Source organism: Hymenobacter sp. M1-2, assembly GCF_057808495.1.
In genome coordinates, this window is sequence record NZ_JBTYZO010000016.1 from 1 (window position 1) to 57,671 (window position 57,671).

45 protein-coding genes and 1 tRNA gene (1 of these 46 running past the window's edge) are annotated in these 57,671 nt (G+C 59.4%); 24 read left to right on the forward strand and 22 right to left on the reverse strand.

Going from position 1 to position 57,671, the window contains the following annotated elements; translation table 11 throughout:
- Positions 1 to 126 precede the first annotated feature (126 nt).
- The 5 genes from recQ to ACYSMN_RS15900 all read left to right on the forward strand — a co-directional run bounded on the left by recQ (position 127) and on the right by ACYSMN_RS15900 (position 6,255).
- Entirely contained in the window at positions 127 to 2,373 is a 2,247-nt protein-coding gene (recQ, locus tag ACYSMN_RS15880) for a DNA helicase RecQ (protein ID WP_488924892.1), read from the forward strand.
- A gap of 162 nt (positions 2,374 to 2,535) precedes the next feature.
- Positions 2,536 to 3,258, forward strand: coding sequence for a DUF2306 domain-containing protein (locus tag ACYSMN_RS15885; protein ID WP_488924893.1), 723 nt, complete (start codon positions 2,536 to 2,538; stop codon positions 3,256 to 3,258).
- A 56-nt stretch (positions 3,259 to 3,314) separates the two neighbouring features.
- Positions 3,315 to 4,223 (forward strand): hypothetical protein, encoded by a 909-nt coding sequence (locus ACYSMN_RS15890; protein ID WP_488924894.1) that lies wholly within the window; start codon positions 3,315 to 3,317, stop codon positions 4,221 to 4,223.
- A 253-nt stretch (positions 4,224 to 4,476) separates the two neighbouring features.
- Positions 4,477 to 5,286 (forward strand): XRE family transcriptional regulator, encoded by an 810-nt coding sequence (locus ACYSMN_RS15895; protein WP_488924895.1) that lies wholly within the window; start codon positions 4,477 to 4,479, stop codon positions 5,284 to 5,286.
- A 246-nt stretch (positions 5,287 to 5,532) separates the two neighbouring features.
- The gene (locus ACYSMN_RS15900; RefSeq protein ID WP_488924896.1) at positions 5,533 to 6,255 is read left to right on the forward strand and encodes a pirin family protein; all 723 of its coding nucleotides are present in this window, start codon (positions 5,533 to 5,535) and stop codon (positions 6,253 to 6,255) included.
- Positions 6,256 to 6,384: 129 nt separating this feature from the next.
- Here the strand turns inward: ACYSMN_RS15900 and ACYSMN_RS15905 are convergent, their stop codons facing one another.
- The 4 genes from ACYSMN_RS15905 to ACYSMN_RS15920 form a co-directional block, all read right to left on the reverse strand.
- Positions 6,385 to 8,253, reverse strand: coding sequence for a M2 family metallopeptidase (locus tag ACYSMN_RS15905; protein WP_488924897.1), 1,869 nt, complete (start codon positions 8,251 to 8,253; stop codon positions 6,385 to 6,387).
- A 121-nt stretch (positions 8,254 to 8,374) separates the two neighbouring features.
- A complete protein-coding gene (locus ACYSMN_RS15910; RefSeq protein ID WP_488924898.1) occupies positions 8,375 to 9,313 on the reverse strand; it encodes a zinc-dependent peptidase in 939 nt (312 codons plus the stop codon).
- Between the two features lie 110 nt (positions 9,314 to 9,423).
- A complete protein-coding gene (locus tag ACYSMN_RS15915; protein ID WP_488924899.1) occupies positions 9,424 to 9,780 on the reverse strand; it encodes a low molecular weight protein tyrosine phosphatase family protein in 357 nt (118 codons plus the stop codon).
- 205 nt (positions 9,781 to 9,985) lie between these two features.
- Complete coding sequence (locus ACYSMN_RS15920; RefSeq protein WP_488924900.1) at positions 9,986 to 11,368, reverse strand: DEAD/DEAH box helicase; 1,383 nt, start codon at positions 11,366 to 11,368, stop codon at positions 9,986 to 9,988.
- Between the two features lie 621 nt (positions 11,369 to 11,989).
- Between ACYSMN_RS15920 and ACYSMN_RS15925 the strand changes: the two genes are divergently transcribed.
- Positions 11,990 to 14,653: a PA14 domain-containing protein gene (locus ACYSMN_RS15925; protein WP_488924901.1), complete on the forward strand. Its 2,664-nt coding sequence runs from the start codon at positions 11,990 to 11,992 to the stop codon at positions 14,651 to 14,653.
- A gap of 507 nt (positions 14,654 to 15,160) precedes the next feature.
- On the opposite strand, the gene ACYSMN_RS15930 is transcribed toward ACYSMN_RS15925, so the two are convergent.
- Positions 15,161 to 16,324 (reverse strand): THUMP domain-containing class I SAM-dependent RNA methyltransferase, encoded by a 1,164-nt coding sequence (locus ACYSMN_RS15930; RefSeq protein WP_488924902.1) that lies wholly within the window; start codon positions 16,322 to 16,324, stop codon positions 15,161 to 15,163.
- A gap of 269 nt (positions 16,325 to 16,593) precedes the next feature.
- On the opposite strand from ACYSMN_RS15930, the gene ACYSMN_RS15935 reads away from it, so the two are divergent.
- The 3 genes from ACYSMN_RS15935 to ACYSMN_RS15945 all read left to right on the forward strand — a co-directional run bounded on the left by ACYSMN_RS15935 (position 16,594) and on the right by ACYSMN_RS15945 (position 20,146).
- The gene (locus ACYSMN_RS15935; RefSeq protein ID WP_488924903.1) at positions 16,594 to 17,997 is read left to right on the forward strand and encodes a sugar MFS transporter; all 1,404 of its coding nucleotides are present in this window, start codon (positions 16,594 to 16,596) and stop codon (positions 17,995 to 17,997) included.
- A 271-nt stretch (positions 17,998 to 18,268) separates the two neighbouring features.
- Positions 18,269 to 19,411: a BamA/TamA family outer membrane protein gene (locus ACYSMN_RS15940; protein WP_488924904.1), complete on the forward strand. Its 1,143-nt coding sequence runs from the start codon at positions 18,269 to 18,271 to the stop codon at positions 19,409 to 19,411.
- 135 nt (positions 19,412 to 19,546) lie between these two features.
- Positions 19,547 to 20,146, forward strand: coding sequence for a methyltransferase family protein (locus ACYSMN_RS15945; RefSeq protein ID WP_488924905.1), 600 nt, complete (start codon positions 19,547 to 19,549; stop codon positions 20,144 to 20,146).
- A 212-nt stretch (positions 20,147 to 20,358) separates the two neighbouring features.
- On the opposite strand, the gene ACYSMN_RS15950 is transcribed toward ACYSMN_RS15945, so the two are convergent.
- Positions 20,359 to 21,171 carry a DUF547 domain-containing protein gene (locus ACYSMN_RS15950; protein WP_488924906.1) on the reverse strand — a complete coding sequence of 271 codons (813 nt, stop codon included), beginning with the start codon at positions 21,169 to 21,171 and terminating at the stop codon, positions 20,359 to 20,361.
- Positions 21,172 to 21,364: 193 nt separating this feature from the next.
- Between ACYSMN_RS15950 and ACYSMN_RS15955 the strand changes: the two genes are divergently transcribed.
- Entirely contained in the window at positions 21,365 to 24,259 is a 2,895-nt protein-coding gene (locus ACYSMN_RS15955) for a TonB-dependent receptor (protein WP_488924907.1), read from the forward strand.
- Between the two features lie 955 nt (positions 24,260 to 25,214).
- On the opposite strand, the gene ACYSMN_RS15960 is transcribed toward ACYSMN_RS15955, so the two are convergent.
- Positions 25,215 to 26,378, reverse strand: a complete 1,164-nt coding sequence (locus tag ACYSMN_RS15960) for a hypothetical protein (protein WP_488924908.1) — start codon at positions 26,376 to 26,378, stop codon at positions 25,215 to 25,217.
- 230 nt (positions 26,379 to 26,608) lie between these two features.
- Here ACYSMN_RS15960 and murB point away from each other — a divergent pair, with 230 nt between their 5' ends.
- Positions 26,609 to 27,631 carry a UDP-N-acetylmuramate dehydrogenase gene (gene murB, locus ACYSMN_RS15965; protein ID WP_488924909.1) on the forward strand — a complete coding sequence of 341 codons (1,023 nt, stop codon included), beginning with the start codon at positions 26,609 to 26,611 and terminating at the stop codon, positions 27,629 to 27,631.
- Positions 27,632 to 27,765: 134 nt separating this feature from the next.
- Positions 27,766 to 30,087, forward strand: a complete 2,322-nt coding sequence (locus ACYSMN_RS15970) for a phospholipase D-like domain-containing protein (RefSeq protein ID WP_488924910.1) — start codon at positions 27,766 to 27,768, stop codon at positions 30,085 to 30,087.
- An 86-nt stretch (positions 30,088 to 30,173) separates the two neighbouring features.
- On the opposite strand, the gene ACYSMN_RS15975 is transcribed toward ACYSMN_RS15970, so the two are convergent.
- The 7 genes from ACYSMN_RS15975 to ACYSMN_RS16005 all read right to left on the reverse strand — a co-directional run bounded on the left by ACYSMN_RS15975 (position 30,174) and on the right by ACYSMN_RS16005 (position 40,478).
- On the reverse strand, positions 30,174 to 31,004 hold the full coding sequence (locus ACYSMN_RS15975) for a class I SAM-dependent methyltransferase (RefSeq protein WP_488924911.1): 831 nt from the start codon (positions 31,002 to 31,004) through the stop codon (positions 30,174 to 30,176).
- 121 nt (positions 31,005 to 31,125) lie between these two features.
- A complete protein-coding gene (gene rlmF, locus ACYSMN_RS15980) occupies positions 31,126 to 32,079 on the reverse strand; it encodes a 23S rRNA (adenine(1618)-N(6))-methyltransferase RlmF (protein WP_488924912.1) in 954 nt (317 codons plus the stop codon).
- 24 nt (positions 32,080 to 32,103) lie between these two features.
- Positions 32,104 to 33,102: a DUF2262 domain-containing protein gene (locus ACYSMN_RS15985; RefSeq protein ID WP_488924913.1), complete on the reverse strand. Its 999-nt coding sequence runs from the start codon at positions 33,100 to 33,102 to the stop codon at positions 32,104 to 32,106.
- A 69-nt stretch (positions 33,103 to 33,171) separates the two neighbouring features.
- Positions 33,172 to 35,505, reverse strand: coding sequence for a T9SS type A sorting domain-containing protein (locus ACYSMN_RS15990; RefSeq protein WP_488924914.1), 2,334 nt, complete (start codon positions 35,503 to 35,505; stop codon positions 33,172 to 33,174).
- 381 nt (positions 35,506 to 35,886) lie between these two features.
- Positions 35,887 to 38,304: an endonuclease MutS2 gene (locus ACYSMN_RS15995; RefSeq protein WP_488924915.1), complete on the reverse strand. Its 2,418-nt coding sequence runs from the start codon at positions 38,302 to 38,304 to the stop codon at positions 35,887 to 35,889.
- A gap of 281 nt (positions 38,305 to 38,585) precedes the next feature.
- Positions 38,586 to 39,344 carry a TIGR02757 family protein gene (locus tag ACYSMN_RS16000; protein WP_488924916.1) on the reverse strand — a complete coding sequence of 253 codons (759 nt, stop codon included), beginning with the start codon at positions 39,342 to 39,344 and terminating at the stop codon, positions 38,586 to 38,588.
- A gap of 99 nt (positions 39,345 to 39,443) precedes the next feature.
- A complete protein-coding gene (locus tag ACYSMN_RS16005) occupies positions 39,444 to 40,478 on the reverse strand; it encodes a LysM peptidoglycan-binding domain-containing protein (protein WP_488924917.1) in 1,035 nt (344 codons plus the stop codon).
- 230 nt (positions 40,479 to 40,708) lie between these two features.
- Between ACYSMN_RS16005 and kdsB the strand changes: the two genes are divergently transcribed.
- Positions 40,709 to 41,461: a 3-deoxy-manno-octulosonate cytidylyltransferase gene (gene kdsB / locus ACYSMN_RS16010; RefSeq protein ID WP_488924918.1), complete on the forward strand. Its 753-nt coding sequence runs from the start codon at positions 40,709 to 40,711 to the stop codon at positions 41,459 to 41,461.
- A 231-nt stretch (positions 41,462 to 41,692) separates the two neighbouring features.
- On the opposite strand, the gene ACYSMN_RS16015 is transcribed toward kdsB, so the two are convergent.
- From ACYSMN_RS16015 to gap, 3 genes are all read right to left on the reverse strand, one after another.
- Entirely contained in the window at positions 41,693 to 42,037 is a 345-nt protein-coding gene (locus ACYSMN_RS16015) for a translation initiation factor (RefSeq protein ID WP_488924919.1), read from the reverse strand.
- Between the two features lie 69 nt (positions 42,038 to 42,106).
- Positions 42,107 to 43,021 carry a diacylglycerol/lipid kinase family protein gene (locus ACYSMN_RS16020; protein WP_488925011.1) on the reverse strand — a complete coding sequence of 305 codons (915 nt, stop codon included), beginning with the start codon at positions 43,019 to 43,021 and terminating at the stop codon, positions 42,107 to 42,109.
- Positions 43,022 to 43,442: 421 nt separating this feature from the next.
- Entirely contained in the window at positions 43,443 to 44,450 is a 1,008-nt protein-coding gene (gene gap / locus ACYSMN_RS16025) for a type I glyceraldehyde-3-phosphate dehydrogenase (protein ID WP_488924920.1), read from the reverse strand.
- 248 nt (positions 44,451 to 44,698) lie between these two features.
- On the opposite strand from gap, the gene ACYSMN_RS16030 reads away from it, so the two are divergent.
- From ACYSMN_RS16030 to ACYSMN_RS16040, 3 genes are all read left to right on the forward strand, one after another.
- Positions 44,699 to 44,770 (forward strand) — tRNA-Glu (locus ACYSMN_RS16030).
- Positions 44,771 to 44,853: 83 nt separating this feature from the next.
- Positions 44,854 to 45,447 (forward strand): Crp/Fnr family transcriptional regulator, encoded by a 594-nt coding sequence (locus tag ACYSMN_RS16035; protein ID WP_488924921.1) that lies wholly within the window; start codon positions 44,854 to 44,856, stop codon positions 45,445 to 45,447.
- Between the two features lie 159 nt (positions 45,448 to 45,606).
- Positions 45,607 to 45,891 (forward strand): DUF4260 family protein, encoded by a 285-nt coding sequence (locus tag ACYSMN_RS16040; protein ID WP_488925012.1) that lies wholly within the window; start codon positions 45,607 to 45,609, stop codon positions 45,889 to 45,891.
- A gap of 7 nt (positions 45,892 to 45,898) precedes the next feature.
- On the opposite strand, the gene ACYSMN_RS16045 is transcribed toward ACYSMN_RS16040, so the two are convergent.
- Positions 45,899 to 46,561, reverse strand: coding sequence for a TMEM175 family protein (locus ACYSMN_RS16045; RefSeq protein ID WP_488924922.1), 663 nt, complete (start codon positions 46,559 to 46,561; stop codon positions 45,899 to 45,901).
- 149 nt (positions 46,562 to 46,710) lie between these two features.
- On the opposite strand from ACYSMN_RS16045, the gene ACYSMN_RS16050 reads away from it, so the two are divergent.
- The 6 genes from ACYSMN_RS16050 (at position 46,711) to ACYSMN_RS16075 (ending at position 51,752) form a co-directional block, all read left to right on the forward strand.
- The gene (locus ACYSMN_RS16050; RefSeq protein ID WP_488924923.1) at positions 46,711 to 47,628 is read left to right on the forward strand and encodes a helix-turn-helix domain-containing protein; all 918 of its coding nucleotides are present in this window, start codon (positions 46,711 to 46,713) and stop codon (positions 47,626 to 47,628) included.
- A gap of 127 nt (positions 47,629 to 47,755) precedes the next feature.
- Positions 47,756 to 49,114, forward strand: a complete 1,359-nt coding sequence (locus ACYSMN_RS16055; RefSeq protein WP_488924924.1) for a serine aminopeptidase domain-containing protein — start codon at positions 47,756 to 47,758, stop codon at positions 49,112 to 49,114.
- A gap of 113 nt (positions 49,115 to 49,227) precedes the next feature.
- Positions 49,228 to 50,073 carry an oxidoreductase gene (locus tag ACYSMN_RS16060; protein ID WP_488924925.1) on the forward strand — a complete coding sequence of 282 codons (846 nt, stop codon included), beginning with the start codon at positions 49,228 to 49,230 and terminating at the stop codon, positions 50,071 to 50,073.
- 125 nt (positions 50,074 to 50,198) lie between these two features.
- The gene (locus ACYSMN_RS16065) at positions 50,199 to 50,618 is read left to right on the forward strand and encodes a VOC family protein (protein ID WP_488924926.1); all 420 of its coding nucleotides are present in this window, start codon (positions 50,199 to 50,201) and stop codon (positions 50,616 to 50,618) included.
- A 39-nt stretch (positions 50,619 to 50,657) separates the two neighbouring features.
- On the forward strand, positions 50,658 to 51,209 hold the full coding sequence (locus tag ACYSMN_RS16070) for a nuclear transport factor 2 family protein (RefSeq protein WP_488924927.1): 552 nt from the start codon (positions 50,658 to 50,660) through the stop codon (positions 51,207 to 51,209).
- Positions 51,210 to 51,218: 9 nt separating this feature from the next.
- Positions 51,219 to 51,752 (forward strand): nuclear transport factor 2 family protein, encoded by a 534-nt coding sequence (locus ACYSMN_RS16075; protein WP_488924928.1) that lies wholly within the window; start codon positions 51,219 to 51,221, stop codon positions 51,750 to 51,752.
- 23 nt (positions 51,753 to 51,775) lie between these two features.
- On the opposite strand, the gene ACYSMN_RS16080 is transcribed toward ACYSMN_RS16075, so the two are convergent.
- The 3 genes from ACYSMN_RS16080 to ACYSMN_RS16090 form a co-directional block, all read right to left on the reverse strand.
- The gene (locus tag ACYSMN_RS16080) at positions 51,776 to 52,150 is read right to left on the reverse strand and encodes a hypothetical protein (RefSeq protein WP_488924929.1); all 375 of its coding nucleotides are present in this window, start codon (positions 52,148 to 52,150) and stop codon (positions 51,776 to 51,778) included.
- A gap of 206 nt (positions 52,151 to 52,356) precedes the next feature.
- A complete protein-coding gene (locus ACYSMN_RS16085; RefSeq protein WP_488924930.1) occupies positions 52,357 to 52,722 on the reverse strand; it encodes an SRPBCC family protein in 366 nt (121 codons plus the stop codon).
- Positions 52,723 to 52,783: 61 nt separating this feature from the next.
- Positions 52,784 to 53,347 carry a Crp/Fnr family transcriptional regulator gene (locus ACYSMN_RS16090; RefSeq protein ID WP_488924931.1) on the reverse strand — a complete coding sequence of 188 codons (564 nt, stop codon included), beginning with the start codon at positions 53,345 to 53,347 and terminating at the stop codon, positions 52,784 to 52,786.
- A 347-nt stretch (positions 53,348 to 53,694) separates the two neighbouring features.
- Here ACYSMN_RS16090 and ACYSMN_RS16095 point away from each other — a divergent pair, with 347 nt between their 5' ends.
- Positions 53,695 to 55,869, forward strand: a complete 2,175-nt coding sequence (locus tag ACYSMN_RS16095) for a bifunctional alpha,alpha-trehalose-phosphate synthase (UDP-forming)/trehalose-phosphatase (protein ID WP_488924932.1) — start codon at positions 53,695 to 53,697, stop codon at positions 55,867 to 55,869.
- Between the two features lie 275 nt (positions 55,870 to 56,144).
- Entirely contained in the window at positions 56,145 to 56,864 is a 720-nt protein-coding gene (locus tag ACYSMN_RS16100; protein WP_488924933.1) for a M48 family metallopeptidase, read from the forward strand.
- Between the two features lie 216 nt (positions 56,865 to 57,080).
- On the opposite strand, the gene ACYSMN_RS16105 is transcribed toward ACYSMN_RS16100, so the two are convergent.
- A protein-coding gene (locus ACYSMN_RS16105; protein WP_488924934.1) for a YceI family protein crosses the window boundary here: on the reverse strand, positions 57,081 to 57,671 show its 3' portion. 114 nt of this gene lie beyond the right edge of the window; 591 of the gene's 705 nt are visible here — the last part of the coding sequence; the start codon falls outside the window, past its right edge; it ends in the stop codon at positions 57,081 to 57,083.

The window sequence follows — 57,671 nt, forward strand, 5'->3', positions numbered from 1 at the left end:
GTTCATTGTTCATTGTTCATTGTTCATTGTTCATTGTTCATTGTTCATTGTTCATACGCACCATTTCTGTCCGGTTGTGGTTACATTCAGCTTTCATCTCCCTCTGTCGCGTCGTATTTTTACCCGATGTTATTCGCCACCGAACCCCTAGCTCCTACTCTGGCCTCTGCTCGCCGCGTCCTGAAGCAGTACTACGGCTACGACACCTTCCGGCCCATGCAGGAAGACATTATCCAGAGCATTCTGAGCGGGCGCGATACGGTGGTACTAATGCCCACGGGCGGCGGCAAATCGGTGTGCTTTCAGGTGCCGGCCGTGGTGAGCGAAGGCGTTTGCGTGGTGGTATCGCCACTCATTGCCTTGATGAAAGACCAGGTGGAAGCCCTGAAAGCCAACGGCATCTCGGCGGCTTACATCAACAGCAGCGTGGGGCAGAGCGAGCAAAACGGCATTTGCGGCGACTGTCTCAACGGCTACCTTAAGCTGCTCTACGTGAGCCCCGAAAAGCTGCTTTCCGACGGTTTTCTGCAATTTCTCAAGCGGGCTCGCATCAGCATGTTCGCCATCGATGAAGCGCACTGCATCAGCTCCTGGGGCCACGATTTCCGCCCCGAGTACACGCAGCTGCGGGTGCTGCGCGAGCAGTTTCCCTCGGTGCCCATCATTGCCCTTACCGCCACCGCCGACCGCCTCACCCAGCGCGACATCCAGCAGCAGCTGCGCCTCCAGAGCCCGCAGGTGTTCCTCTCCAGCTTCGACCGGCCCAACCTCAACCTCATCGTGCGCCCCGGCCAGGACCGCGTGGGCGGCATCATCGACTTTTTGGAGCGCCATCCCGGCGAGGCGGGCATTATCTACTGTCTTTCGCGCAAGCAGTGCGAAACCCTCACGGCCAAGATTCAGGCCAAGGGCATCAAGGCCGGTTTCTACCACGCGGGCATCACGCCCAATCAGCGCTCCGCCGTACAGGAAGGCTTCCTCAAGGACGATTTGCAGGTTATCGTGGCCACCATTGCCTTCGGCATGGGCATCGACAAAAGCAACGTGCGCTGGGTGATTCACTACAACCTGCCCAAGAATATCGAGGGCTACTACCAGGAAATCGGGCGTGGCGGGCGCGACGGTTCGCCGGCCACGGCGGTGCTATTCTACAGCTTCGCCGACGTGATGCAGCTGCGCGAAATGCTGACCAAGGAAAATCCGCAGCTCACCCAGCTCAACCTCACCAAGCTGGAGCGCATGCAGCAGTTCGCGGAAGCGGCCAGTTGCCGCCGCAAAATCCTGCTCAACTACTTCGGCGAAACCCTCACCAAAGACTGCGGCAACTGCGACATCTGCCGCAACCCACCCACCACCTTCGACGGCTCCCTCATTGCCCAGAAGGCCTTGTCGGCAATAGTGCGCATGCGCGAGCGGGCCTCCATCGGTCTGCTCATCGACGTGCTGCGCGGCATGCGCAACCAAGCCGTGCTATCGGGCGGCTACGACCAAATCAAAACCTACGGCGCCGGCGCCGACCTGCCTTACCTCGACTGGTACAGCTACATCCACCAGATGCTGAATGATGGTCTGCTCTACATTGCCTACGAGGAAGGCTATGCGCTCAAAATCACGGAGCTAGGCCGCGAAGTGCTGCAAGGCCAGCGTCCGTTGGCGCTGAAGAAATTCCAGCCTTCGGAGAAAGCCGAGAAGCCAACTCGGGGCCGCAAAGCGGCGGCTACTGCTGCTGCCCCGGCCACCCGCGAGGCCCAACTGTTCGAGGCTCTGCGCGCCTTGCGCAAGCGCATTGCCGACGAGCAGAACGTGCCGCCATACGTGATTTTCACGGATGCCACCTTGCAGGAGATGGCCGTGGAGCGCCCCGTAAGCCGGGTAGCCATGCTGGCTATTTCGGGCGTGGGCATGAAGAAATTCGACAACTACGGCGAGCCATTCATCAGGGAGATTCTGGCCCACGGCGGCAACCCCACCGCCGAAGCCGAGGCCCAGGACGTAGCCGGCAACCTCGACGCCGACGACCCCAGCGCGCCCCGCGCCCCACGCAAGCGCGAAGCCAACACCGAAGCCGGTAGCACCGCCGAAACCACATTTCAGCTCCACCGCATGGGCCTGAGCGTGGACGCCATTGCTGAGCGGCGCGGACTGGCCGCTTCCACCGTGCAAACCCACCTCACCACCTGCTACGCCAACGGCCACGACCTGCGCATCACCGACTTCCTCACGCCGGAGGCCCTAGCCGAAATCCAGACCGCCCAAGCTCAGCTCGGCGGCAGCCCGATGCTCCGCGACCTATTCGACCACCTGCGCGAGAAGTACGACTATTTCCGCCTCCGCCTGGCCCTGATGTATTTCAAGAAGCTGCGCGGCGAATAAACGGGCGCAAGAACTTTGTAAGAGCAGCGCGAGTCGCTGCTATGAGTGTCGGTTTGTGTTTAGAGCGGTTACAGGGTAAATGTATTCGCTGGCATGTAGCGCGAAGCTCCAGCTTCGCGCTACACTTTATAAAGCAACCCGAACGGCACTTACATTTACTATATGCCCGCTTCGCCTCTTCTTGCTTCGCGCGTTACGCAGCTACTCGCCTTTCTGGCCGTGGGAGCATTCAGCGTGCTTATGCTTTCGAAGGTGCTTCCTTACTTGAGCTTCGAGAAGGGCATCTTATTCCTCACCACCAAGTCGGACGCGACCAACGACAACGAACTTTTCCGGCTCGGCTTTTACGTGCACATCACCAGCAGCTTGTGGGTATTGGTGGTCGGGCTCTTGCAACTCGTACCAGCGCTGTACCGCTGGCGGCCTCGGCTGCACCGCACGCTGGGCAAAGTCTATGTGGTGTCCATTCTGGCCCTAGCCGCGCCTTCGGGCCTTATTCTGGCTGGCTTTGCCAACGGCGGATTAGCGGCCAAAGTAGGCTTCACAATGCAGTGTCTGGTGTGGTGGCTGGCCACGTGGCAAGCCTACCGCATGGCCCGGCAGCGCCGCTGGCTCCTCCACGCCGAATGGATGCTGCGCGCCTACGCCGTTACGCTGGCCGCCATGAGTCTGCGCCTAGAAAGCTACGGGCTCCACCACCTGTTCCACACCAAGCCATTCGAAACCTACCTCACCGTAACCTGGCTTTCCTGGACGGGTAACCTACTGCTGGCAGAGGTGCTGGTGCAAGCGGGCCTGGGGCGCTGGTACGTCCGGGCACTCCAGGTGGGCAGCGCAGTTGCTAGCGCTAAGCCAGCCTCTGCTTTAGTAGAAACTACGCATTGAGTAAATGCCTATATTTCCGTCCGTTAGCACATTGTAAGCCTCAAGCTGCTCATAGTATGAAAATCTCCTTGACTTATTTGCCCTTGCTGGCCGTGCTACTCTGCGCCGCCTGCCAGCAGCAACCGGCCGCTCAAGCGGCTGCTACTGAAGCCCCAACCGCCGCAGTAGCTGCCACCCAAACCCCAACCGTGGTAGTGGCTCAAGCCAAGTCTGTGGCGCAGGCGGCTCCTGCCCCAACGGTTCCGAAGCTGAGCCCGGAAGCCCAACGCTTTTTCGCGCGGCACGACCTCGCGCCGTTGATGCAGTTGGATAGCAAGCAGCCCATCGCGCAAAACGGCTTCTACGGCCCTGAGCAGTACCGTATTGAGTTCGTGCTGACGGATGTCCGCCGCGATGCTGCCACGCCGCAGCTTTATCACGTAAAAGGCAAAAACCGCTTCAAAGGAGTTATTACGCCAGTCGAGGGAACCATCGTTTTCGAGCAAAAGATGGCGCAGCCTAAGCTCACGAAGCAGGAGCTGGAAGAAATCCAGAAGTATGGGCTGGACTTTGAAGACGGAGAAAATCTGTATTCGGCCACTGGCCGCTTCACGCTGCGGGAAGAGGCTGCCGCGCGCGGTGCCGGGGTATTTCGCGGCCAAGTAGCCGCCGACTTTATGGTGAACGACGATGGTGCGCTGACCTCCTTTTCCCAGGGTAAACACGGCGCCTCCCACCGGGGCGATGTCACGTTTAAAGGCACCTGGACCAGCAACGCCAGCGGGCAGCAGAAATCGGTGGTCTGGGTAAAGGATATTTTCACCTATGAAGACACTTTGCTCTCCGACTTTCTCATCGGGGGCCGGGAGGCAGATTTCAACCCCAAATACGCTAAGCTAGGCTGGAATAGCTACTGGGAAAACGACGAGTGGTGGGTTGAATCGGAGCCGGCCACTGCCCAGGCAAACAGCCCTGAAACGCTCTAACCGCGGATTTTAACGTCTGGCTACGGTGCTGGAAGCAATTGCTGACGTGCATATTTTTCGGACAGCGTTGTCGCGGTTCTCGTAAGCCAACGATTCGCGCGCAAGCCAAGAGTTGAGAGAGCCGGTCTGGCGCTGCCAAAAATTTTACTAAAAGTTTCAGCTAATTGAATTAGTATTCGCGTAGAAGGGTTCGTATCTTCGTGAGCCGGTAATTATTTACCGTTGTAGCCTTTTCAACCGGCTCCCCTGCGCAATGATTAACACGAACCTCAAATTCTGGCGGCGCGAACTGGCCCTGACGCAGGCCCAGATGGCCGAAAAACTTGGCATCAAACGCTCGCTCGTGGGCGCTTATGAAGAAGGCCGCGCCGAGCCCAAGCTCGCCACCCTCGTCAATATGGCCCGCCTGTTCGGCATCTCGCTCGATCAGTTGGTAACCACTGACTTTAGCAAAAAGAAGAATGCTAAAGCGGCGGTGCGCCAGCTGGAAACGGCGGGCACTCCCGGCGGCCCCAACCCTACCCGCCCCGGTGGCAACCTGCGCATTCTGGCCCTGACCGTGGATAAGGAGCAGAACGAGAATATTGAGTTAGTGCCGCAAAAAGCCGCCGCCGGCTACCTCAACGGCTACGCTGACCCCGAATACCTCGAAGAGTTGCCCAAGTTCCGCCTGCCTATGCTGGGCACCACCGGCACCTACCGCGCCTTTGAAATTGCCGGTGATTCCATGCTGCCCATCGCCAGCGGCACCGTTATCGTGGGCCGCTACGTCGATGACTGGATGAGCATCAAGGATGGCACACCCTGCATCGTGGTGAGCAGCAAGGAAGGCATTGTGTTCAAGCGCGTCTTCAACCGCCTCAAGGACGCCGCCATGCTGGCCCTGCACTCCGACAACCCGGTGTACTCGCCCTACGAAATTGACGTAGAAGATGTGGTAGAAATTTGGGAAGCCAAAGCCTACATCAGCAGTACCTTCCCCATCGCCGACCTCTCGTTGAACCGCCTGGCCAGCATCGTACTGGATTTGCAGCAGCAAGTAAGCACCATGAAGAAGGTATAATTAATTGGCCGCTGTCATTGCGAGGAGGCACGACGACGCAATCCTTCCTCTCACAGCGTACAACTTAAATGAAGCAGCAAGCCCTTGACGTTATCAGTCGTCAAGGGCTTGTCTGTTTAGAATACTGGTCTCAAAGAGAGGAAGGATTGCCACGGCTGCGCCTCGCAATGACAGCCCTCGTATGCTACGGCTAACTTCCCGCCGCGTTAGCCCGTAAGGCAATACGACAACTCAACCTCTCCCGCCATGCTCAAGATCATTCCGGCTCCGGCCCGCCACCACGCTGCCCCGGTACAGTGGCTCAACAGCTACTTCCTCTTCAGCTTCGCCGATTACTACGACCCGCAGAACACGCAGTTCGGCCCCCTGCGCGTCTTCAACGACGACACCATACAGGCGCAATCCGGCTTTCCGCAGCATCCACACTCCGACATGGAAATCGTGACGCTGGTGCTCGATGGCGAGCTGACGCACGAAGACACCTCGGGCAACAAGCGCGTAATCAAGAAGGGCGACGTGCAGCGCATGACGGCCGGCACCGGCATTGCCCACTCCGAATTCAACCACACCAACGAGACGCTGCATCTGTATCAGCTCTGGTTTGTACCCTCGCAGAAAGGTCTGGCTTTTAGCTACGAGGATATGGACCTGAACTTCCTTAGCGGCCACAAGAATGAGCTGCGGCCGTTGGTTTCAGGGCAAAAAGTATTGGAGAATGTCGTGTACATGAATTCCAATTCCACCATTTACTGGTGTAATCTGCAAGAAGACAAGACGGTTACGTTCAAAACTTTCCCCATCCGCAATACCTTCATCTACGTGAAAGAAGGCTCGCTCTATATCAACGGTGTCGATATTGGGCCCAACGACCAAGTGCGTTCCACGGACGAGCACGTGCTGGAAATCCGCGCCAGCAAAGACGCACAATTTATTTTAATTGACCTACCCGGAGCAGAAGCTAATTTCTAGTTGCTTTCTTTTTTCAAAACGAAAAAGCCGGTTCAATAGAGCCGGCTTTTTCGTTTTGAAAACTATGTCAGATGCTGCCAATGGTGTACCAACAGAAGGACTCAATGAAAGAGTCTTTCCACTGAAAATTTACATCGTGTATTTCCGCCCCTTGTTCTGCTGTTTCAGATACGCCATCAGCGGCTGGAAATACTCCACCATCGCGCGGGCGGAGAGGTCTTCACCGGTTTTCTCTTTGAGCACGGTGCGCCAATCCTTGCTGGCGCCGGGCCGCATGATGTCGGCCAGGAATTGGCCTACTTCCTTGCTGCCGTAGTAGTTGGTGGCGTGCGGGTCCTGCTTGAGGATGTTCTTGGCAATATGGTCGTGAAGCTGGAACAGGATGACGTACGAGAGGGCGTAATCGTAGTACTGCGCGGGGTCGTCGTTGATGTGGGTTTTGGTGGCGGGGTCGAGGTAGTTTTCGCCGCGCGCGGTGGGCGGCACGATGCCCTGGTACTGTTTGGCCAGCTGCCACCACCGGGCATTGAGTTGGTCGGCGGGCAGCTTATCGGCGTAGAAGCTGTTTTCCCACTCGCTCATCACCCCCGAGGCGAAGGGAATGAAGACAGCGTAATTGAGGGCTTCTTTGAGCAAGGCTTGGGTCAGGTCGGGTTGGGCTTTGGCGTTCACCAGGTCCAGACCCGCCAGGAAGGGCTTTTGAGTGGCGGCGAGGCCCATGAGGCTGCCCATGGCCTCGTGGTAGGCGCGGTTGGCACCTTGGCGCAGCAGCGGCGGCACGTCGGGGTTGGTGTAGGTGAGGTAGTAATAGATGTGGCCCAGCTCGTGGTGGGTGGTTTCGTACCACTCAGTGTTGCCTTCCACGCTCATCAGGCTACGCACGTCTTGCTCCAGATCCATGTGCCAGGCCGAGGCGTGGTTGTTCTTTTTGTAGGCGGCGTCTTTGGGCAGCGGGTAAAGGCTGCTTTTCTCGTAGAAACTAGCCGGCAGCGCCGGGAAGCCCAAGCTCTGGTAGAATCGCTCAGCCTGCTTCACCTGCCACTCGGCTCCTTTTTTGGCCAGCACCGGGTCAATGTTGAGGCCCTTCACATCGACCATCGCGCTCCAGTCTTGGCCCCAGCGGTTGGGCAGCCAGGAAGCGGGCAGGTAGTCAGGCACTTGCTTGACGCCGTATTTCTTGGCTAGCTCATAGCGGGCGTAGGTATGCAGCTCGCGGTAAAGGGGGCGCAACTCCTCGTTGATTTTACGCACCAGAGCCATCATTTCCTCGCGGCTCAGGCCGTAGTCGGAAGCCTGGTAGGTGAAGTAGTCGGGGTAGCCGAGCGCCTGCACGGTCTCGTTGCGCAGGTCGCGCAGGTTGAGCAGGCCGTCTTTGAGCGTGGGGCCAATGGCTTTGCTGGCCTCCCAGATCTGCTGCCGCTTGGCGGGATTCTTCTCCTTACGCAGCAGCTCATCCAGGTCGTTGGTAGTTACTGACTTGCCAGCGTACTTATAGTCAAAGCCGTAGAGCTTTTCGGTTTGGGCGGCTTCGGCTTTGATGCGGCGTTTCACCACCTCGGCTATAGTCTGGGGCGAGTTGGCGGCGTTGTAGAGGGCCGTTTGCAGCTGCTTCACTTGTAGCTCCGGGAGTTGGTCTTTGTGCTCAAGCAGTTGCCGGAGCTGCCGGATGTTATCGGCGCTGCCCGTGAAGGCGGCCATTCGCTCATTGGCGCGGGCCGTAGCCCCGGAGTTGCTGGTGTCGCCGGGCACGATGCGCGTGTTGGAACGCCACTCCGCCTCCGTCGCCTGCGTGTACAGGCGTTGGTAAGTGCTAGTGTAGGTCTTTAGAAACGCATCGGCCTGCTGCTCCCAGGAGGGCGCCGCGGGTTGGGTGGCGGGTTGGGTGGCGGGTTCGGGTGTGCTAGTGGCCGGTGTGGTAGTAGCCGTGGGCGCTTTGGCGGTGGGCGCGCAAGCGGCTAGTGTGGCCACCGCAAGAATGGGTAGGAAGGGTTTTTTCATGGCTGGCCTAAAGTTAGCATACTATCGGCCGAACACTTATCCGTTCAGTGGGCTGGTTTCAGCGAGAGGAAGAATTGCTTCGTCCCTGGCTTGATGCGCCACATGCTCGCAATGACACTAGCTACGCCGCTTGCTGCAACAGGTGACAGTCCTTGTACTTCTTGCCACTGCCGCAGGGGCACGGGTCGTTGCGGCCGAACTTGCGGCGGCTACGCAAGCTACGAATCCACTCGCGCGGGTCCACGGCGAAGCGAAGGAAGCGCTTCTTAGGGTTTTGGCGGAAAGCCCGCATCAACAACTGATATAGTTCTGGGTGATGCTCCTGCAACTTCTCCGGCTTCTCGAAGAAATACTCCGTCACGACAGCAAAGAACTCGGCCTCGTTGGTGCCGGCGTAATCGTTGATTTCGGAGTGGCCGGCCCGTATGGCGGCTATTTCTCGCGCCATTACCTCCTGCCACTCGGGCCGCAATTCCGCCGGCAGCGTCGTGGCGGGCACGCCATCGATGGTGCCGTCGGCCTCATCAAGCAGGTGCGCAAACTCGTGAATGCCCACGTTCTGCTTGTCGAGCGTATCCTGGAAGCCGCGCTCCAGCGAGGCTTTGGAGAGGTGCATGTAGTGCGAAGTCTGGAAGTTGCGGACGCTGCCCAGCAGCGTGCCGGCCAGCGGCGCCACTTCTTTGTTGGGGTCCTGCTGCTCATTCCAAGCATCGGGCACGACTAGCACCTCGCTCAGGTTGCCGTACTCCCACTCAGGAAAGCCGAAAACGGGAATGACGGCCGAAGCCGCTACCAGCACCTGAGTGGCATCGTCTATCTCCGTTTGAATGCCGGTGATACGCGTCTGAGCCAGAAACACCTGCATGCGCTTCTCAAACCGCTCTTTGTCGCCGGGCGTGAGGGAGAGGTAGAAGGCTACGCGCTCGGCCAGAATCTGCCGCCACGCGGCCGGAAAATTCTCGGCCACTGCGGCGGCACGACGGCGTGCATCAGCCGTAACGTAGCGGTAGAACAGAATTCCCACAACCGCCAGAAAAGCGGCAAAAATCAAATAACTCATGGGCGGCTAAACGGGCAGCAAGTTGTTTGGTTTCCATCATAATAACATGCTGCCCTTGTGCGAGTGATGCTCGTGCAGCGAAAGCCTAACAGGTCTACAGACCTATTAGGCTACAGTTCGGGTAGGTGTTCTTGCAGCCGCTCACGGAGCAGGTCTTGCAGGATGTGGTCCATGAACTGAAACTTGTCGGGAATGCGCAGAGTGATAAGGGGCTTACCGGCCAGTGCCGCACCGAATTTCTGCCGCAGAATATCCGCGTGCTTGCGCTCCATCACGAACACCACATCGGCCCAGCCCAAGTGCCCAGCCGTGACGCGCACCCTGGCACCTGGCTCCGTGCCGGCGGAACGAGCTTCGTAGTGGGCGTGCCCCTCAAAGAGCCGCTCGGCGGTGAGGCTGCGCCAGCGGTTTTGGCTACAGATGAAGAGGAGCTGTTGGGCGGAAGGCGGAACTGGGGATGAAGCCAAAAAACGAGCAGGACGAACGTGAGCGTATATTTTGCGCAAATTGGTCCGCAAACCCGCCGAATACAAACTTGCTACCCTCTTTATGGTCTGCCACACCACATAAAACAAAAGGCCTGCTGTTTAGTAGGCCTTTTTGATTTTGATTGGCTATTATCATTCGGCCACAAAATCCACGGAATCCGAAAAATCCACCCGAATCCGTGGTTCAGACGACCATTGTTACGCGCACTTTCTTGCCTTTTACTTTCGCGCCTAATAGGCGCTGCGTTACTTCCTGGGCCATTTGGCGCGGTACGGCTACATAACTGTAGTAATCAAACACCTCAATGTGGCCGACTTGCTCCCGGTCTACGCCGCCCACGTTCACGAAGGCGCCCACCAAGTCGTGGGCACTGACTTTGTCCTTCTTGCCGGCCGATACGTGCAGGGTCACGTTTTCGGGGCGGGGAGTCTTAGCAGCGGCGGGTGGCAGTTTGGGCGCCTTCATCTCGTGCCACTTGATGCTCTCTGCTACCGGCCATTTCTGCACGTGGGCCTGTTCCTTGGGTGTTGCCAAGAGGTGCGCGGTGCCCTCAGCGCCGGCACGGGCTGTGCGGCCAGCCCGGTGTTGGAAGGCGTCAGCTTTGTCGGGGGCGTCGTACTGAATGACGGTGTCGAGCTGGGTTACGTCGAGGCCGCGGGCGGCTACGTCGGTGGCTACCAGCACCTGACTGGAACCGTTACGCAGTTTTAGAAGAGCTTTATCACGCTCTGGCTGGGGCATTTTGCCGTGCAGCACTTCGGCCGCTACTTCGCGGCCCTGGAGGAAGCGGGCCAGTTCCTGGCACTTTTCGCGGGTATTGCAGAAGATGAGGGCGCGGCCGGTTTCGGGTTGACGCAGCAGGTGCAGCAACGCAGCGGGTTTCTGTTCGATGGGGCCCACGTGGCCGAGCAGCGTTAGGGATTCGGGCAGCCGGTCTTCGTCTTGGCCCAGGTTGATGACGCGGGGCCGCGTGAGGTTTTTGCGAATCAATTCCAGCACCTTATCCGACATCGTGGCCGAGAAGAGCAGCGTCTGACGGCGGCGCGGCAGGCGTTTCACAATCTCCACCAACTCGTCCTGAAAGCCTAGCTCCAGCAGCTTATCGGCCTCGTCGAGCACCAAGCTCTTGAGTTGGTTCGGGATGATGGTACGCCGTTCGAGGTGATCGAGGAAACGGCCGGGCGTGGCTACCACAATGTGCGGCGCCTGCGTGAGCGCGGCTTTTTCTTCGCGGAAAGCGTGGCCGCCGTAAAAGGCCGCCACCCGCAGATTGGGCAGAAACTTGCCCATTTTCTTGAGAGCGTCGCGCACTTGCAGGGCCAGTTCGCGGGCGGGCACCAATACCAGCATCTGCACGGTGTCCTGCTTCACGTCTACCTGCTGCAAGAGGCCCAGGCCGTAGGCAGCCGTTTTGCCCGAGCCGGTGGGGGCTTGCCCGGCCACATCCTGCCCGTCCAGCGTGAGCGGAAGCACCTGCTCTTGCACGGGCGTGGGCTGAGTGAATTGCAGCTCTTCGAGGGCTTGGAGCAGATAAGGCGCGAGGCCGAGGTCGGCGAAGGAGGACATAAGCAAAGGATTAGCTGACAAAGGTACAACCTACCTCCTAGCCTCTCCCTGGAAATCTAAGATACAGCCAGCCGTAGACCGATGTTGAGCTTCTCAGCCTCTGCAAACCAACGGCAGCTTGATGCAGCATTTGCTACTTCCTGCCCCGAAATTCTCCACAGAAACGCGTTTACAAAGTAACTCATATTTTGCATAATGCCGCGATTAAACAGCTTCATTTATCTTCTACTATTGCCAATGCAATCGTCATTTCTTGGCTGTTTTCAGCCTCCTCACCCAAAGGCACGACGGTGAAATACGGCAGTAAAAACCTTGAAGTTCAACCGCTTTATTACTGACTCTGTTGCCAAGCACGACAGTTTTATTACTAACATAATTAAGGCTTGGCAACAGACTTAATGAGGAATACTTGTAATTCAAAAAACAGCCAACGACCTTAGTTAAAGCCAGAGCAAGAAAGCGTCAGAAGTAGTATAATTTCGATTAATAGGCAATCATAATTTGGATGATGATTAAGTTTATTGCATCATAAAATGAAGTTATATCACTGTTTTTCAACACTAACATCTTTCTCGGCAACCCAAAGCTCAACTAATTCCTTCCACTCATTAATTGTAATATATGAAAGCAAGCAGTAAACTCTTTAACGGCTTTGGCATCCTGCTTTTATGGGTACTTTGCCTATCGGCGCGGGCTCAAAACCTGGTGACTTACGCGGGTGGTACCGGAAAGGAAGTCTTCTACGACGCCCACCGCTTGTCGGACGGCAACTACCTCGTGGGTGGGTATGCCGAAGACCTGAACTGGGTAAGCAGCAACGTGCCTCGGCAAGTGCTGGGTACTCATGGTATCAAGAACGGTTCAGGCACTGGAAAAATTGGATTTATATTACACTTGAGCAGCGACTTGCAAACCATCTTGCGGGTCCTTCACTTCCCCAAAGGAGCTGTAGAAGATGTCCGCTTTATTAAGGCATCCAACATTCCCGGGCAGGCAACCGGGAGCATCTTTATTTCGGGCAATACCAGCGACACCAAAGACAATAGCGGCGGCTACTTCATCGCGAAGCTCAATAACAACTTCGTAAACGGCATCCCGACAGACTTGTCCTGGGCCTCAGCGGCGTGGGCAGCAGACTACCCCAAAACCTACCATCCCTGGGACGTGGGCACCGACGGCAAGGTGGTATATGTCTGGGGACAGTCGCATGGCTATGAGTGGGCGGAAGCGCGCCGCTTGACTGCCGATGGCCAGCCCGACGTAGTGCCCAACTGGCGCTATCATAAGTTAAAAACCGGGTCGGAATACGCGGGTTTAGCCGCTACGGCCCCCGGCGGCGAAGCGGCCATCAGCTATAGCAGCATCATCTTCAAAAGAGCCGGCCGGTGCGATTTGCGCTCCTGGACGCAGGCTGATTTCAACCTGGTGCAACCCGACGGCAACGGCGGAACCAAGAAAGGAAAATGGCCGCTCGACGTTTTCTACTCAGGGCCTGGAGACCCCGCAACTGGTAAAGGCGCGGGCGGCCCCGGCTATACCGGCTACTCGGAAGCCGCCACTTTTGTATATGGCCCTTCCGCTCTCGTCATCGACCGCCGCAACAACCATATCTACCTCGGCATGAACGCCAAGAGTGTGCTGCCCGGCGGCAATCCGGATTTTGAGCCAGCGGTGATAGCCTATGACCAAACCGGCGATTTGAAATGGTGGAGCCGGCTCTACCACGAAATTCGGCCCGATGGCACGCTCATGACTTCCTCCCCCGACCAGTACATCGACGACCTAGCGGTGGACTACTCGCAAACCGGTGCCACGGCCGCGCTGGTAGTGCTAGCTCGCACGCACGGCAACAACTCCGAGAATTTTTGGGAAGGTAATACGGTGGCGGCCAACCCCGGCGCTTCGGGTTTCCAGAACAACTTCACCGGCAGCAATGGCAACATCCACATCAGCTGGTTAGGCAAGTTACAGCTCGCCGACGGCACGCTGCGAAATAGCTCGTACGTGGCCGAATTCAACGAGGGCTCCAATAACTACGGCCCTGCTTCAGCAGACCCGAACCTGGATGGCTGGCCTTCTCCCAACGGCGGCTGGCCGAACGTGAATACCACGCGCTGCAAAGACGTGCAAGTAGCCGACGATGGCTCGGTGTGCGTGGTATGCTCAGGGCGCAAAACCATTACCACGGCTGGCGCCTTCCAAAAAGGCGTTAAGCCTGGGGCGGGTACTAGCCCTTGGAACAATTTCGTGCGGGTCTACAAGCCCGATTTGTCGGCGCTGGTCTATAGTTCCTTGATCACCGGTAAGTTTGACCCGGCAACGGGCAGTGGGGGCAGCAATACCGAGCTGTACGGCGTGCTGCCCGTGGCGGGTGGCGTAGTGGCGCTGGGGCTACACAGTGAAAGCCCAAGCAGCCCTGGCACGGCATCTGGCAATGTTATTCCTACGGCGCAGGTGCCGGCCTGGGGCAGCGCCACTCCAACCGGACAAAGCGCCATTCTAGCGTACCTGAGCACTTCCGGCAGCGTTACGCCGCCCATGCCGCCGGTTTCCACCGGAGGCGGTATCGGTTTAGCTGCTACCTACTTCGACAACCAGGATTTCAGCGGCGCCAGCGTAACCCGGACGGATAGCATCGTCAATTTCAACTGGGGCAATGGTTCGCCAAGCAGCGCCATCGGTGAGAATACGTTTTCGGCGCGCTGGCGCGGGCAGGTGCAGGCGCAGTACTCGGAAGTGTATTCGTTCTACACCAATGCTGACGACGGAGTGCGGCTGAAGGTGAACGGCGTCCAGATCACCAACGACTTCTCCGACCACGGCCCGCGCGAATCCAGCGGCACTATTGCCTTGCAAGCCGGCCAGAAGTACGACCTGGAGCTGGATTTTTACGAAAACGGCGGCGGTGCCCAGGTGCAGTTACTATGGTCGAGCGCCAGCCAACCCAAGCAAATCGTTCCGAAAGCTAGGTTGTACCCCGCGACAAGTACCACGAGCGGGCGCGCACTCGCAACCACTCAGTCCACCGGCAAAATCATGGCCGTATATCCGAATCCATTTAACGAGCAAACCACGTTCGTGTACCAGCTGGCCCAGGCGGGTCCGGTGCGGCTGGAAGTGAGCGACGCTCTTGGCCGGCGCGTGGCCGTATTGGTAGACGAGACGCAAACACCGGGAGTACACCAGGTTCAGTTTCCGGCTTCCAAGCTAGGAACGGGCCTTTACCACGCCGTCCTCAGCACCCCGGCGGGCCGCCAGACCATCAAATTGCAGCACGTACGCTAAGCCGTCGGCTCAAGCCTGCCGCCCATCATCCATAAAGAAGGCCATTGCAATATGATACAGCAATGGCCTTCTCTATGGATGATGGGCGGCAACATTTCACTCAGAGCGAATTTCAGGTTGCGGTACGGGGTGTAGCGCGAAGCTCCAGCTTCGCGCATCGTTGCTGAGGTTGAACAATATGGTTGTATGGCGCCAGTGGCGCGGGACCGGTCGTGCAACGAGGCGCGAAGCGGGAGCTTCGCGCTACAGCTTACGCAGCCAGTACACCAACCCGAGAACCGTTGTATCACGCGCTTGCGGTGCTACTTCTCGCACACCCGCGGCCTGAACCGCCCGCTCGGTGGGGGTGGTGGGGCATTCCGCGCCGTCGTCACTCCATTCCGCGCCCCCGACTCTCTGCTCCGCGGTCCAGACGCAACTCTTCGCACTCATGACTTGGCTTTTCGCGGTCCAGAGGCAGCTCTTCGCGGGCTTGCGCCCGCCAACTTCTTGACCAAGGGAGACGCTTTACGTTGTGGCGGGGCCGGGAAAGGAGGCGCGGCGGCTGCCCTGGTATAGCTCGTACTTCAGCAGGCGGCAGTCGATGGGGCCGTTGTAGAGCGGGATGCGGCGCGAGGTTTTGAGGCCCACCCGCTTAGCGGCCTCCAGATTGCCGGTGAAAATGTAGGCGTCATAACCCTGAAAATTGGTTTTGAGCGTGTCGCCGATGGTTTTGTAGAGCGCGTCCATCTCGGCTTCTTCCCCGATACGCTCCCCATACGGTGGGTTCATGACGACGATGCCCGGTTCGCCTTTGGGGGCGGCAGCATCTTTCACGTCGCGCACGGCCAGGCGAATAAAGTCTTCAAGGCCCGCGGCTTCCACGTTCTGGCGGGCCAATTCTATGTATTCCGCCGACAGATCGGAGCCGTAGAGCAACGCCTGAGGCTCATCGAGGCGGGCTTGCTCGGCGTCGAGGCGCACGGAATCCCACAGGGCCTTGTCGAAATCGGGCCAGTTTTCGAAGGCAAACTTTCCTTCGTGATAGAGGCCAGGCGCGATGCGTTGGGCCAGCATGGCCGCCTCGGTGAGCAGCGTGCCGGAGCCGCACATGGGGTCCACGAGGGTTTTCCGGCCGTCCCAGTCGGCAAGTAGCAGGATGCCGGCGGCCAGCGCCTCGTTGAGCGGAGCCACATTGGTTTGCTGACGGTAGCCGCGCTTGTGCAGCGACTCGCCGCTGGAATCGAGGCTCAGCACCACTTCGTTTTCCAGCATGTGCAGGTGCAGCCGAATGTCGGGGTTTTTCACGTCTACGCTGGGGCGGCTGCCGGTGCGGGCCCGGAACTGGTCCACAATGGCGTCCTTGGTGAGTTGGGCCACGAACAAAGAGTGCTCGAACGTGGACTTATTGACGACGGCCGTGATGGCGAAGGTTTGCTCGGGCTGAATGTACTCCTGCCAGTCGATGCGGCCTACTTCGCGGTAGAGGGCTTTTTCGTCGCGGGCGTAGAAGCCGGCGAAGGGCCGCAGAATGCGCACCGCCGTGCGGCACCACAGGTTGGCCTCATAGCAGAGCTGCATGTCGCCCACGAACTCCACGGCCCGCTGGCCCACCTTTTCGATGGTAGCTCCGAGCTGGTACAGTTCCTCGGCCAGCATTTCTTCCAGCCCAAACTGGGTGGTGGCAGTCATGTAAAACGGAGCGGAGCGGCGGGCCTGGGCCATAAATCGGGTTGCTTGTAAAGGAGGAAGGCACAAAGGTCGGCAATGTTAGCCGGCAACCTAACAGGTCTGTCAGACCTGTTAGGTTTTCGTTGAACAACCCGGAGCCGGACCTTGCCGCGCAACATCAGCGATGAAAACCTAACATGTCTGCAAGACCTGTTAGGTTGCGGCTTGGTGGAAAGCTTACGCTACAGCCGACATTCCTATCTTTAAGACCCACTTCATCTCCCGCCTGCATGGCCGCTCCTCTCACCACCTCCTCTCCCACCTCCACCACGGCCGTCGTGCGCAGCTTTGCGCTGCCGATGGCGGCCATGACCTCGCTGTTCTTCCTGTTCGGGGCCGTCACCAACTTCAACGACGTGCTCATGCCCTACCTCAAGGACGTGTGCCAACTCACCGATTTGCAGTCGTCGGCGGTGCAGTTTGCGTTTTTTCTGGCCTATTTTATAATGTCGTTTCCGGCGGGCTACGTGCTGAAGCGGCTGGGCTACCAGCGCGGCATCGTGCTGGGGCTGCTGGTGATGGCGGGCGGCGCGCTCATGTTTGTGCCGGCGGCCAACACCCGCGCTTTCGGGCTGTTCCTGACGGCGCTGGGCATGCTGGGCGCGGGCATCACGCTGCTACAAGTGGCAGCCAATCCGTACGTATCGGTGCTGGGGCCGGCCAACCGCGCGGCCAGCCGCGTGAGCATCGTGGGCGTGGCCAACGGGCTCGGCGGCACCATCTCGCCGCTTATTGGAGGCGCCATTCTGTTTGGGGGCTCCGAGGTGATGAAGGCCCGGCTGGCGGCCCTGCCCGTGGCCCAGCGCCTCACCGAAGAAGCCAACCTCATCAAGCCGCTCTACATTGGGCTGGCCGTGTTTCTGGGTGCCTTGGCCTTGGTGTTCTTCGTTTTAAGTTTGCCCGACATCGAAAGCCTGCCGGCCGAGGAAGAGACGAACGCCGAAACATTGGCCGCCTCGCGGGGCCGCGCGTCGGCGTTGGGTTTTCCGCATTTGGTGCTCGGGATTGGGGCTATTTTCCTGTACGTGGGAGTTGAAGTGGGGCTGGGCTCGTTTCTGATTCGCTACGGCGAGTCGCAGGGAATCAGCCAGCTCAGCGGCTTCACCCAGACGCTGGTGCGCGGCCTGAACGTAGCCACCAACTTCGCTTCCGTCCTGTTCGGCAACTCCCCGGCTCCTATCGATACCACCGTGGGCTTCACCAAATCCGTGGGGGCAGTACTGGTGGCGTCTTACTGGTTTGGGGTGATGGTGGGCCGCATTATCGGCATTCCGCTGCTCCAACGCTTCAACGACCGGCGCATGCTGGTGGGAGTGTGCGCGGCTGCCGTGGCGCTGGTGGTGGCCTCCATGTTGAGCCAGGGCGAAGTGGCACTGTGGCTGGTGGTTCTCTGCGGCCTCTGCAACTCTATTATGTGGCCGGTTATCTTCCCGCTGGCCATCAAAGGGCTGGGTCCGTTCACCAAACAAGGCTCGTCTTACCTGATTATGGCCATTGTGGGCGGGGCCGTAGTGCCGCCGCTCATGGGCTTCATCGCCACGCACGGCGGCGGCTTGCGCGTGGCCTTCGTGCTGCCCGCGCTGTGCTATGCCTACCTGCTGTTCTACGCTCTGCGCGGCTACCGCGTGCGGTAAGCAAGCTGGCGGCAGTCTTAAGCCGACGCAGTCGGCGTGACTGCCAGCCACGCAGCCCGGCAAGTCTTCAGACTTGCGAAACCACGAACTCCAACCAGCCTTCCAACTGACAAAACCGGACTATCCAGTAGTACTCGGCACGTGTTCAGTCTGAAGACTGACTTGGCTTCGTGGCGGGCAGTCTTCGCTTAGCTGTGCCTCGCTCAAGACGGCCGCCAGAAATCCATAGCGCTACCGTTTGGCGTAATTGCTTCATTCCTTGCTTCTGCCAATGCGCTACCTATACGTGCTGTTTCTCCTGCTAGTGCCGGTTGGTTCCGCCACGGCGCAACGCCTGCCCGTGCCCGCCGATTCTGCGGCTGGCGCCGTGGCACCCCGGCGCGAGAAACCGAGCTTCATTCCGCTGCCGATTGTGTTTTCGCAGCCGGAAACCGGACTTGGCTACGGGCTGGCGCTGCTGCCCATCTGGCGGCTGGGGGCGGATACGGCCACGCGCAAATCGAATGCGCGGCTAGTGGCGTGGCGCACGCAGAAAAAACAGAGCCTGCTGCAACTCACGCACACGCTATTCACGCCGGGTGAGCAGTTCCTCATTTCCGGCGAGGCCAGCTACTACAACCAGTTTCCCATCAACTATTACGGCTTCGGCCCGCGCACCCGCCGCGCCGACGAGTCCACCATTCAATACAAAGTCTTCATCTTCAACGAGCGGGTGCTCAAACGCATAGGCCAAGGTTTGTTTGTGGGTGCCGTGTACCGCCTCACTAGCCTGCGCGACGTGCGAGTGAACCAAGGCATCAACGATGACCCCACGCAAAGCCGCCTCTTCGACCGGCCGGCGCGCGAATACACTGGCAACACGCTCATTTCCGGCATCGGCCCGGCCCTGCTCTACGATGGGCGCGACAACGTGCTGAGCACTTTTCGGGGTTCCTATCTGGAGCTGTCCAGCCTGTTCAACGGCTCGGCCCTGGGCAGCGACTTTTCGTTCAATCGCTTCGTAGTAGACGCCCGCCATTTCCGCTCGCTCGGCCAAAGCACGAATACCATTCTGGCCGCGCAGCTGATCGGGCAGTTCCACACCGGCACCGTGCCTTTCCGGGAGCTGGCCAACCTGGGCGGCGACAAAACGCTCCGCGGCTACTACGAAGGCCGCTACCGCGACCGGCAGTTGCTGGCCGTGCAAGCCGAGTTGCGCCAGCGCCTGTTCTGGCGCCTCAACGGCGTGGTATTCGGCGGCCTCGGCCAAGTCGGCAACCAGTTCGCAGACCTCGCCGAAGGCCCGTTGAAACCGAGCGGCGGCGCGGGTATACGCTTCGCTTTCAACCGCCAGGACCGGCTCAATATCCGCCTCGACTACGGCGTAGGCTCCGGCTCCTCGGGCGTCTATTTCAGCATCGGCGAAGCCTTTTAGGCAGTAGCGCGAAGCTCCAGCTTCGCGCATCGTTGCACGATAATGGGTTGAATGGCAACCGTTCTGGCGGCGCGGACGATGCGCGAAGCTGGAGCTTCGCGCTACTGCTCCTGACACTACTTACACTATGCGCTTATGCTGCTGCTGGCTATTTTCTGGACGCTGTATTTCACGCTGCACAGCTTGCTGGCTACGTCGTGGCTTAAGAATGCGGCAGCGCGGCACTTGCCGGGGCTGTTTCGCTTTTACCGGCTGGCCTACAACCAGACTTCCGTGTGGCTGTTTCTGCTGATTTATCATTACCAGGCCCAGCTGCCCGAGGTCTGGCTGCTGCCACCGAACCAAGTGCTCTTTGGCGTAGGCATCGCGCTGCTGCTGGGCGGTGGGGTGCTGGCCGTGGCCGCGTTGCGGGGCTATGATCTGGGCGAGTTCCTGGGTTGGGCCTACGTGCGGCGCGGCCCCGGCGCGGCCCACACCACGCTCAACACGAGCGGGCTTAACGCCGTGGTGCGTCACCCGCTGTACTTGGGGTTGCTGCTGGGGCTGCTCGGCTACTTGCTGCTCGCGCCCACCACGGCGCGGGCCACCTTCGTGGCTTGCACCGTGGCCTACTTGCTGGTGGGTACCCGTTTGGAGGAGCGCAAACTCGTGCGGCAGTTTGGGGCGGCCTACCTCCGCTACCGCGCGCAAGTGCCCCGGTTACTGCCCATCAGCCCTCGGCAGTGGTTTCGGTAGCGCGGAGGTTTTGGTTGGTATTGAAACGCTGCTTCTATGCTCAGTCACCGACAAGCCACGAATGCGCGTTTCTGTACCAGTTGGCGAGTCCTTTCACAAAAACGGCCGCTTTCCTGAGAAAGTGGCCGTTTTCACTTACTAAGCAATTGCCAGATACATCCTTATCTAGGCTCTGAGTTCTCCGCTCTAAAATCTCGCTACTTCGTGCCGGGCTATTTCTGCTCGTTGATGGACCAGTCGTATTCCAGGTAGCTCAGCTTGGCGTCGGGTTTGATTTTCTGGGTGGCGTAGCGGTTGATGGCGTCCTGTACCGACGTGCTGCCGTTCTTCTTGAAGTCGCCGGGGTAGAAGTCGAAGATGGCCGACACTTTGGGACTTTCCGGGGGCGTGAGCTGGTTTTTCTGCGGGTTGTTGACGAAGTCACGGCCCTGGGCGTCGAGCTGCTCGTTGAGACGGCTCGCTACGTAGGCCTCGTTGCGCAGGCGCGGGCACGACATGGCGGCGCACACCAGCGCGTAGTGAATCCGATTGTCGTCGAACTTCTTGCGAATGATGCGCTGCTCGAAGTCGTTGAGTGAGAACTTCTCGGTACCGAGCGTAATAAATTTCTGGTCCCAGACCGTATTCACCAGGGTTTTGTCGCCGCCTAGGTTTCGGATGCTCTTGACGGGATAAGCCCGGATGACCCGCTGAATGGTGAAGGCGTTGTAGCCGTTGATCCAATAAGTCAGCTGCTCGTCCTTCGTCCATTTTTCGTTGGGCAGGTTGTCGGACAAGGTTTTCAGGTAGCCGTTCAGGGCCGTGCTGTCTTGCTGGAAACCTCGGTAATTCACCATGCCTTGGTCGTTGACGTGTCTTTTCAGCAGCGCATCCCAGGGCGCGTGGTCTACGGGGCGGCCGTTCTGGGACGTAGGGTTGAGTGGAATCAGGTAGCGCACGTAGGCGCAGCCCGTTTGGCAGGCGGAGGTGGCGGCCAGCAGCCCAAACAAAGCAAACCGAACAACTAAAGAAGGAAGGTTTTTCATACGCGGAAAACGGTGAGGCAAGGCCGGTACTGCGCAGGCGCCGCCGGATAATGCTATACGAAGGTAGCCCTAGAAACAGTTTGCCAGTCGCTTTCCCCGGAATGTTATACGCCTTCTATGCGCCAGCAATACAATCCATATAGGGGCCAAGCACGTACTCTAGCTCTACACTGCTGCCTTCTCCTTTCCCACTATGACCCGACTTCCTACTCTACCCGGCTTCCTAGCGCCGGCTATCTTACTGGTCTGCACTGCGCTACCAGGCACCGCCCAGAACGCCGGCCGCGTAACCGGCCAGATCCGTGACGGCCAGGGGCGCCCCCTGAGCGGAGCCACGGTGGTGCTGCAACCCTCGAGCATGGGCACTGCTACCGACGCCAACGGCCAATTTACGCTAACCGACGTGGCGCCCGGCACCTACACGGTTACCGTTACTTTTCTAGGCTACCGCACCTCCACCCAGTCCATCACGGTTGATGCCACGCAGAACGCCACGGTGCAGGCCACGCTGGCCGAAGACGCCCTGCTGATGAGCGGCGTGGTGGTGACGGGCACGTTCAACCCGCAGAGCAAGCTGGAAAGCTCCACGGCCGTTACCACGCTCAGCAACCGCGAAATCCAGAACCGCGTGAGCCGCGGTACCGCCGACCTGCTCATGGCCGTGCCTGGCTTCCGGGTGAACTCCGACGGTGGCGAAGCGGCTAATTCGGTGTCGGCGCGCGGGCTGCCGGTGAATGCAGAGGCTGGTTTTGGCTTCGTTCAGCTGCTCGAAGACGGCCTGCCCATCCTCGAAACCGGCTCCCTCACCTTCGCCAAAACCGATATTCACTTCCGCGTTGATGAGACCATCAACCGGCTGGAGGTGCTGCGCGGGGGCTCATCGGCCATCTACGCCAACAACTCCCCCGGCGGGGTGGTCAACTTCCTGAGCAAAACCGGCCAGGGCGACAAGATGGGCGGCGTGGTGCGGCTTACGGCCGGCGACCAGGGTTTCTACTCCGACCGCGAAGGCGCGGCCCAGGCCGGGGGCCTGCAGCGGGTGGATGCCAACGTGGGCGGCCCCATCAAAGGCACCCCGCTGCGCTTCAACGTGGGCGGCTTCTACCGCTACGACGTGGGCACCAAGTACCCCGGCTTCCCACTCAACCGCGGCGGCGGCGCCAAAGCCAACGTAACCTACACGCTCAAAAACGGCTACGTGCGGGTTTACGGTAAGTACCTCAACGACCGGGTGGCTTACCTGACCAGCATTCCGTACCAGAACCTCAACAACCCGCAGCAGATTCCGGGCGGCCCCGACTTCCGGCGCGGCACGGTGATGTCGGAGCACATCCGGCGGCACCGCTTGCCCAACCCCTTCAACAACGGCCAGGGCACGCTGGAGCGCGATCTGGCCGATGGCCAGCACACGCGCTACAAGGCCGTCAGCTCGGAGGTGTTTTTCGACCTTGGCAACGGCTTCACGCTGCAAGACAATGCCCGCCTGCTCGACGCCAACCTGAGCACCGACGGCGTGTACGACCTGACCTCGCCGCTGCCGGGCGCCTTGCTGGCGGGCAGCTACTTGGCCGGCTACCGCCCGCTAGGCGCCGCCTCGGCCCGTTTCACCTACGCCGACAACGGCCAGCCCGTCGATATTGCCTCGCTCAACGGCAACGGGCTGGTGAACATTGCCGGCATCTTCCCCGACGACAAGCCGGCCACCAACGCCATCAACAAGCTGCAACTCAACAAAACGGCGGGGCAGCACCAGCTTTCGGCCGGTTTCTACGCCAGCCGCTACACTATTAAGGAGCGCCTGAGCTACAACCAGATTGTGCAGGAAGTGAGCAACCGCCCGCGCCTGCTGAACCTGGAGCTGCTCAACGCGGCCGGTCAACCCGCTTTCCAGGTCACGCAGAACGGCTTTCTGGCCTACAGCTTCGGTACGGCCGGGGGCCTACTGGCCAATACCACCAACACCACCCAGGTGCTGAGCTATTTCCTCGGCGACGAATTTCGGGTGACCGATAAGCTGCGGCTCGATGCCGGCGTGCGCCTCGAAACCACGCACAGCGAAGGCCGCGCCGCCAAGTCGGCGCCCCTCGTGAACCTGGACCCGCGCTACGCCTTTTTGCAGGCTGCTACGAGAAACCCCATCGCCAACAACGGCGGCCTCGACGGCAACTACACCACGCTCTACGACAACTCCTACCTGGCTTCGACCGGGCAGTTCCGGGAGTGGGATTTCAACTTCGACGTCTTCAATTACTCCATTGGGGCCAACTACAAGCTCGATGAGCGGGCCGCCGTGTACGCCCGCTACAGCAGCGCCGGCGTGGTGCCCACCAACGACCAGTTCGCCTTCGGCGTGGACCCCGCCGACCCCACGCAGAACACCACCATCCGCGGCCAGGTGCAGCGCGTGACGCAGGCCGAAGCCGGCGCCAAAGCCTCCACCGACCGCCTGGGCCTGGGCCTCACCTTCTTCTACAGCCGCAACCGCGACATTCCGTTCACGGTGCAGCAAACCAACCCCGGCGGTGGCTTCACGCTGCGCCAGGACGTGGGCACGGTGCAGAGCGCGGGCCTGGAAACGGAGGTCAGCTACCAGCCGGTGGAGGGTCTCACCCTTAAGGGCATCGGCACGCTGCAAACGGCCCGCGTGGTGGAGTTTCAGTTGCAGCCCACGGCTACGGCAGCTCCCATTTCCATTGCCGGCAACCGCCTCGAAGACACGCCCGACGTGCTGCTGGAGGCCGGTGCCGACTACCTCTGGAAGGGCCTGAACGTGTTTGCCAACTACCGTTGGTTTGGCGAGCGGTACGCCAACCGCCGCAACACCATCCTACTACCTAGCTACGGCGTGCTCTTCGGCGGTATCAGCTACGAATTGAAGGGCGTGCGCCTCATGGTGCAGGGCTCCAACCTGCTCAACACAATCGGCTTCGGCGACGCGGCGGCCCGCAACGGCGAAACCATCACCCAGGATTTCATCGACAACCAAACCCGCAACGCCGCCGGCCTCACCCCCTCCGAAGCCGCCTACAACCTGGTCCGCCCCATCCTCCCCCGCAACATCACCGCCAGCGTACAGTACTCGTTTTGATGGGCTGATTTCTTGATGTGCTGATGTGCTGATTTTTTGGTGTGCCGGGACTGATGCGTTGCTTGTGCATGGAGGGCTGCTCCGGATACGTCGTTGGCTGGTAGCCTACTTGCCGTTTTGGATAAAGTGGGAGTCCTGACCATGAAATCACCCCAAAGTCGGTGAGTTGAAGGCCAAAGTGGAAGAGGTGAACACTCAAGTTGCCGTCTTGAACATTAAAGTTGGCATCTTTAACATTAAAGTCGACGAATTGAACACTCAAGTTGCCATCCTGAATACTAAAGTTGGTAACTAGAACGTCTAGGACGCCATCTTGAACACTAAAGTCGCCGACTTGAAGACGCGAGAGGCCAACTTGAACAGTCAGGTTGGCCTCTTTGCTATTCTAACTGGCGCACCAGCCGTGTAGCAGCTTAAGGGTGGTAGTATATGAAGCTCAAAAGGCCCTTACGCCACTTGCAGCGGTTCTCTAGCTGATGTCTGGTCCGGGCAGGCGGCTTTTCGCCGCCCGCCCGGTAGAAGCAAGCTGATGTTGTAGCCGACCTCGTTCGGGCATCCTCGTTCGAGCGACGACCGGGCGGGCGGCGAAAAGCCGCCTGCCCGGTGGATGGCGCGAGGTAGCCAGCAAAACAATCCGAGAACTACTGTGGGGTAGCCAACTCTACGTTACGATCTACAGAACGGAAGCCCCAGCGGGGCGGCATATCGGTAGAAATACCGGGCACATTCCATTATACAGCCCCGTAGGGGCGACACCCAACGACTGGTATCGCCCCTACGGGGCTGGAAAAACTGCTACCAAGCTGTACTACCGACATGCCGCCCCGCTGGGGCTAACCTTCGGTGCCGCGCTACTCATCGCACATCTCCAGTCAGAATACCTCTGCTGTCGTCAGGCTCCCCCTCTCCCTTAGGAGAGGGGGCAGGGGGGTGAGGCCCCGTTAGGCTATCTATCTCAAATCACCTCCGCCCGCTTGAACTTCTTACTCCGGTCAAAAAGGTAGCGGAAGGTGGCGTGGGTGCGCCAGATGGAGCCGCCGATTTTCTCGGCCACGCTCATCATCTTGGGGTTGAAGTCGCCAATCCAGTTCATCACGAAGTCCTGGTAGTGCACCTTGCTGGTGTCCTGCACCACTTTGCTGGCCGCCAGAATAAAGCTCATCTCCAGGCCCTTGCCCTGGTGCTCGGGTGTGATGCCAAAGGCAATGCCGGTCATGGTGCGCACCACCCGGCGCCAGCGGTACCACGCAAATTTGAGCTTACCCAGCCAGTCGAGCTGCCCATCGACGTAGCGGAATAGCTCGTTTAGCTCGGGCAGCGCGATAAAAAAGCCCGCCGGCTCGCCGCGGTAGTAGGCAAACCAGCAGATCCGCTCATCGATGACAGGGCGCAGCTTGCGCATGATGTTGGCGGCTTGCTCCGGCGTCATTTCCCGCACGCCGTTGTGCTTCACCCAGGCTTTGTTGTAGATCTGCCGAAAATCCTCGGCGTACTTGGCCAGGTTTTTCACGCGCAGGTGCTCGAAGCTGTAATCGGGGTTGGCCAGCAGTTGCATGGCGGTTTCCTGGTACTGCGGCGAGAGGGGCGCCTGCACGTCGCGGAAGTAGGTGTACTGCTTGAAATACAGTTCGAAGCCGTAGGCTTGCAGCAAGCGGCGGTAGTAAGGCGGGTTGTAGTTCTGGGCGTAGAGCGGCGAGCCGAAATTGTCGATGAGCAAGCCCCACCACTGGTCCCGGTCACCGAAATTGACGGGCCCATCCATGGCTTCCATACCGCGCGCGGCGAGCCAGTCGCGGCAGGCATCGAGCAGAATGTTGGCCGCCGTTTGGTCGGCTATGCACTCGAAGAAGCCCATGCCGCCCGTGGGCTGCTCGAAAGTGCGGGCCGTGCGCTCATTCACGAAAGCGGCCACCCGGCCAATGGTTTGGCCTTGCGTGTCCGTCAGCAGCCAGCACACCAGCTCGCCGTGCCGGAAATACTTGTTGCGCTCCGTATTGAACACCTGCTCGATGTCCTTGTCGAGCGGGCGAATGTAGTGCGGGTCGGCGCGGTAGAGGCGCACCGGAAAAGCCAGGAATTCCCGCGCCTGCGTCGGGGTGAGAACTTCGTGTAGCTGCATGGCGGCCAAAGAGCGAGGTGAGCGAAACGAGCGGAGGGCCAGCGGAACTTGCCGGCTCCCGGCCCTGGTGCTACTATCTACGAAGCCGCGAGCTGAGCGGTGCTACGATATAGCGCGCTTCGTAATAAAGATGAGATTGTGCTTGGGAAATGCTAGGCCACGCGGCCGGCCGCCCGAACCAGCCGCGGGCGCCTTACCTTTGCCGGGCACCCTTACCTCCCGCGTTTCCTATGGCTCCCGCCCTCGAACACAACGTTTCGCTCCGCTCCTACAACACCTTCGGCCTCGACGTACAAGCCCGCCTCTTCGCCCGTTTCACGTCGGTAGAGGAGTTGCGGGCCTTGCTGGCGCTGCCGGAAGTGCAGGCGGCCGAAAAGCTGGTGCTCGGCGGCGGCTCCAACCTGCTCTTCACCCAGAACTTCGACGGCGTGGTGCTGAAAAATGAAATCTGGGGCCTCGAAATCCTCAGCCAGGACGAGGACACGGCTTTGCTGCGGGCTGGCGCGGGCGAGAACTGGCACGGGCTGGTGCAGTACGCGCTCGACCAACACCTGGGCGGCATCGAGAACTTGTCGTTGATTCCGGGTACGGTGGGCGCCGCGCCGCTCCAGAACATTGGGGCCTACGGGGCCGAGCTGAAAGATACCTTTGAGCAGCTCGAAGCCCTGGAAACGGCCACCGGCCGCCTGCGCACCTTCACCCGCGACGAATGCGGCTTCGGCTACCGCGAAAGCGTGTTCAAAGGTCCGCTCAAAAACCAGTACATCGTGACGGGCGTGCTGTTGCGCCTGCACCGCCAGGCCCAGCCCAACGTGCGCTACGGCGACATCCAAACCACGCTCCAGGACATGGGCGTGGCCGGCGAGCCCACCCCGCGCGACGTGAGCGAGGCCGTTATCAGCATCCGGCGCAGCAAGCTCCCCGACCCGGCCCAGATCGGCAACGCCGGCTCCTTCTTCAAAAACCCGGAAATCTCGCAGGCTCGGTTCGATGAGCTGAAAGCCAACTACCCCGCCCTGCCCGGCTACCCCGTGCCCGGCGGCGTGAAAGTGCCGGCGGCCTGGCTTATTGAGCAGTGCGGTTGGAAAGGTCTGCGCCGCGGCCCCCACGGCGTGCACGACCGGCAGGCGTTGGTGCTCGTGAACCACGGCGGCGCGCAGGGCCAGGACATTCGGGATTTGGCCTACGAAATCATTGCCTCAGTGCGCGAGAAGTTCGGTATTGAGCTGCACCCCGAGGTGAACATTATGTAGCGTGGGGGGCGGCGCTGGCTCCGTAATTTATAATGCACAGATAACCTCCTGGCAGGCTTCATTACGACCAAAAAGCAGGATATTTACGGCCTGTTTTTCCTGAACCACAGTCGCATCCCTCTTTCATTTCTTGCATGAAGAATTTTACTCTGCTGGCCTTGCTCTGTAGCATGGCTGCTTTCCGGCCCGCGCAGGCGCAAACGGCCATCACCATCGCGGCGGCGCGGGCGCAGGCCCCGGCTTTCAACACGTCGGGCGCTACCGTTACAGTGCGCGGCATCGTGACCAATGGCCCGGAGCTAGGTGCTATCCGCTACATCCAGGACGGTACGGCCGGCATCGGAGTGTACTCGGCTTCGCAGCTAGCCAACGTGGTGCCCGGCGACTCCATCCTCGTGACGGGCACGCTCAAGGACTTCCGCGGGCTGCTGGAAATTGACCCCATAACGTCGTTGTCGGTACTGGCAGGCAACCGGCCGCTCCCGGCGCCGGTGGCTTTTCCGGCGAGTGGTTTCACGGCTGCATTTGCCGAGCAGTACGAAGGTCAGCTCGTGCAGCTGACCGGCGCTACGTCCATCAATACCACTGCTGGGGCTACGGTCACGGCATTCAGTGCCAACACCACGTACCGCATCAACAATAACGCGGCCACGGTTCTGTTCGTCAACCCGGCTTCGGGCGGGGCCAACGGCCTGATTGGCAAACCATCCCCTACTGGCGTGTTCGATGCCGTGGGCATTATGAGCCAGTTCACGTTTACGGCTCCTACGCCCGCCGCGCCTGGCTACCAACTGCTGCCGCGTGTCTACGCCGACTTCCGGCAGGGCGCTACGCCCAACCTTGTCAACACGCCCTACCCCACCAGCATCACCAGCACGGGCTTCACGGTGAATTTCACCACCCAGAACGCCGGCGACACCAAGCTGGAATACGCCACCACGGCGGCCGGCCCGTTCACGACCGTTACCAGCGCCGCCAGCACCACCAGCCACACCGTAGCCATTACAGGCTTGCAGCCGGCCACGGTGTACTACGTGAAAGCCAGCAGCACCAACGCCACCGGCCTGTCGGAGTCGCGCGTGGTGCCCATGATTACGGCTTCGCTTTCTTCGGGCAAGATGCGCACCTACTTCACCAATTCGGTGAATACTAACCTTGCCTCGCCCGGCAACAACGCCGTGTACCTGGCCAACGGCGCCGTGGCCGACACGCTGGCCCGCTACATCAACCGCGCCACCGCCACGCTCGACCTCGCCATCTATAACTGGAACAGCCCCACCATCTTGGCGGCCGTAAATGCGGCCCAAGCGCGCGGCGTGCGGGTGCGCGTGATTTATGAGGATGATAACGCCAACCTGAGCATCAACAGCCTCAACGCCGGCGTGGCCAGAACGGGCCGCACCCAAACCGGTTCCGGCACCATTCAGGGCATCATGCACAACAAATTCGTCATCATCGACGCCGAGGACGCCAACCCCAACGTGCCGTGGGTGTGGACCGGCTCCACGAACTGGACGCCGGGTCAGCTCTCCACGGACCGTAACAACGTGATTGTGGTGCAGGACCAAGCCCTGGCCCGCGTGTACAAGATGGAGTTCGAGGAAATGTGGGGCAGCAGCACTTCTACCACGGGCGCCGTGAAGTTTGGCTCGCGCAAAACCGACAACACCCCGCACTACCTCAACATCGGCGGCAAGCTGGTGGAATCGTGGTTCTCGCCCACCGACAACGTGAATGGCCGCCTCATCGAAGCCGTGCGCACCGCCGACAACGACCTGCACATTGCCACCATGCTCAACACGCAAACCGACATCGGGCGCGCCATCCGGGACCAAGTGCAGCTACGCAACATCGCGGCTTGCACCGAGGTCCTCAATAACGACACCAGCTCCACCAACTCCGGCAACGTATTCCGCCTCATTCGCCAGGCCGTGGGCAGCCGCATCATGGTGAAAAACACGCCGGGCATCATGCACCACAAGTACGCCATCATCGATGCCGGTGCCGCGCTATCGGACCCGCAGGTGTTCGTGGGCTCGCACAACTGGAGCCTCTCGGCCAACACCGAGAATGACGAAAACACACTCATCGTGCACGACGCGCGCGTTACGAATCAATACTACCAGGAATTCGCGGCCCGCATTGCCGAGCAGAACCGTGGCGTATCCGTCTGCAACCTGATTCTCGCGACTCGCACGTCCACCGTGCAGCAGAGCCGCGTGCAAGTGTACCCCAACCCCACGCACGGCCAGTTCTCGGTGCGCCTCGAAGCCAACAAAGCCCGCACCGCCAGCATCACCCTCCGCGACGTAACCGGCCGCGTGGTACTGGAACAGACGCGCCCCCTCAACGGCCAGGAAGTTTCAGTGGATGGCTCGCAGCTGCCGGCTGGCCTCTACATGGTCCAGATCGTGACGTCGGAAGCTACGCAAATGAGCCGCGTGGTAGTGGAGTAATTTCCCATCTACCCTCAGCGTAGGCTAGCCAACAAAAAGGCGGCTCCCAAGTTTGGGAGCCGCCTTTTTATTTGAACTGACAGCAGTTAGGCAGACATTTTTCTCGCTACTACAAAGCAGCTTGTCCCAAACGAAATAGATTTGCCTTGCGCGATTTTAGTTAGCTCAGCGTCCCATATTTTGTTGGTGAGCTTACTTACCAACCCATTTTCAACGGTATGCGCGTTTTTGTGCTTATGAAAGTCGCCTGGCTTTTTATTTAGTCCGAGCATACCGGGAATGGTGCGAAACATGAAAACAGGCAGCGGCAGCACCGAAAATATGTAGGTGGAATATTCAATTGAGAAACCTACGCTTTTTAATTTCTCATTTAACTGCGCCACGGTATATCTTCTGTAATGACCGGCATCAACGTCTTCGGCAGACCACAAAAACTGGTACGCCGGCACTGTTATAAAAGCATACCCATCGGCCTGTAAATACTGGTAGATAGATTGTAGAAACTTGACGTCATCCTCGATGTGCTCTACCACATCAAATAAACCAATAGAAGGCAATGAAGCCGGCGCGAAGTGCGCATCTTCCAGCGTCGAGCACACGATGTTGGTGAGGTGGCGCTTTCTGGCATTAAAGCAGCCCTGCACTCCCGGTTCAACCAACACGGTAGTAATTCCGGCATCTTCGAGGCTTTTAGCTACGTAACCATTGCCACCGCCAATATCATAGAATACATTATCAGGACAATATTTCTTTACTGCCGCGGCAATGCATTTAATCCGATGATTAAACCAGAAGCTATTTTCTTCTATTTGAAAGAAGTTATTGTTTCCACTTTCGGGGTAAGAAATTAATGATTTATCTTTGGAATAATATATTCCTTCTTTCTCGAACAAATCAGCAATAGTTTCGATTTTCATTCCTGTTTCACTCGTTGTAAGCCTGGAGAAGTGCGGGCTAATCACACAAATCTACGGCTTCTCCTAGCAGCTATGGGCCTCTAGGAAAGGCGACAGGTAGTTTCTGAGCCGCACCAACAGGCTACTTCCAGCGCCGCTCGCGCCAGGCTTGTTGCTGGTCGGGGCCCTGAAACGTCCAGGCCACGAGGCGGCTTACCTTCTGACCGTGGGCCATCTCAATGGTTTTGATGTCGAGAGCAGCGGCTTTCTTGAGGAAGTGGTAGACGCTCGGCAGGGTTTCCTTCTTGGAAATGAGCGTGCTGAACCACAGCACTCGCGCTGCCAGCGGCACGCTCTGCTCCACCAAGTGGCGCACAAAGGCTTCTTCGCCACCCTCATACCACAACTCAGTGCTTTGGCCGCCAAAATTAGGCGTTGGCTCCGCCGGTTTCGCGTGGCCGAGGTTGCGCGTCTTGCGTTGGTTGGCCGCCTGCGCCTCTGCTGCCGAGCCATGAAACGGCGGGTTGCACACCGTCAGATCGAACTCCTCGCGCGCCTTCACGATACCGTCGAATACGTCTTGGGCGTGGTTTTGCAGCCGCAACTCGATACGGCCAGCCAGGACGGGATTGGCTGCCACCATGTGCTTAGCCGCCCGAATGGCTACCAGGTCAATATCTGAGCCGACGAAGCGCCAGCCGTACTCGCGGGTGCCCACGATGGGATACACACAGTTAGCACCCACGCCAACGTCGAGCACGTGGACAGCCTTACCACGCGGTATTTCGCCGCCATTGACGGCGGCGAGCAAGTCGGCGGCGTGGTGGAGATAGTCGGCGCGGCCGGGGATGGGCGGGCAGAGGTAGCCGGCGGGAATATCCCAGTGGGCCACGCCGTAGAAGTGCTTTAGCAGCGCCTGGTTCAGCGCTTTCACAGCCGCCGGATCAGCGAAGTCCATGCTTTCGTCGCCGTATTGGTTGCGGGCCACGAAGGGCGCGAGGCCTGGGCTGGCAGCTATGAGCTGCGGGAAATCGTAGCGGGTGGCGTGGCGGTTACGGGGGTGCAAGCCGGCCTTATCAGCTGACGGTTGAGACATTTACGAGAGATATAACGGCGCAAGTTACCCAGCTAATGTCGAACTTTTGTACTTGCCCGTCTCATCTACATCAACCACTATATAATGCCCGGCGAAAATATCCCCGTCCTCATAATACATGTCAATAGAAAAGTCGCTATGGAATACAATGCCATCTAGCGTCACTTTGCGGCGAAATTTCTTCGTTGTTATGGGCCTCTCCTTTTCGTCGAGCCACGCATCGTTTTTTAGTTCTATCATATCCTGCTCCATTTTCAAGAATACCTCCTCGTACAACTTATCCTGCACCCATCTTTCAGCATTTTCAATTATGGATTTGATTTCAACATCATCCGCAATCGTCATCGAAACAGAAATCGAACGATTATCTATTGCATAACTTCCCTCGTATTGTTGGTATTTCTCGTTGTATTGCAGCTCGCCAAATAGTGGGCTTTCCAAAACCATTTCCGTGGCATCTAGCTTGCGACGCTGCTTAGCTGGATATACTTCGTTAGTCAGCTTGGCAAATGCTTGCGTCACATCCTCCTCTTCAAATTGGCCATAAAAATCCATCTTCTTATTAAGCTCCCTTAAATTGGTAATCTTGGTCAGCTCCTTGGCCTGAATAGTAATTTCAGTGTCAGTTATTTTTATTCCAGTATAAGAAAGATGATTTGGCACGTATACATTGTGCATGCCCGCCGCGCCATCGGATAGCAACGTTACCACAGTGATTCCCCATTGAAAATGCTCACCTTCCGGTATACAGTTGAACACATTCCTTTTGCCGTTCCAAAAATTCGCATCGAATTTTCTCAAAATTAATAGGACCGTATTATCCTCATTAATGGCGCTCAAAGGATACTGCTGCAAGAAGTTTTGCAGTTTTTCAGAACTCTTTGCGTTAGCCTTCCGCAAAGTATCCATGAGGTCAGTTAGCTCCCAGCCGGTCATATAGATTGGTGTTGTTCCGGCACCAAGTAAGCAGTTCTCACGCGAAGTGAGGCTAAGAATCAACTGAGGCGGATAGGTTAAAAGCAAGCAAGAGTCGGAGGTTTACGACTCTTGCTTGCTTTTAACCTTGGTTTTTGGCCTGCTAACGCCCAAACACTACGGTTTCGTTACGCTAATTCGTTCGGTATGAATCTGCTGTCCGTCATTGATTTGCAGCAGGTAGATGCCCGTGGGCAGTGCGGCCGTGTTGATGCTGAAGCGGTTTTCGCCCGCCGCTACGGTCTGGCGTTGACGCAGGCGGGTTTGAGCTTGCAAGGAAATGATCTGCACATCAAGCTGTTGGTTTCGGGGGCTGGAATAGCGCACCGTCAGCTGATCGGCGGCCGGGTTGGGCCAGCTAGTCAGCTTTGCGGCGGCCGACGAAACCGACGCGGTGCGGGCCAAAGGCGCAGCACTGGTTCTGGCGGCACTCTGCCTGACCAGTTCCACGTCATCGAAAAACAGCCACTGCCCCGCCCCAGCCACGGAATAGAAACCAATCTCGCACTGCCCGTTGGTTACGTTGATGTTCGGGAGTTCCACTTGCTGCCAAGCGCCACTCACACCGCCCGAGGTGGTAGTGGGAACCGGGACGCTCACTTGTTGGCCGCCGTAGTTTTTAGCCAGCAACAGGGCGTAGGTTTGGCCGCCACTGCTCTTCGTCCAGGCCCGTAGCGTGTAGAGGCCATTGGCTAAGCTCGTGGCTACCTGGTACGTGTACACCTCGTAGGCGCTGGTTTTGTAATGGGTGCCGTGGTAGGTGCCGCCATGGGAACCGCCGTTGGTTTCGGTGTAGTCGGCATTCGCGTCGGTGCCGGCGCTACCGCTCCAGGTGCTCCAGTTTTGCGGAGCCTGCACGGCAGCCCCGTCGGCATCAAAGCCCGGGTTGAGTGCCAAATTGGACGAGGGAACGGGGGCGGACGGGTTGGCTCCCTCTTGGGCCCCAATGTCGAAGCTGCCGTTTGCTGGCACCGCGTTGCCGTAAAAATCACGGGTGCCGGGGTCGATACCAAACTGCGTTTTCAGGTTCAACCCCTTGTCGATAATTGGTGAACCCGCCTGCACCAGGAAGGACGTCAGAGCGGGTAGCTTGGTCGGGTCCGTGAGCTTTTCGTAGTTGGTGGGGTTTTGGAGCTTCGGGTCGGCATTAATCCCAACGATGCTGCCATTTAGTTTTTCTTGCCCCGTCGCGTTGGCCCAGGCGGCCAAGCTACTGTAACCGCCCACGTTGAAGCCGCCGTTGGTAAACCAGTAGCAATTGGCCTGGTAAGTAAGCCCGCTAGTGGTTGATACCAAGGTGTTGTTGTTAGGCCCAACTAGGATGTTGTTACGCAGATTGAAGTTGCTAAAACGGCCTTCCTCCTTCACAGCCGAATACGAAGTGTTGTAAAACAGATTGTTGTAAACTTCACAATCGTTTACGCCCTGCCCACCGCTACTGCCCAATAGGAGGCCCGGCCCAGAATTGTTCACGCTGATGTTGTAGCGAAACACGTTGCCCGTCCACTTTATGGCCGAGCCGTATTCCCAGCACAGGTACCCGTAGTTCTTGTTCTCGTAGGCGTAGTTGTACTGTACCACGGAGTTGGTCACCCCGCCGTCGAGGTCGAAGCCCCCGCCATCTGCTTTAGGGCTCTGATTGTTGTGCGAAATGCAGTACTGAATCGTGACCTGATCGGCCTCGAAGCACCAGATGCCCACCGGCCCGTTGTAGTTCACTTGCTGCATGTCGTAGCCGTTGTAAGCGGCTTCGCAGTACTCAATGGTGGCAACTTTGCCCGATATCACAATGCCGTTGCCGCTGTGGTTATTGGTGATGGAAGGGTCCCCAGGGTTGTTGATAGCCCGGCAATAACCTAAGTACGTATTGTTGGATTGGTAGCCGGTAATGCCGGCGAAGCCGTTGTCGTGGGCGTAAACGTTGGTCACGCGCACGTCGGTGCTATAGTAAAAGTAGACGCCCGCGTACTGAAATCCACTGGCTTCCACTTGGTCGATGGTTACGCTGGCGGCGCTAGCTATTACCACCCCCTTGCCGCCGTTGTTACCAGTTTTGCGGCCCAAGCCCACAAAATTTAGGTTATTGACCCGAATGCCCGTAGTCCCGGTGATGGTGAGGCCCGAGCCGGCCCCGCCATCAATGGTAGCGCGACCCGTGCCGTAGGAGCCCACGACCACTGGGTTGGTGGCCACACCGCCGTCAGTGGAAGTCAGCTGCATGGTACCGGCAAACGTTTTGCCGCCCTCAAAGAATAGCCGGTCGCCGGCCCGGAAGGTGAAGCCATTGACTTTGCTGATAGTACGCCACGCGCTGCCGGTTGAAGTACCCGCGTTGGCGTCGTCGCCGGTGCTGGCCACATAGTAGTCGGCGGCAGATGCCTGAACCGCCAAGCCAGTGCAAAACAACAGCGTAGTTAGATTGCGGAAAGTGAGTTGTAGATGCTTTTTCATACAAACATGGTTTTTGAAGGAATGATTGAACAACAGCAAGAAGCTCAATGGTAAACGCGACTGTATAACCAATGTTACTGTATTGATTTTCAATAAAATATAACTCATTCTTACCCCCTGATATATTTTCTACGGATAGGACAAGCAATCTCAACCTATAGCTTCTCAACCAACGGCAACCGCGACATGAGGAGCTTAGCAAAACAGCCGCCCGGAACAAGTGGAGCACGATCGTGCTCCACTTGTTCCGGGCGGCTGCATATTGGCGTTAATGTACTTGGGGGCGAGTTTCCTTTTATTTAGCGTTCAGTCTGGAGACTGAATTGGCTCCGTGGCTGGCAGGCTTGCAAACTTCGTTCGCTTAAGCCTGCCAGGTCATGTTTATTTTAATACGGCTACGGTGGCACCGTCGCCGCCACGGTCGGCGTGTTCGTCGGCTACGCTGGCCACTTGGCGGGTGCGGTGCAGGTAATCGCGCACCACTTGGCGCAATACGCCGTTGCCGCGGCCGTGCAGAATCTTGATTTCCGGCACGCCGAGCATCACGGCGTCGTCTACGTAGGCCATGATTCGGTTGAGCGCGTCTTCGGCCCGCTCGCCGCGCAGGTCGAGCGTAGTGTTGAAACCGGACATGCGGCCGGTGATGTCGAGGCCGGAGTATTGGGCCGGGGCCTTGCGGGCGGCTTCCTTCTCCCGTTCCCGGATTTCGCCCCGCGTGAGCTTTTCCAGCTGACTGATCTTCACGATAGTCTTCAGCCCGCCAAACGACACTTCGGCCGTTTTGCCTTTCACGCTCATAATTTCGCCGTGCCCTTCCTGGCCTAGCAACGCCACTTTGTCGCCGGGCTTGAGGGTGCCGGCCTCGGCCAGTTCGCGGGTGGCTTTGGGCTTGGGCGGCTCAATTTGCAGCTTCTCACGCACGAAGGTGTCGAGCTTCTGGCGGGCATCCTTGGTTTTCTCTTTGTCGGCCTGGCCGAGGCGGATTTCCTGGATGGTGGCCTCAATCTGCTGATTAGTGTCCTTGAGCAGCAGCTTGGCTTTCTGCTTGGCCTCCCGGAGCACATCGAGCGTGGTGTCGTCGAGGTACTTCTTGAGGTCCTGGTACTCCTGGGCGGCTTTTTTGAGGCGACGCTCCTGCTTGGAAGCTTCGGCGGTGCGGGCTTCGAGGTCGGCCTTTTCTTTCTCCAAGCCTTCCAACAGCCGGTCGTAGCGGATTTTATCTTTGCCCACGAGCTGCGTAGCGCGCTCCACGAGCTGCTTCGGCAACCCGATTTTGCGGGCAATTTCGATGGCAAATGAAGAGCCGGGCTTCCCTATTTCGAGGCGGTAGAGCGGCTGCAGCTGTTCCGGGTCGTAGCGCATGGCCCCGTTCACGACGCCGGGCGTGCGCTCGGCGTAGTTCTTGAGGTTGGTGTAGTGCGTAGTGATGACGCCGAAGCTGCGCGCCCGGTTCAGCTGCTCCAACACCGATTCAGCAATGGCCCCGCCCAAGACGGGCTCGGTGCCCGTGCCAAACTCGTCAATCAGTATGAGGCTTTGCTTGTTGGCTAGCGTCACGAACTGCTTCATGCTGAGCAAGTGCGAAGAGTACGTGCTCAAGTCGTTTTCCAGGCTCTGCTCGTCGCCAATGTCGAGGAAGATGTCATCGAACATGCCCGCTTCGGAGCCTTCGCCGGCCGGAATCAGCAGGCCGCATTGCAGCATGTATTGTACCAAGCCCACCGTCTTCATGCTCACGGATTTACCGCCGGCGTTCGGCCCGGAAATCAGCAGGATGCGCTGCTCTTGATGGAGCTCAATATCCAGCGGCACCACTTCGCGCGGATTTTCTTTGAAGTGCTCCTTGAACGTGAGGTAGAGCAGCGGGTGGCGCACCTTCTTCCAGCGCAGCAACGGGCGCGGGTTGAGGGCCGGCAACGTAGCTTCGACGCGCAACGCCAGCAGCGCCTTGGCCCGCACGAAATCGAGCAGACCAAGGTATTGGTAGGCCTTGCGCAGATCGGGGATGTGCGGGCGGAGCTGGTCGGTGAGGGACGTCAGGATGCGGATTAGCTCACGCTGGTAGGCGTTTTCGAGGTCCTTGATGTCGTTGTTCAGCTCGAACACGGCTTCTGGCTCAATAAACACCGTTTGCCCCGAGGCCGACTCGTCGTGAATCAGGCCTTTTACGCGGCGCTTGTGCTCCGCAATAACGGGCAGCACCAAGCGGCCTCCCCGGATGGTGGGCTCGGCACCTTCGGGCGTCCAGCCCTCTTGGCGGGCGTGGCGCAAAATGCCGGCAATCTGCTTACGCAGCAATCCTTGCCAGGCAATCAGCTCTTGCCGAATCTGGCGCAGCAGCGGCGACGCATCGTCCCGGACGAGGCCCTCGTCGTCCACCACTTTGTCGAGGGCGGCCAGCAGGTTGCGGTCTACCTGTACGCCTATGCCGAGCAGGCGCAAGGTGGGGTACAGGTCTTCGGCGGCTTGTGTGAAGAAGGTAAGCGCCTGGCGAATGGTGCGCAAACTCATTTTCACGGCGAAAAAAGCCGCTACGTCGAGGTAGGCGCCGGGCAGGCTGGCCCGCACGAGGTGGGGGCCGGCATCGTGGTAGTGCTGGCTGGGGAAGTCGGCCCCGCTGTGCAGCAGGAAACGGAACTCGTCGGTTTGGAGCAGGAGCTTCTGAAGCTGGTCGTGCTTGGTCTGGAAGCTCATTTTGGCCACAAACTGGCGGCCAAGGGCACTCAGGCACAAGCCATCCAGCATGTCACGCAACTGCGCGAAACCTATTTTTTGCTCGAAATTCTGAGGAAGAATCAAATCAGGTAGTCTTGGAATTCAGATTGGAATGCGAAGGTAAACATGATATACGGCGAGAAAGATTCATTATCTAAAATGTAACATCAAGCTCTGGCCTGAGAAGTGAGAACTTAGATATGAGAAGTCAGAACGTAGCGCACGCTCGGACTCGGCATATTTTGTTACGTAGTCTTTACCTCCTTAGGTGTAGCGCTCCACTAGGTTCCAGCATCTCGCGCTGGAACCAGACGGCGCAGTTATGCCTACTCGCTTCGCTCGTTAGCGGAAGCGGGAACTTCGCGTTACATTTCTCCTTCTACTCCGAGGCCAAAGAGCGCGAAATCGTACTTGACGGGGTCGAGCGGGTCGAAGGTGCGCAAATGGTCGGTGAGGTCTTCGGCGGCCAGCCAGTCTACCTGTTTGCGTTCCAGCAGACCCAGGCAGCGGGCCACGCGCTCCACGTGCACGTCGCAGGGGCACACCAACTGGCTCATGGGCAGGCGGTTCCAGAGGCCAAAATCCACGCCTTGCTCGTCTTTTCTGACCATCCAGCGCAGATACATATTCACGCGCTTGCAGGCGGAGCCGCGGGCTGGCGTGGCCACGTGCTTGCGAGTCCGCTGCGGCGCGTCGTCGAGGCTGAAGAACAGGTTGTGAAAGTTTTCGAGCTGCTCTTTTTGGGTGGTGCCACGTAGAAATGCATCTTCGAGCGTGGCGTGGCCGGCATAGAACCAGCGCAGCCAATGCACGAAATAAAGCAAGTCGGTATCGCAGAAAGTGCGGTGGCAGAAGCCCAGAAGCCGCTTTAAATCCTCCTCCTGGTGCTGCGTAACGAATTGATACGGCGCGTTATCCATGCGCTGCATTAGCTCGTGGCACTTGCTGATGATGGTAGGCCGCCGCCCCCAGGCCAGCAGCGCCGCAAACAGCCCGCTGATTTCCACGTCCTGCCGCAACGTGAAACGGTGCGGAATGCTAATAGGGTCGTTCAGGATGAAAGCCGGCTGGTTGTAGCGGACGTAGTTTTCTTCCAGAACCGCCCGAACCTGCGCGTGATTCATTTTTAGAAATGAGAGCTTAGAAGTGAGAAGTTAGACTTTCGTTCTGGTGTACTTTAGTTGTTAGAACCGGAGTCTAAGCTCTCACTTCTAACTTCTCCATTACGGTACATAGCTGGTTTCGACGCGGAAACGAGCGTCGGGAGTGGCGAGGCGCTGCACGGCGCGGGGCGAGAGGCGCACCAGGATGTTGTTGTTTTCGCCGGTATCCGGCAGCGGACCAATGACGCGCACGTACACCGACTGCCCATTCATGATATTGCGCACCTGCATGATGGTACCGACGGAGGCCGTTTTGTGCAGGGCCAGGTATTTGTCGGTGGTGCTGTTGGGAATGCTGGTGGCCAGGCCGCTTTCCGTCACCCGGCGCACGATTTCGCTGGCCCGCTCTGGAGCGCGCTCTTCTTCTTTAGCCGGGGTGGCCGCAGAAGTTGTGGTAGTGTCTTTGTCGCGGGGCTTGGCGGTTGCTTCAGGCCGGGTCAGGATTGGTGCCGGCGTTGGGCGGGTTGGCGCGGGCGCGGTAGTTACCACTGGCTCACGGGTAACGGGTGCTGCTGGGGCAGCCGGTGTTGGCGCCGCTGGAGTTGGTGCGGGCGTTTCGCGGCGGGCCGGAGCACTACCAGCTGCCACAATAAGCGCCTGGCCGGAACGCACGTTGTAGTTGGGCGCGAAGCCGTTGAGCTGCGCTAAAACCTGCGGCGTGGTGCTGAACTTGCGGGCAATAGCAAACAGCGTCTGGCCGGGCTGCACCTTGTAGATATGATTGCCGCGAGCATCGGTGGGCAGGGCCAGGGCGGCGCTAGAGGCAGCAGGAGCAGTTGGGACAGCTTTTGGCGCGGCCTTGGCGGCAGCGGGAGTATTCATTACTGCGCGTTGGCGCGGCACTAACACAATCTGCCCGGTCACGAGTGAGCCTTTCAGCCCGGCATTGGCTTCCACTATTTGATCGACGGGCACTTTATAGCGGCGCGACAGGCCGTAGAGTGTTTCGCCGGGCACTACGCGGTGCTTGATGAGCATTTTACCACCCCGGTATTCCACGCCGATAGAGTCGGGGGGAGCTATGGGCCGGGGGGCCGCCAGAACTGAAAAACCAGAAAAAACAAACGCGGCGGACAGCAACGAAATTCGGGACATACTAGACAATAAGGCAAAGGCAGCAACGCGCACTAAACGGCAATAAGCCGCCGCCACGCATAAACTTGGCCGAAAGTTAGGCATTCGCAGGCAGTAGGCCAGCCAAATATGACAACAACCGCTTTTCCTTGCTCATTTTCGGGACAAAGCCCAGGTAGGGCGAAAACCTGTTTCGCGCTTCGGTGGGTGGGCGTACCTTGGCTCCTAGTTCTCTCTTACTTTCTTGCTCTATGCACGCCATCGGCATCATTCCCGCCCGCTACGCTTCTACTCGCCTGCCCGGCAAGCCGCTAGTAGATTTGGGCGGCAAATCCATGATTCAGCGCGTGGTAGAACAGGCCCGACAGGCCCGGCTGAGTCGCGTAGTAGTAGCCACCGATGATGAGCGTATCCGGCAGCACGTGCTGGATTTTGGCGGTGAAGTCGTACTAACTTCCCCCGACCACCCCAGCGGCACCGACCGGGTGCGCGACGCCTACGAGCAGCTGAACGTAGCAGCCGACTGCATCATCAACATCCAGGGCGACGAGCCTTTCATCCACCCCGCCCAGATTGACGCGCTAATCCAACTATTCGACCGCGCCACGCCACCACAGCTGGCTACGCTGGTGAAACCCGTGGTGAGCGACGAGGAATTGTTCAGCCCGCACCTACCCAAAGTGGTGCTCGATGCGCGGGGCCACGCCTTGTACTTCAGCCGCCATCCCCTGCCCTACCAACGCCAGCACGCTCCCGAACAGTGGCTCCAGCACCACCGCTACCTGCGCCACATCGGCCTCTATGCCTACCGTCCCGACGTGCTCTGCGAAATCACCCAGCTCCCGCCTTCCCCACTAGAACTGGCCGAAAGTCTGGAACAGCTCCGCTGGCTGGAAGCCGGCTACCAAATCCTCACCGCCGAAACCGAGCTAGCCACCATCGGCATCGATACCCCGGAAGATGTGGAGCGCGCTTTGCGGCAATTGAGAATGAAGAATGAATGAGGAACTTCCTAAAGGCCTAGCCCGGCAACTGCTCATTGCTCATTGGCAATTGCTCATTGAGGCAGCTCCGGTCTGCTCGCTTTCTTGGCGAGCTGAACGGTCGAAGGGTGCGCCGTTATAAGGCCGGCGAAACAACGTCAGCTAGCGGCGACCGTTCAGCCCGCTGAAAAAAGCGGGCAGACCGGAGCGTCTGGTAATTCCTCCTTCTTCATTCCTAATTCTTCATTAACCTCACCCGCCGGCTTTTTTGGCTTTGTAGCCTTTTTCTAGGAGCACGGCGAGCACTTTGTCGCGGAAGTCGCCTTGGATGACGATTTCGCCGTCTTTGGCGCTGCCGCCGACGCCGCACTTGGTTTTGAGCAGCTTGCCTAGCTCCTGCAAGTCGGTGTCTTGGCCTACGAAGCCGGTTACGAGGGTAACTTGCTTGCCGCCGCGGGACTTCTTATCGAGTTGCACGCGGAGGTTCTGCTGCTGCGGGGGCAGCGTAACGGCTTCTTCGTTGCCGGTTTCCTGATATTCGAAATCGGGATTGGTGGAATATACCACGCCTTCCCGGCCTTTTTTGTTGGTCTTCATGCTCGAAATGTACTACGAAGCGGGCTTCGCCACCCACGGAAAGTATACGGCTATACGACGCGGCCGTCGCTACACGGCCACTTCCAGCGCCAGCGGGTGCAGGAGTGCTTCAAAATGGGTGGCATCGGCCACGTAATCACCATCGACGTGGAAGCCGAGCGGCGTAGCAGACTGCACCAAAATGTGCCGCGACGTATGGTACACCGCCCCGCCCGACGTGGGCAGGGTGCCCAAGGCCAGCCCCAAACCCACCCGCACCGCCCGCGGCAACGATAATCCATCAATCAAACACACATCGAGCAGCCCGTCCTGAATGTCGGCGCGGGGCGCGATGTAGGCGTTGTTGCCGTACTGGGCGGCGTTGGCGAAGGCGAGCACGTAGCAATTCGTGTCGAACACCTGCTCGTTGAGAGTGAGTTGCACGGGCGTGGGGCGGTAGCGCCGGTATTCGCGCAAAGAAACCTTCACGTAGGTGCTCAGCCCGCGGGTGCCAGCCTGGGCAAACAGCTTACTCACGTGGGCGTCGAAGCCCAGGCCCGCCGTGCAAAAAAAGGGGTGCCCGTTTATCTCGCCCGTATCGATGCGCTGAAACGTGGGCTTGCTTAGACGGCGCACTGCGCCCGGCAAATCCAGCGGAATGCGCAGGTGGCGGGCAAGTCCATTGCCGGAGCCGCGCGGCACGATGCCCAGCGCCGCTTCCGCGCCCAGCAGGCCCCGTCCTACCTCGTTCACGGTACCATCGCCGCCCACGGCAGCCACTACCCGAAACCCTTCCGCAGCCGCCTGGCGGGCTAGCTCTTCCGCGTGCCCGGCGTACTGCGTGGGCCAGATGGCGAAGTCGGCACTGGCGGCCTGGGCGTAGCGCGTCAGTAGTGCGGGCACATCTTGCGTGCGATTAGTGCCAGAGGCTGGGTTAAGGATAAAGCAGATGCGCACAGGAAAGAGGAGCGGAGTAGAGCCTGAATGGCAAAGATACGGCGGCATCCGCTGTAGCATGAGCCCACCTCCTTTTTGCATAGGCTAATCAATGCAGGCCGTTGGTGGCAACCAAAATCAAAGGCATAGCTTATTTACCTCCCTCGTCCCGGCGGCAGTATCCGTAGCTAGAATTATGCGTTATGGTGACCAGCCTATCTTCTTATTAGCCCCAGAGGGACGCCATATCGGTAGCAGAATTGAGGAAGAGAAAGAACAAGCCCCATCGGGGCGACACCCGGTTACGCACGTGTCGCCCCGATGGGGCTTTGATCAAAATAGTAAGCAGCGTTTTCTACCGACATAGCACCCCTCTGGGGCTGGCAGTGCGCCTGCTAAGTATCTACATATCTGAATGATCACCTGATATGCAAAAAAAAGGCTTCCCATTGCTGGAAAGCCTTTTTCTTGTTTGCAGCAAGTGCGAAGCTTAGCCGTTCATTTTCTCACCCAGTTTCTGGATAAGGTCGGCGGTGCGGGTGCTGTAGCCGAACTCGTTGTCGTACCAGCCTACCACCTTCACCAGCGTGCCGTTGGTGGACGTGAGCTGCGAGTCGAAGATGCACGAGTGGGGGTTGCCCACGATGTCGATGCTTACCAGCGGGTCGGTGCTGTACTCCAGGATGCCTTTCAGGGGGCCTTCAGCGGCGGCTTTCACGGCCTCGTTGATCTGCTCCTTGGTTACTTCCTGCTTCAGAATCACGGTCAGGTCGGTGGTCGAGCCATCCGGAACGGGCACGCGCATGGCAATACCATCGAGCTTGCCCTTCAGTTTGGGCAGCACCAGCCCTACGGCTTTGGCGGCACCGGTGCTGGTGGGGATAATGCTGTAGGCGGCGGCACGGGCGCGGCGCAGGTCCTTGTGCGGCGCGTCCTGCAGGTTTTGGTCGGAGGTGTAGGCGTGCACCGTCGTGATGTAGCCTTTCTCAATTCCGAAGGCATCATCGAGGACCTTGGCCATCGGGGCCAGGCAGTTGGTGGTGCAGCTGGCGTTGCTGAGAATGGTTTCCGCGCCGGTCAGCACGTCTTCGTTCACGCCGAGTACTACAGTAGGGATATTACCGGTGGCAGGAGCGGAAATCACCACTTTCTTGGCGCCGGCGGTGAGGTGCTGGCCTGCGCCGGCTTCGTCTACGAAGCGGCCCGTCGATTCTAACACCACATCAATGCCCATGTCGCCCCAGGGCAACAGTTTGGGGTCACGCTCGGCCAGGGCCTGAATGCGCTGGCCGTTTACGGTCAGGCTGTTCTCATCGTAGGCCACGGTGCCATCGAAACGACCATGTATGGAGTCGTACTTGAGCAGGTGAGCCAGCGTTTTGTTGTCCGTCAGGTCGTTGATGGCCACGACTTCCACGTTGTCGCGGCCGAGCAGCGAGCGGAACGTTAGGCGGCCGATCCGGCCAAAGCCGTTGATGGCAACTTTGATTTTAGCCATAGTAGTATGGGGAATGGGAGTGTATCGGTCCCGAAGGGCCGGGTGAAAACGCGGAGCGAAGGTACAGGGCTCCGGGTACTTCGCCAAATCGGCCCGTTACACCCCGAAACACCCTCCTTTCCGAAAAAATTTAGCACTGAAAATCAGCCTGTTTTTCACGCTTCGTAAAAATTTTACCCCGCAGTGCTTGCCTGACGCGCGGCGGCTTCTATCTTTGCACCACCAAAACGGAAAACGCCGTTTTATCTGGTCCGTTCGTCTAGGGGTTAGGACAGTAGATTTTCATTCTACCAACAGGGGTTCGATTCCCCTACGGACTACGCAAAAACCCGCTTCGATGCCTTTCGGAGCGGGTTTTTTCTTGCCCCAACGTCAGATTCCGGCGCGGCGCTTACCTTGCGCTATGCACCCGTTGCGCACCTACATCCAGCGTTTTGTACCCCTCACCGATGCCGAGTGGGCACCCCTGGGGGCGGCCTTGCAGCCGCGCCATCTGGCCCGCAAGCAATACTTCGTGCGCGAGCAGGAAACCTGCCACGACATCGCCCTGCTGCTTTCGGGCGCCTGCCGCCTGTTCTACACCCGCCCCGACGGCGAAGAGAAAACCACCTATTTCTTCTTCGAGAATCACATGATGGCCTCCTATGCCAGTTGCCTCACCGGGCAAGTCAGCCCGCTGGCCATTCAGGCGCTGGAGCCCACGGAGTTGCTGGTGTTTCCGTACGCCGTGCTGCGCAACCTCTATGATGAGCATCCGGTGTACGAGCGGTTTGGGCGGCTATTGGCCGAGTACAACCTCATCGGCACCGATTTACGGCTCACGGAATATCTCATGCAGAGTCCCGAAGAACGGTACCGGGCCTTGTTGCGCAGCCACAAAACCAAGATTCTGGAGCGAATCCCGCAACATTACATTGCTTCTTATCTGGGCGTTACGGCCGTGTCGTTGAGCCGCATCCGGGCGCGGGTGGCGGAAGAGGACGGCCGTTTTTCTTAGCGTTTGTTAACGACTTTCGACGGGGCCGGGACGGACCTTTGAAACATCAATTCACCAACTGTTTCAACCCCCATGAAAAATCTCCTGAAGCTCGAAGAATTAGCCGAAGCCCTGGTTGCCGTAGTCGTTTTCGCGCAGCTGCCCTACGCCTAGTGGTGGCTGCCGGCTCTGTTCCTGCTCCCCGACCTGAGCATGCTGGGCTACCTGGCCGGGCCGCGTGTCGGGGCCTTTTGCTACAACCTGCTCCACCACAAAGCGCTGGCCGTAGCGGTAGGCCTGGCGGGCTGGTGGTTGCACGCGCCGCTGCTGCTGCTCGCAGGCTCAGTGCTGCTCTTCCACGCCGCCTTCGACCGGCTCATGGGTTACGGGCTGAAATACGCCACCGGCTTTGGCCACACGCACCTGGGAACGGTTGGCAAAACTGGACTGCCCGCGCAAGCGTAAAATAAGGCTAGTTCAGGTCGGTTTTGGGCTTGAGCGAGGTGAGGTGCCGGTCTTCTTTCGGAGCCGGAATGTAGAGCCACGGCAACAGCGCAAACAACGCCAGAGCCGTTGTGCTGGACACGTAGGCCAAGCCGATAGCTACCAGGTACAGCGCCGGAATGAGCAGAAACCGTTGGCTGACCAGCTCAATAATGCGCGGCGACATAGTGGCGCTAACCAGCCGGTGCCCGCGGGTGGCGTAGCGCCAATGCAGCCAGCGCACGAGGCCCGCCAGACTCATATTAGCCCCGTACACGACCAGCGCAGCCGGATTGCTGGGGTTGTTGCCGAGCAGGGAAGCCGCAAATGGAATGCAGGTCAAGACCAGCAGCCAGAGCATGGTAATCCAGATGAGCAGCCGGTCGCCGTGGCGGATGTAGTGAAACTCCATGCGGTGCCCGAACCAAAAAATGGCCAGCAACACGAAGCTTACCAGAAACGAAAAGAACTTGGGCCAAAGCTGCCCGAGCTGCGCCCACAGATCCTGGGGCTGGGCGGAAGCAACTAATGGCGCCCGCAACTCCAACACCAGCAAGGTGAGTAAAATGGCCAGCACCCCGTCGACAAGAGTTTGCAGGCGCTCGGTGCTGAGAGCTTCGGGGGCGGACTCGGAAACTGATTTTTTGGTCATGCTACAAACTAGGGTCCGCCTCGGAGCGAGGCAAGCCAACGAAGTAAGTTCTCTAGGGCCCGCCAAACAACACGATTGGTTAGACTCGTAGAATTTCGGGGCTGAAACATTGTTTTTGGCGGCTGGTTGCCGGGAGACTACCTTTCCCCATGCTCCATCTCACGACGCTTGCCGAATACTGCCGCTGCATCAATATCGCGCCGCCCCGTGATGAGCATTTCGACATTCGGCGCTTCGCGGACAACATGCCGACGGTGAACAAGCATCAGTCGCCGTTTCGGCACGAGTTCTACGCCGTGGCGCTGCGCTGGCACGGCACCAACCGGCAGGTATCGGGGCAGCCACTGGCGGCCAACCTGTTTTTCAACACGCCTTACCAAATCATTTCCTGGGACATCGAGGCCGATTGGGACGGTTGGTACCTTATGTTCGACGAGGACTTTGCCCGCAGCACGCCCGCCGGCGCCAATCTGCTGGCGGAATTTCCGTTCCTAAGCCTCGATAAGGCGTTACCTCTGGACCTACCCGAAGCCGAAGCCCAGGTTCTGGACACGCTGTTTCAGCAGATCTGGCACGAATACCACCTCGACCACCCAGACCGCCCTGCGTTTCTGGCGGCCTACGCGCATCTGGCGCTGCTGCACGTGCGGCGGCAGTTCAACCACCTGGCCTTGCCCGCCGAACTCCCCACCCAGGAAAACCGCGCCGCCGACGTGCAGCTCGTAGCTCGCCTGCAAGCCTTGCTAGAGCGCAGCCTCGTAGCCGCTGACGCTACCGACGCCGCGCGCCATCCCTCCTACTACGCCGAGCAGCTCAGTATTCACCCCAACCACCTCAACGCCGTGGCCAAGCGTATCACGGGCAAAACGGCCTCGCAGCTGGTGCAGGAAGGCGTAATGGCGGCGGCCAAAGGCTTGCTGCTCAATACCACGCTTAGCGTGAAGGAAGTGGCGTACCGGCTGCACTTTTCGGAACCCACGCACTTCATTGGCTTCTTCAAGAAGCACACGGCCTGCACGCCCCAGCAGTTCCGGGAGCGGCGGGGTGCAGCGGTAGTGGTGGTATAAAGCGTCTCTTCTGCCGAGCAGTAAGCTCGTGGCTTTGATTTTTGTCGTAGCTGCTTTGATTTTCGTTACCAGTTAGGGCTTGGTTGTGCCCTCCTTTGTGTCGTTCAATTCAACACCCCAAACGACCATGGAAACGCAGACTTACCAACCCGGCCCTAACCGCGTGACCTTCCCCAGCGAAGGCGAAACCCTCGTTGGCACCCTGTTTCTTCCCGCCACCTACCAGCCCAGCCAGCAGTTGCCGGTGGTGATAGTGAGTGGGCCCTGGACGCAGGTGAAAGAGCAGATCGGGCACCGCTACGGCCAGCAGCTTGCCGACCAAGGCTTGGCCGCCCTGGCCCTGGACTTTCGCTTCTACGGCGAGAGTGGCGGCGAGCCCCGGCAGTTTGAATCGACGCGGGCCAAGGTGCAGGATTTGCACAACGCCGTGAGCTTCCTGCAAACCGTGCCGGCCGTACAGCCCGAACAGATTGGTATGCTGGGCGTGTGCGCCGGGGCCAGCGTGGTAGCCTACGCCGCCGCGGCCGATTCGCGCCTCAAAGCCCTGGCTACCGTAGCGGCCTGGCTCCAGCACCCCGACACGACGCCGCTCTTTTACGGTGGGGCCGAAGGCGTGCAGCAACGTTTAGGACTAGCTGCTCAGGCCCAGGCCAAGTATGAGCAAACCGGCGAAATGGACTACGTGGACGCCTACAACCCCACCGAAGGCAGCGGCGCAGCCATGTTCTTCCCCATCGACTACTACGCCAACCCCGCGCGTGGCGCCGTGCCATCCTGGACCAACCAGTTTGCCGTACCGGGCTGGCAGGAATGGCTGGAGATGGACGCCATTGCGTCGGCTAAAGACATCCGGGTGCCCGTGCAGCTGGTGCACTCCGACGGCTCGGCCCTGCCCCAGAACGTGAAGCGCTTCTTCGAGGAGCTGGGCAGCGAGGAAAAAGACCTGCACTGGACCGTGGGCGAGCACACGCAGTTCTACGACCAGGAACCCTACGTGCAAAACGCCGCCCGTATCGTGGCCGACCATTTTAAGCGTGTATTCCAGACCCAGGGTAGCCCCGCCCGCCACCCCAACACGCAGCTCGTCTACGACTTCTTCCAGGCTTTCGGCACGGTGGATACGGCGTGGTTCGGGGCGCACTTCGGTGACAATTTCGTGTGGCACCTGCCCGGCCAGAGCCCCATTTCCGGCGATTGGCAGGGCGTAGATGGCGCGCTGAACGGTGTCCGGGCCACGGCCATGAGGCTGGGCCGGGGTAAGAACGGCTTCGAGTTACTCGACGTATTCGGCCACGACGGCGGGGCCGTTTCCATCCACCGCGACTACTACACCGGCGACGACAACCACTTCAACCTGCGCTACATGATTCACTACCGCATCGTGGATGGCAAGATTGAAGAGCTGTTTGAAATTCCCTTCGACCAGTACGAAAACGACCGATTCTGGAACCTGCAACAGCAAAACGCAACGGCAATAGCGAATTAAGTAGCAATACAGCCATTCCCCGGAATGGCCGCCGTTGGCAATCCAGGACCGCGGTTTTGGATTGCCTGGCAAGACCTTAATTGGATAGCATTCAACCCCTCAAGACCCCAATCATGTCCACGACAAAAGTTTGGTTTATTACCGGCGCTTCTTCAGGCTTCGGCCGGGCATTTTCAGAATACGCCATCAGTAAAGGGTACCAGGTGGTGGTTACGGCGCGCCGCTTCGACAAGCTGCAAGCCATCAAAGCCTTAGCTCCCGACCAAGTGGAAGCCATCCAAATGGATGTAAACAATGCGCAGCAGGTGGAAGAGGCGGTAGCGCAAGCAGTGCAGCGCTTCGGCCAAATCGACGTGCTGCTTAACAACGCGGGCTACGGCATTGTGGGCGCGGTGGAGGAAACACCCGAAAACGAGTTGCGGGCGCAGCTGGAGACGAATTTCTTTGGGGCAGTGGCCGTCACTAAAGCCGTGCTGCCGCATATGCGCGAGCGGCGGTCGGGCGCCATCGTCAATATCAGCAGCCTGGGCGGACAGGTTTCCTTTGCTGGTTTTGGGGCATATTCGGCGTCGAAGTTTGCCCTCGAAGGTCTTTCCGAAGCCCTGGCTGGGGAGGTGGCACCCTTTGGCATCAAGGTCCTGATTGTGGAGCCCGGCGCCTTCCGCACCAAATTTGCCGGCGAAGCCCTCAAGCACATGCCTGCCCTGGACGCCTACCAGGACACCGTAGGCGGCACCCGGTCTTTCGCCAAAGGCATGGACGGCACGCAGGAAGGCGACCCGCTCAAAGCCGCCGCAGCCATCGACCAAGCACTAACGGCCGAAAACACGCCTCTGCGCCTGCAACTCGGCGCCGATGCCGTATCAGCCGTGAAAGAGCACAGCCTCAAACTGCTACAAGAACTGGAAGCATGGGAGTCCGTTGGCTTAAACACAACCTACGAGTCGGCACCAGCCTAGGCTCGCGGTAGGCCGAGGTGGAAGCCTTGCCTGGACCCAACAGCATTCGAGCAGGGCCGCGTCGTAAAATCAGTCCAGACGCAGCCATCAAGCCTGATCTTCACGCTACAACCACTTTGGCAGCCATGGTAAACCTGCGCGGCATCCACCATTTCGCCCTCTCCGTGGCGAACCTCGACGAATCTATTCAGTGGTACTCGGAGTGGTTGGGCTTCACGGTGGAAAGACGTTTCGGCTTTGCGGAGCTGCAAACGGAAATAGCCCACCTTATCTCGCCCAGTGGCATTCGGCTGGAACTGCTGTGGCAAGCGGGCTCCCAGCCGGGGCCCGATGGCGGCCGTGATGCTTTTGGGGCTATTGCAACGCATGGTGCCAAGCACATTGGCTTGCTGGTAGACAACCTAGACGAAACCTACCAGTCCCTCATGCAGCGCGGGGCCACCATTCTGCACGAACCGACAACCGTAGAACCGGCCGGCGTCCGTAACTTCTGGATTCTCGACCACGCTGGCAATCAGTGGGAGTTCAATGAGCTACTGCGTTGATTGGCGTGCGTGCCCCACCGCCCTACCCTTCCTTCCAAGATGCACTATCTCGCTTTTCTGAGTCTGGCGCTGCTTGGCGTAGCGGCCCACGCCCAGACCCGCCCTTTGGCTCCTACTGCCTCAACTATGGAAACTGCTGCCCTCACCCAAACCGTCACCGATATTTTCGTGGGTTCCGACGAGCACGACTGGGGCCGGGTGAAGGCGTCCTTCGCGCCGCAAGTGCTGCTCGATTACTCTTCCATGACCCAGCAGCCCGCCGCCACGCTCAGCCCAGACCAGATTCTGACGGCGTGGCGGGACGTGCTGCCGGGCTTCGAGCATACGCACCACCAGCTCGGCAACTTCGATGTGCGGGTGAGCGGCAACGAGGCTACCGTGTTTTGCTACGGCACGACCACGCACTACCTAGCCCAGCCCACGGGCGGCAACGTCTGGACCGTGGTGGGCACCTACAACTTTCACCTGCTGCGCCAAGGCAACGCCTGGAAAGTCGACCGGATGAAGTTCAACTTCAAGTACCAGGATGGCAACCTGGCGCTGCCTAAGCTTGCTACCGAGCGGGTGAAAAGCGCCGCCGCCACACGTTAGTCTTTCCGCATGAAATTCACTTCGCTCCTACTCGCGCCGCTACTAGCCGCCTGCTCCAATCAAGCCGCCGAAACACCCACTGCTAACCCCAACACCATGTCGACGACTCCAGCCTCTTCGGCCACGGCCAGCCAAGACTTAGTACAGCGCAACAAGGAAGTCGTCAACAACTTCTTCGTGGCCCTGGAAACTGAGCGGTTCGAGCTACTGCGGGAGGTTTTTGCCGAAAACGGCCGCCAGCTCAACCCCTACGTGCCCGAAGGTTTTCCCAAGAGCTTCGACGGCGCGGAGGCTATCTACAAGCAATACAGCGGCCTGCCCCAGCAGTTTGGGCAGATGAAATTCCCGCGCACCATCTACGCCACCGACGACCCCAACTTCATTTTCGTGAAGTACAAGGGTGACATCGTCATCAAGGCCGGGGGCCGCTACGAAAACGACTACCTCGGCACCTTCCGGCTCGAAAACGGCAAGGTGGTGGAATACACCGAGTACTTCAACCCCATCGTGATGGCCAGGGCCTTCAACATCCCGCTTAAGTAGTGGCGGGCTTTCGGTACGTGGCCTTATAGCGCCAAGAGCTGCCGCCAGGGAATCACGAAAGGCAGCACCGAAACCCACACCAGAAAGAAGACGGCCATCCCGGTAGGATATGGTTGCGCCGTCCGGGCCGCCGGCACTGCCACCACCAGCAGCCACGTGCTCTTGTAGACCAGTTGCAGCACCAGCACCGCCACAAACGGCCCCGGCCGCCACAGTCCTAGCCCGGACAACACCGCAATAGCCAACCACAGGCAGCCCACCAGGCGGGTGGTTTCTGTGGCTGGATAAGCGTGTTGAAACACCGTGCGCGCCGCTGTTTGCGGAAAAAACAAGGAGCTGATGCCAATCCAGCCGGCGACTACAATGTTGGCGGCATACACGAGACGGAGCAGTAGCATACGTGTTCTTTGTGGTGGAAGTGGAATTTGCTTTTGCTCTAGACTTTGCCACTGAGCGGAGCTGAAGCATCCTGGCGTTTTTGTGCCTGCTAGCGCGACTCTTCTTGCTCCGCCTGTTGCCGAATACTTTCCAGCACGCCGGGCAGCAAGGCGCGGTACCGTTTGCCCAGCGCCCGCCCAAACAGGCCCTTGCTCACGCCCGTAAACTAAACTTCGTGCGTAAACCGCGTCTGCCCCTCGGCTTCGTCCAAGGTTCGTTTCACGTGCAAAGCGCCCAGCGGCAGCTTGGTGCGGAACGTGTAGGAACGCCCAGGCTCCACGGCCGTCAGCTCAAACGTCGACTCCGGGCCTTTATCGGGTACTAGTCGGCCGCGGGTACCCACGGCGAACGGACCCGCCAGCGTGGCTTTTTTCAGTCCGGCGTCCCAGCTGGGCCACCGGTCTATATCGGTCCAGATAGCCCAGATGCGCGTCGGCGGGGCGGTTGTGCGTTGCGAGCAGCTGAAATGGGTGTTGGAGGCGGGAGCGGCAGGTGGTGCTCCGGTGAATGCCAGCGCGAGTAGCAGTACCATAAGGTGCAGGGAGTTAGTGACGGCGCAAAAGTGCCCGCCTCCGCCCACCCACCTACTGCACCTAGGTTAACTTCCGCCGAATGCGGCTCAACGATTGGGGCGCGATGCCCAAATAAGAAGCCAGGTGCCGCAGGGGCACGCGCTGCACCAGCTGGGGCCGCTCATGCAAGAGGGCGCGGTAGCGGGCTTCAGCCGTCTCGGTTTGCAGCTCCTCCAGTATGGTTTCAGTGTAGTGCTGCACTTGCTGCGTCAGGCGCCGCACGAACGTGGCCCAGGCTGGCACGGCCAACAGTGCGTAGGCGTCGGCCTGCGACAGTTGCCACACGGTACTCTGCTCCAACGCCTCCACGTTTTCCGCTGCCGGGCGCTGTTCTGCAAAGCTGCGTTGCGAGGTAAACGCGTACGGCGACTCCGTGAAAAACTTGGTCACCTGCTCTCCTTCCTTCCAGATGAAAAACCGCAACAGGCCGCTTTCCAGAAAATACAAGTGCCGGCACACCCGGCCGGCTTCCACCAGCAGCGTACCCGCGTGCACGGTGCGCGGCTCCAGGCAAGCCGCCACCCGTTGCCAGTCATCGGCCGGCATGGGGGTATAGGCCGTTATAAATTGGTGAAACGGGTGCATGAGGCCGGCAGCGCCAGTGGCGCAGTATTGGTAGTTGGCCGAATGTATTGCTTAAACCCGACTTCGGCCCCGGCTTTCGTTATCCCGCTCAGAGCGAGTTTCAGGTTGCGGCACGGGCCGTAGCGCGCAGCTCCGGCTTCGCGTATCGTTGCTGATGCCTGAGCGGTACCAACGATTGTCGTGCAACGAGGCGTGAAGCTCCCGCTTCGCGCTACGAGCCGTACACGAACCCAAGAACCGCGCTAAGTAAGCTGGCAGCGCCGCCGTACGCACTCCAGCACCGAAAAAATAATAGCTGTTCGCGGCTTTCTCCCGTAAGCCTGGGGGTTTACCAATTCTACAGGCTCATGTCGCGAACCATTATTGTCTCGAACCGACTCCCCACCAAAGTCCAGCGCACCGACGCCGGCCTCACGTTTCAGCCCAGCGAAGGTGGGCTAGCGACGGGGCTCGGTTCCATCTATCGGCAGGAGGACAACGTGTGGGTGGGCTGGCCCGGACTATTTGTGGAAGAAGCCGCCGAAGAAGAAGCGGTGCGCACGCAACTGCGCCAAGACAGCATGGTACCCGTGTTCCTGACCGAGTCGGAAATCCGGGACTTCTACGAAGGCTTCAGCAACTCCACGCTGTGGCCCACTTTCCACTATTTCGTGCAGTACGCCACCTACGAGCAAGCCCACTGGGATGCCTACGTGGCCGTGAACGAGAAATTCTGCGAGGCCGTACTGGCCCTGGCCGGTCCCGAAGACACCATCTGGGTGCACGACTACCAGCTGCTGCTGCTGCCCGAGCTGCTGCGCCGCGCCCGCCCCGAAGCCACCATCGGCTTCTTCCTGCACATCCCATTCCCCTCTTATGAGCTGATCCGGGCGCTGCCCTGGCGGACCGAGCTGCTGCGCGGCCTGCTCGGCGCCGACCTCATCGGCTTCCACACCTTCGGCTACATGCGGCACTTCCTCAGCTCCGTGGCGCAGCTGCTAGGGCTGAACTCGCAGAACGGCCAGATTGAAACCGATAGCCGCACGGTGCTCGTCGATGCCTTCCCGATGGGTATCGACTACAACCGCTACAAAGAAGCTGCCGCCTCCGAGGCCGCCCGGGCCCACGAGGCCGAATACCGCGAGGCCCTGCGCGAGGTGCGCGTCATCCTGTCCATCGACCGGCTCGACTACACCAAGGGCATTGCCCAGCGCCTGCGCGCGTTTGAGCTGCTGCTGCTGCGCTACCCCGAGTGGCGCGAGCAGGTGAGCCTGATTATGGTGGTGGTGCCCTCCCGCGACCAAGTAGCCCAGTACGCGGCCCTGAAGGAGGAAATCGACGAGCTGGTGGGGCGCATCAACGCGCAGTACCGCACCATTACCTGGAACCCGATTCACTACTTCTACCGCTCCTTTTCGCTGGAAGAGCTGGCCTCTCTCTACCGCCTGGCCGAGGTGGCGCTGGTGACCCCCATGCGCGACGGTATGAACCTCGTGGCCAAGGAGTTCGTGGCCAGCAAAACCGACCACCGCGGCGTGCTCATCCTGAGCGAGCGGGCCGGCGCGGCCCGGGAGCTGTCCGATGCTCTTATCATCAACCCCACCGATACCGGCCAACTGGCCGAAGCCATGCACGACGCCCTGGTGATGCCCGAGGAAGAGCAAGCGCAGCGTATGAGCGCCATGCAGGGGCTGGTGCGGCGCTACAACGTGTTTGCCTGGACCAAGCTGTTCATGGACCGGCTGGCTTACAGCAAGATCAAGCAGCTCACGCTAGCCACCGAGAAGCTGAACGCCACCGTGATGCAGCAGCTCCAAAGCGAGTATAAGGCCGCCAAGCAGCGCCTGCTGCTGCTCGACTACGATGGCACGCTGGCCCGTTTCAATACCGACCCCCAACGGGCCAAGCCCGACCAGGAGCTGCTGTTCCTGCTGCGGGCCCTCACCGACATCCCGCAGAACCGGGTCGTCATCATCAGTGGCCGCGACCGGGCTACGCTGGAAGCCTGGCTGGGCGAAATTCCGCTGGATTTTATTGCCGAGCACGGTGTGTGGCTGCGCCGCGCGGGCGAAGACTGGAGCCTGTTCCAAACCCTGCGCAACGACTGGAAAGCCGACATGCGGCCAATTCTGGAGCTGTACGTCAACCGTACCGCCGGCTCTTTCATCGAAGACAAGGACTACTCGCTGGTGTGGCACTACCGCCGCGCCGACGTAGGCCTGGGCGACGTGCGGGCTCGGGAGCTGCTCAGCCACCTGTCGTTCATGACGTCCAACACCGATTTGCAGGTACTGGAGGGCAACAAGGTGATTGAAATCAAGAACGCGGGCATCAACAAAGGCACCGCCGCGGCCCGCTGGGTGGCCGCCGTGCAACCCGATTTCATCCTCGCCATCGGCGACGACCGGACCGACGAGGACACATTCGGCGCCATGCCGCCCGAAGCCTACACCATCAAAGTCGGCAACGCGCCCCGCTCCCTGGCCCGCTACCACGTCACCGCCGAGCCCGACGTGCGCCACCTGCTGCGGCAACTGCTGTAACCCACCCGTCTGCCCGCTTTTTTTGCGGGCTGACGGGTCGCAGCAAGCTGATGTTGGTAAGGAATAGCGCCGTTAGATTGTAGCCTGGGCTTCAGCCCGGGAGTGTAGGGCAGATCTGTTGGTTTCCGGCCTAACACTCCCGGGCTGAAGCCCAGGCTACACTCTAACGGCGCTAACAGCGACTGGTCCGCTGGCAAAAAGCCAGCAGACCGGCGGGTGGCCGTGTGTAGCCCCAATTTACAGTAGCTTGCGGCCTTGAACTGCTGAGAATCCGCATGCCCCAACTTCAAATCGACGACTTGCAAGTGGAAGTCGTGCGCAAGAATATTCGCACCCTACGCCTCACCGTGCACATGCCCGACGGCCGGGTGCGAGTATCGGTGCCACTACGCACCCCCGACGCCACCGTGCGGGAGCTAGTAACGGCCCGCCGCGCCTGGATTCAGAAACACCAGGCCAATTTCGCCGCCCGCGAACAGCCGCGCCACCTCGCCTACGTGTCGGGTGAGACGCACTTCTACCAGGGCCAGCCCTACGAGCTGCGCGTGCACGCCACAGCCGGCCCCGCACGAGTGGCGCTTCATGACGAGTATTTGGACCTCTACGTGCGCGCCGATGCTACTTCTGAACAACGCGCCAAGGTACTGGCCGCTTGGTACCGGCAGCGGCTGCGGGAGCAGCTGCCGGCCCTGCTGGAAAAGTGGCAACCCGTGGTGGGCGCGCACGCCAGTGCCTGGGGCATCAAGCAGATGAAGACGCGCTGGGGCACCTGCAACATTCAGGCAAGGCGCATCTGGCTGAACCTGGAACTCATCAAGCGCCCCCTGCCCTGCCTGGAATACGTGCTAGCCCACGAGCTTACGCACCTGCACGAGCGTTACCACAATGCCCGCTTCTGGGGCCTCCTGGACCAGTTCATGCCCGACTGGCGCCACCACAAAGCCGAGCTGAACCGCGTGTCCCTCCGTGCCGCCGGCACCCACGACGAGTGCTAACCCGCACCGCCTCCCCGGTCCGCTGGCTTTTCGCCAGCCGACCGGTCGCCGCCTGCGCCGTTAGAGTGTGGCCTGGGCTTCAGCCCGGGAGTGCTAGGCCGGAGACCAGCAGATCTGGCCTAACACTCCCGGGCTGAAGCCCAGGCTACAGGGCTGGTGTACCTACCTCAACTCACTTCGATCCGTCAGCCCGCGAAAAGCGGGCAGACGGGCGAGTTACTTGACTTGCTGGAGTTCCAGGTTGCAATTGAGAGCTACTTCGTTGCCGAGGAAAACGTCGCCGGAAGCCAGCTGGCCGTTCCATTTGAGGCCCCACAGAGTGCGGTCCAGCACGCCTGTTATCTTGAAACCGGCTTTGGTGTTGCCGTAGGGGTCTTTGGGCACCGTGCCGCGGTATACCACGTCCAGCACCACTTCGCGCGTTACGCCGTGCATGGTGAAGTCGCCGGTCAGCTTGTACTTGTTGGCTCCCACCGACTTGAGACCTTTCGACTTGAAGGCAATCTGCGGATACTTTTCGGCGTCGAGGAAGTCTGGCGCGCGCAGGTGTTTGTCGCGGTCCGCGTTGTCGGTATCGATGCTGCTAGGGTCGATGGTGAAGTCGATTTTAGCGTCGGAGAAGTCGGCTTTGCTGGCCTGGTCCGTGCCGGCAAACTTGGTGAATTTGCCTTCCGTCTCGGAGATATTGAAGTGGGGAATCGTGAAGGCCACGGTGGTGTGCGAGGCATCGACGGTCCACTTGGTGGGCTGCGACTGGGCGTAGCTGGCTGCGCCGCTCAGCAGCAGAGCCAGCGCGAGAAAGGGTTT

Coding starts and splice junctions, on each gene's coding strand:
- recQ (WP_488924892.1), top strand. CDS start 127: ATGTTATTCGCCACCGAACCCCTAGCTCCTACTCTGGCCTCTGCTCGC.
- ACYSMN_RS15885 (WP_488924893.1), top strand. CDS start 2,536: ATGCCCGCTTCGCCTCTTCTTGCTTCGCGCGTTACGCAGCTACTCGCC.
- ACYSMN_RS15890 (WP_488924894.1), top strand. CDS start 3,315: ATGAAAATCTCCTTGACTTATTTGCCCTTGCTGGCCGTGCTACTCTGC.
- ACYSMN_RS15895 (WP_488924895.1), top strand. CDS start 4,477: ATGATTAACACGAACCTCAAATTCTGGCGGCGCGAACTGGCCCTGACG.
- ACYSMN_RS15900 (WP_488924896.1), top strand. CDS start 5,533: ATGCTCAAGATCATTCCGGCTCCGGCCCGCCACCACGCTGCCCCGGTA.
- ACYSMN_RS15905 (WP_488924897.1), bottom strand. CDS start 8,253: ATGAAAAAACCCTTCCTACCCATTCTTGCGGTGGCCACACTAGCCGCT.
- ACYSMN_RS15910 (WP_488924898.1), bottom strand. CDS start 9,313: ATGAGTTATTTGATTTTTGCCGCTTTTCTGGCGGTTGTGGGAATTCTG.
- ACYSMN_RS15920 (WP_488924900.1), bottom strand. CDS start 11,368: ATGTCCTCCTTCGCCGACCTCGGCCTCGCGCCTTATCTGCTCCAAGCC.
- ACYSMN_RS15925 (WP_488924901.1), top strand. CDS start 11,990: ATGAAAGCAAGCAGTAAACTCTTTAACGGCTTTGGCATCCTGCTTTTA.
- ACYSMN_RS15930 (WP_488924902.1), bottom strand. CDS start 16,324: ATGACTGCCACCACCCAGTTTGGGCTGGAAGAAATGCTGGCCGAGGAA.
- ACYSMN_RS15935 (WP_488924903.1), top strand. CDS start 16,594: ATGGCCGCTCCTCTCACCACCTCCTCTCCCACCTCCACCACGGCCGTC.
- ACYSMN_RS15940 (WP_488924904.1), top strand. CDS start 18,269: ATGCGCTACCTATACGTGCTGTTTCTCCTGCTAGTGCCGGTTGGTTCC.
- ACYSMN_RS15945 (WP_488924905.1), top strand. CDS start 19,547: ATGCTGCTGCTGGCTATTTTCTGGACGCTGTATTTCACGCTGCACAGC.
- ACYSMN_RS15950 (WP_488924906.1), bottom strand. CDS start 21,171: ATGAAAAACCTTCCTTCTTTAGTTGTTCGGTTTGCTTTGTTTGGGCTG.
- ACYSMN_RS15955 (WP_488924907.1), top strand. CDS start 21,365: ATGACCCGACTTCCTACTCTACCCGGCTTCCTAGCGCCGGCTATCTTA.
- ACYSMN_RS15960 (WP_488924908.1), bottom strand. CDS start 26,378: ATGCAGCTACACGAAGTTCTCACCCCGACGCAGGCGCGGGAATTCCTG.
- murB (WP_488924909.1), top strand. CDS start 26,609: ATGGCTCCCGCCCTCGAACACAACGTTTCGCTCCGCTCCTACAACACC.
- ACYSMN_RS15970 (WP_488924910.1), top strand. CDS start 27,766: ATGAAGAATTTTACTCTGCTGGCCTTGCTCTGTAGCATGGCTGCTTTC.
- ACYSMN_RS15975 (WP_488924911.1), bottom strand. CDS start 31,004: ATGAAAATCGAAACTATTGCTGATTTGTTCGAGAAAGAAGGAATATAT.
- rlmF (WP_488924912.1), bottom strand. CDS start 32,079: ATGTCTCAACCGTCAGCTGATAAGGCCGGCTTGCACCCCCGTAACCGC.
- ACYSMN_RS15990 (WP_488924914.1), bottom strand. CDS start 35,505: ATGAAAAAGCATCTACAACTCACTTTCCGCAATCTAACTACGCTGTTG.
- ACYSMN_RS16000 (WP_488924916.1), bottom strand. CDS start 39,344: ATGAATCACGCGCAGGTTCGGGCGGTTCTGGAAGAAAACTACGTCCGC.
- ACYSMN_RS16005 (WP_488924917.1), bottom strand. CDS start 40,478: ATGTCCCGAATTTCGTTGCTGTCCGCCGCGTTTGTTTTTTCTGGTTTT.
- kdsB (WP_488924918.1), top strand. CDS start 40,709: ATGCACGCCATCGGCATCATTCCCGCCCGCTACGCTTCTACTCGCCTG.
- ACYSMN_RS16015 (WP_488924919.1), bottom strand. CDS start 42,037: ATGAAGACCAACAAAAAAGGCCGGGAAGGCGTGGTATATTCCACCAAT.
- ACYSMN_RS16020 (WP_488925011.1), bottom strand. CDS start 43,021: ATGCCGCCGTATCTTTGCCATTCAGGCTCTACTCCGCTCCTCTTTCCT.
- gap (WP_488924920.1), bottom strand. CDS start 44,450: ATGGCTAAAATCAAAGTTGCCATCAACGGCTTTGGCCGGATCGGCCGC.
- ACYSMN_RS16035 (WP_488924921.1), top strand. CDS start 44,854: ATGCACCCGTTGCGCACCTACATCCAGCGTTTTGTACCCCTCACCGAT.
- ACYSMN_RS16045 (WP_488924922.1), bottom strand. CDS start 46,561: ATGACCAAAAAATCAGTTTCCGAGTCCGCCCCCGAAGCTCTCAGCACC.
- ACYSMN_RS16050 (WP_488924923.1), top strand. CDS start 46,711: ATGCTCCATCTCACGACGCTTGCCGAATACTGCCGCTGCATCAATATC.
- ACYSMN_RS16055 (WP_488924924.1), top strand. CDS start 47,756: ATGGAAACGCAGACTTACCAACCCGGCCCTAACCGCGTGACCTTCCCC.
- ACYSMN_RS16060 (WP_488924925.1), top strand. CDS start 49,228: ATGTCCACGACAAAAGTTTGGTTTATTACCGGCGCTTCTTCAGGCTTC.
- ACYSMN_RS16065 (WP_488924926.1), top strand. CDS start 50,199: ATGGTAAACCTGCGCGGCATCCACCATTTCGCCCTCTCCGTGGCGAAC.
- ACYSMN_RS16070 (WP_488924927.1), top strand. CDS start 50,658: ATGCACTATCTCGCTTTTCTGAGTCTGGCGCTGCTTGGCGTAGCGGCC.
- ACYSMN_RS16075 (WP_488924928.1), top strand. CDS start 51,219: ATGAAATTCACTTCGCTCCTACTCGCGCCGCTACTAGCCGCCTGCTCC.
- ACYSMN_RS16080 (WP_488924929.1), bottom strand. CDS start 52,150: ATGCTACTGCTCCGTCTCGTGTATGCCGCCAACATTGTAGTCGCCGGC.
- ACYSMN_RS16085 (WP_488924930.1), bottom strand. CDS start 52,722: ATGGTACTGCTACTCGCGCTGGCATTCACCGGAGCACCACCTGCCGCT.
- ACYSMN_RS16090 (WP_488924931.1), bottom strand. CDS start 53,347: ATGCACCCGTTTCACCAATTTATAACGGCCTATACCCCCATGCCGGCC.
- ACYSMN_RS16095 (WP_488924932.1), top strand. CDS start 53,695: ATGTCGCGAACCATTATTGTCTCGAACCGACTCCCCACCAAAGTCCAG.
- ACYSMN_RS16100 (WP_488924933.1), top strand. CDS start 56,145: ATGCCCCAACTTCAAATCGACGACTTGCAAGTGGAAGTCGTGCGCAAG.